The 55,287-nt window shown below is 64.5% G+C and carries 54 protein-coding genes and 1 pseudogene (2 of these 55 running past the window's edge); 21 read left to right on the forward strand and 34 right to left on the reverse strand.

Annotated elements, in window-relative coordinates; all coding sequences use genetic code 11:
* Positions 1-146, reverse strand: partial view of a heme-dependent oxidative N-demethylase family protein gene (locus AC2FNA_RS10470; RefSeq protein WP_496826263.1) — the 5' end (the start) only. It extends 592 nt beyond the left edge of the window; only the first 146 of its 738 coding nucleotides appear in the window; the start codon lies at positions 144-146; the stop codon falls past the left edge of the window.
* Positions 147-275: 129 nt separating this feature from the next.
* On the opposite strand from AC2FNA_RS10470, the gene dddP reads away from it, so the two are divergent.
* Together dddP and AC2FNA_RS10480 are read left to right on the forward strand one after the other, a co-directional pair.
* A complete protein-coding gene (dddP, locus tag AC2FNA_RS10475) occupies positions 276-1,619 on the forward strand; it encodes a dimethylsulfonioproprionate lyase DddP (RefSeq protein ID WP_496826265.1) in 1,344 nt (447 codons plus the stop codon).
* Positions 1,620-1,807: 188 nt separating this feature from the next.
* On the forward strand, positions 1,808-3,028 hold the full coding sequence (locus tag AC2FNA_RS10480) for a bifunctional alpha/beta hydrolase/OsmC family protein (protein WP_496826267.1): 1,221 nt from the start codon (positions 1,808-1,810) through the stop codon (positions 3,026-3,028).
* Between the two features lie 9 nt (positions 3,029-3,037).
* Here the strand turns inward: AC2FNA_RS10480 and AC2FNA_RS10485 are convergent, their stop codons facing one another.
* The 5 genes from AC2FNA_RS10485 to AC2FNA_RS10505 all read right to left on the reverse strand — a co-directional run bounded on the left by AC2FNA_RS10485 (position 3,038) and on the right by AC2FNA_RS10505 (position 5,428).
* Positions 3,038-3,325: a hypothetical protein gene (locus AC2FNA_RS10485; protein WP_234140686.1), complete on the reverse strand. Its 288-nt coding sequence runs from the start codon at positions 3,323-3,325 to the stop codon at positions 3,038-3,040.
* 10 nt (positions 3,326-3,335) lie between these two features.
* Complete coding sequence (locus tag AC2FNA_RS10490) at positions 3,336-3,899, reverse strand: hypothetical protein (protein ID WP_496826269.1); 564 nt, start codon at positions 3,897-3,899, stop codon at positions 3,336-3,338.
* Between the two features lie 113 nt (positions 3,900-4,012).
* Positions 4,013-4,600, reverse strand: coding sequence for a biotin transporter BioY (locus tag AC2FNA_RS10495; protein ID WP_234143866.1), 588 nt, complete (start codon positions 4,598-4,600; stop codon positions 4,013-4,015).
* A 76-nt stretch (positions 4,601-4,676) separates the two neighbouring features.
* Positions 4,677-5,099 (reverse strand): DUF6314 family protein, encoded by a 423-nt coding sequence (locus AC2FNA_RS10500; protein ID WP_496826271.1) that lies wholly within the window; start codon positions 5,097-5,099, stop codon positions 4,677-4,679.
* Complete coding sequence (locus tag AC2FNA_RS10505; RefSeq protein ID WP_496826273.1) at positions 5,096-5,428, reverse strand: hypothetical protein; 333 nt, start codon at positions 5,426-5,428, stop codon at positions 5,096-5,098. Before AC2FNA_RS10505 ends, AC2FNA_RS10500 begins: the two co-directional genes overlap by 4 nt.
* Before the next feature lie 88 nt (positions 5,429-5,516).
* Between AC2FNA_RS10505 and purB the strand changes: the two genes are divergently transcribed.
* The 6 genes from purB to AC2FNA_RS10535 all read left to right on the forward strand — a co-directional run bounded on the left by purB (position 5,517) and on the right by AC2FNA_RS10535 (position 10,891).
* Entirely contained in the window at positions 5,517-6,821 is a 1,305-nt protein-coding gene (purB, locus tag AC2FNA_RS10510; RefSeq protein ID WP_496826274.1) for an adenylosuccinate lyase, read from the forward strand.
* A gap of 102 nt (positions 6,822-6,923) precedes the next feature.
* Positions 6,924-7,088: a hypothetical protein gene (locus AC2FNA_RS10515; RefSeq protein ID WP_496826276.1), complete on the forward strand. Its 165-nt coding sequence runs from the start codon at positions 6,924-6,926 to the stop codon at positions 7,086-7,088.
* A gap of 94 nt (positions 7,089-7,182) precedes the next feature.
* Positions 7,183-7,737 (forward strand): tetratricopeptide repeat protein, encoded by a 555-nt coding sequence (locus tag AC2FNA_RS10520; protein ID WP_496826278.1) that lies wholly within the window; start codon positions 7,183-7,185, stop codon positions 7,735-7,737.
* 67 nt (positions 7,738-7,804) lie between these two features.
* The gene (locus AC2FNA_RS10525) at positions 7,805-8,929 is read left to right on the forward strand and encodes a flagellar motor switch protein FliG (protein WP_496826280.1); all 1,125 of its coding nucleotides are present in this window, start codon (positions 7,805-7,807) and stop codon (positions 8,927-8,929) included.
* A 171-nt stretch (positions 8,930-9,100) separates the two neighbouring features.
* Positions 9,101-9,955: a DMT family transporter gene (locus AC2FNA_RS10530; RefSeq protein WP_496826282.1), complete on the forward strand. Its 855-nt coding sequence runs from the start codon at positions 9,101-9,103 to the stop codon at positions 9,953-9,955.
* A 9-nt stretch (positions 9,956-9,964) separates the two neighbouring features.
* A complete protein-coding gene (locus AC2FNA_RS10535; RefSeq protein ID WP_496826284.1) occupies positions 9,965-10,891 on the forward strand; it encodes a lysophospholipid acyltransferase family protein in 927 nt (308 codons plus the stop codon).
* On the opposite strand, the gene AC2FNA_RS10540 is transcribed toward AC2FNA_RS10535, so the two are convergent.
* Positions 10,892-11,590: a DUF1223 domain-containing protein gene (locus AC2FNA_RS10540; protein ID WP_496826286.1), complete on the reverse strand. Its 699-nt coding sequence runs from the start codon at positions 11,588-11,590 to the stop codon at positions 10,892-10,894.
* A gap of 251 nt (positions 11,591-11,841) precedes the next feature.
* Between AC2FNA_RS10540 and acnA the strand changes: the two genes are divergently transcribed.
* The gene (acnA, locus tag AC2FNA_RS10545; protein ID WP_496826288.1) at positions 11,842-14,532 is read left to right on the forward strand and encodes an aconitate hydratase AcnA; all 2,691 of its coding nucleotides are present in this window, start codon (positions 11,842-11,844) and stop codon (positions 14,530-14,532) included.
* A 230-nt stretch (positions 14,533-14,762) separates the two neighbouring features.
* On the opposite strand, the gene AC2FNA_RS10550 is transcribed toward acnA, so the two are convergent.
* The 10 genes from AC2FNA_RS10550 to yajC all read right to left on the reverse strand — a co-directional run bounded on the left by AC2FNA_RS10550 (position 14,763) and on the right by yajC (position 21,803).
* Positions 14,763-15,302, reverse strand: coding sequence for a DsbE family thiol:disulfide interchange protein (locus AC2FNA_RS10550; RefSeq protein WP_496826290.1), 540 nt, complete (start codon positions 15,300-15,302; stop codon positions 14,763-14,765).
* A complete protein-coding gene (gene ccmD / locus AC2FNA_RS10555; protein WP_496826292.1) occupies positions 15,295-15,453 on the reverse strand; it encodes a heme exporter protein CcmD in 159 nt (52 codons plus the stop codon). The genes AC2FNA_RS10550 and ccmD overlap by 8 nt, the downstream gene beginning before the upstream one ends.
* A complete protein-coding gene (gene ccmC, locus AC2FNA_RS10560) occupies positions 15,450-16,223 on the reverse strand; it encodes a heme ABC transporter permease CcmC (RefSeq protein WP_496826294.1) in 774 nt (257 codons plus the stop codon). Before ccmC ends, ccmD begins: the two co-directional genes overlap by 4 nt.
* Before the next feature lie 45 nt (positions 16,224-16,268).
* Positions 16,269-16,925 carry a heme exporter protein CcmB gene (gene ccmB, locus AC2FNA_RS10565; RefSeq protein ID WP_234168846.1) on the reverse strand — a complete coding sequence of 219 codons (657 nt, stop codon included), beginning with the start codon at positions 16,923-16,925 and terminating at the stop codon, positions 16,269-16,271.
* The gene (gene ccmA / locus AC2FNA_RS10570) at positions 16,922-17,536 is read right to left on the reverse strand and encodes a heme ABC exporter ATP-binding protein CcmA (RefSeq protein ID WP_496826296.1); all 615 of its coding nucleotides are present in this window, start codon (positions 17,534-17,536) and stop codon (positions 16,922-16,924) included. The genes ccmB and ccmA overlap by 4 nt, the downstream gene beginning before the upstream one ends.
* Positions 17,537-17,676: 140 nt before the next feature.
* Positions 17,677-18,030: an Mth938-like domain-containing protein gene (locus AC2FNA_RS10575; RefSeq protein WP_496826298.1), complete on the reverse strand. Its 354-nt coding sequence runs from the start codon at positions 18,028-18,030 to the stop codon at positions 17,677-17,679.
* Between the two features lie 2 nt (positions 18,031-18,032).
* Positions 18,033-18,788, reverse strand: coding sequence for a sulfite exporter TauE/SafE family protein (locus AC2FNA_RS10580; protein ID WP_496826300.1), 756 nt, complete (start codon positions 18,786-18,788; stop codon positions 18,033-18,035).
* Between the two features lie 69 nt (positions 18,789-18,857).
* A complete protein-coding gene (secF, locus tag AC2FNA_RS10585) occupies positions 18,858-19,826 on the reverse strand; it encodes a protein translocase subunit SecF (protein WP_234136339.1) in 969 nt (322 codons plus the stop codon).
* A 1-nt stretch (position 19,827) separates the two neighbouring features.
* The gene (gene secD / locus AC2FNA_RS10590; RefSeq protein WP_496826301.1) at positions 19,828-21,489 is read right to left on the reverse strand and encodes a protein translocase subunit SecD; all 1,662 of its coding nucleotides are present in this window, start codon (positions 21,487-21,489) and stop codon (positions 19,828-19,830) included.
* Positions 21,490-21,518: 29 nt separating this feature from the next.
* On the reverse strand, positions 21,519-21,803 hold the full coding sequence (gene yajC / locus AC2FNA_RS10595) for a preprotein translocase subunit YajC (protein ID WP_234136337.1): 285 nt from the start codon (positions 21,801-21,803) through the stop codon (positions 21,519-21,521).
* A gap of 177 nt (positions 21,804-21,980) precedes the next feature.
* On the opposite strand from yajC, the pseudogene AC2FNA_RS10600 reads away from it, so the two are divergent.
* From AC2FNA_RS10600 to serS, 4 genes and pseudogenes are all read left to right on the forward strand, one after another.
* Positions 21,981-23,492, forward strand: a pseudogene (locus AC2FNA_RS10600) (mechanosensitive ion channel family protein); the annotation flags it as partial.
* A gap of 25 nt (positions 23,493-23,517) precedes the next feature.
* Complete coding sequence (locus AC2FNA_RS10605; protein WP_496826303.1) at positions 23,518-23,616, forward strand: hypothetical protein; 99 nt, start codon at positions 23,518-23,520, stop codon at positions 23,614-23,616.
* A gap of 235 nt (positions 23,617-23,851) precedes the next feature.
* A complete protein-coding gene (locus tag AC2FNA_RS10610) occupies positions 23,852-24,268 on the forward strand; it encodes an SET domain-containing protein (protein ID WP_234136335.1) in 417 nt (138 codons plus the stop codon).
* A 140-nt stretch (positions 24,269-24,408) separates the two neighbouring features.
* A complete protein-coding gene (gene serS / locus AC2FNA_RS10615; protein WP_496826305.1) occupies positions 24,409-25,701 on the forward strand; it encodes a serine--tRNA ligase in 1,293 nt (430 codons plus the stop codon).
* Between the two features lie 39 nt (positions 25,702-25,740).
* On the opposite strand, the gene AC2FNA_RS10620 is transcribed toward serS, so the two are convergent.
* The 5 genes from AC2FNA_RS10620 to AC2FNA_RS10640 all read right to left on the reverse strand — a co-directional run bounded on the left by AC2FNA_RS10620 (position 25,741) and on the right by AC2FNA_RS10640 (position 31,242).
* Positions 25,741-26,382 carry a helix-hairpin-helix domain-containing protein gene (locus AC2FNA_RS10620; RefSeq protein WP_496826307.1) on the reverse strand — a complete coding sequence of 214 codons (642 nt, stop codon included), beginning with the start codon at positions 26,380-26,382 and terminating at the stop codon, positions 25,741-25,743.
* Between the two features lie 101 nt (positions 26,383-26,483).
* Complete coding sequence (locus AC2FNA_RS10625) at positions 26,484-27,467, reverse strand: fatty acid desaturase (RefSeq protein WP_496826309.1); 984 nt, start codon at positions 27,465-27,467, stop codon at positions 26,484-26,486.
* A 200-nt stretch (positions 27,468-27,667) separates the two neighbouring features.
* Complete coding sequence (gene der, locus AC2FNA_RS10630) at positions 27,668-29,140, reverse strand: ribosome biogenesis GTPase Der (protein ID WP_496826311.1); 1,473 nt, start codon at positions 29,138-29,140, stop codon at positions 27,668-27,670.
* A gap of 49 nt (positions 29,141-29,189) precedes the next feature.
* Complete coding sequence (locus tag AC2FNA_RS10635) at positions 29,190-30,506, reverse strand: PQQ-like beta-propeller repeat protein (protein WP_496826313.1); 1,317 nt, start codon at positions 30,504-30,506, stop codon at positions 29,190-29,192.
* Positions 30,507-30,570: 64 nt separating this feature from the next.
* Positions 30,571-31,242 (reverse strand): hypothetical protein, encoded by a 672-nt coding sequence (locus AC2FNA_RS10640; protein WP_496826315.1) that lies wholly within the window; start codon positions 31,240-31,242, stop codon positions 30,571-30,573.
* Positions 31,243-31,479: 237 nt separating this feature from the next.
* Here AC2FNA_RS10640 and AC2FNA_RS10645 point away from each other — a divergent pair, with 237 nt between their 5' ends.
* The 3 genes from AC2FNA_RS10645 (at position 31,480) to AC2FNA_RS10655 (ending at position 36,977) form a co-directional block, all read left to right on the forward strand.
* Positions 31,480-32,721 carry an efflux RND transporter periplasmic adaptor subunit gene (locus AC2FNA_RS10645; RefSeq protein WP_496826317.1) on the forward strand — a complete coding sequence of 414 codons (1,242 nt, stop codon included), beginning with the start codon at positions 31,480-31,482 and terminating at the stop codon, positions 32,719-32,721.
* Complete coding sequence (locus AC2FNA_RS10650; RefSeq protein ID WP_496826319.1) at positions 32,718-36,509, forward strand: efflux RND transporter permease subunit; 3,792 nt, start codon at positions 32,718-32,720, stop codon at positions 36,507-36,509. The genes AC2FNA_RS10645 and AC2FNA_RS10650 overlap by 4 nt, the downstream gene beginning before the upstream one ends.
* Positions 36,510-36,746: 237 nt before the next feature.
* The gene (locus tag AC2FNA_RS10655; protein WP_496826321.1) at positions 36,747-36,977 is read left to right on the forward strand and encodes a VPEID-CTERM sorting domain-containing protein; all 231 of its coding nucleotides are present in this window, start codon (positions 36,747-36,749) and stop codon (positions 36,975-36,977) included.
* A 9-nt stretch (positions 36,978-36,986) separates the two neighbouring features.
* Here the strand turns inward: AC2FNA_RS10655 and xrtE are convergent, their stop codons facing one another.
* The 3 genes from xrtE to AC2FNA_RS10670 form a co-directional block, all read right to left on the reverse strand.
* Positions 36,987-38,570, reverse strand: coding sequence for an exosortase E/protease, VPEID-CTERM system (gene xrtE, locus AC2FNA_RS10660; protein ID WP_496826323.1), 1,584 nt, complete (start codon positions 38,568-38,570; stop codon positions 36,987-36,989).
* A gap of 109 nt (positions 38,571-38,679) precedes the next feature.
* Positions 38,680-40,506, reverse strand: a complete 1,827-nt coding sequence (locus AC2FNA_RS10665; protein WP_496826325.1) for an ABCB family ABC transporter ATP-binding protein/permease — start codon at positions 40,504-40,506, stop codon at positions 38,680-38,682.
* 71 nt (positions 40,507-40,577) lie between these two features.
* On the reverse strand, positions 40,578-42,329 hold the full coding sequence (locus AC2FNA_RS10670; RefSeq protein ID WP_496826327.1) for a LysM peptidoglycan-binding domain-containing protein: 1,752 nt from the start codon (positions 42,327-42,329) through the stop codon (positions 40,578-40,580).
* A gap of 126 nt (positions 42,330-42,455) precedes the next feature.
* On the opposite strand from AC2FNA_RS10670, the gene AC2FNA_RS10675 reads away from it, so the two are divergent.
* Positions 42,456-43,007, forward strand: coding sequence for an LOG family protein (locus AC2FNA_RS10675; protein ID WP_496826329.1), 552 nt, complete (start codon positions 42,456-42,458; stop codon positions 43,005-43,007).
* Here the strand turns inward: AC2FNA_RS10675 and rarD are convergent.
* The 3 genes from rarD to AC2FNA_RS10690 all read right to left on the reverse strand — a co-directional run bounded on the left by rarD (position 42,944) and on the right by AC2FNA_RS10690 (position 45,537).
* Positions 42,944-43,864 carry an EamA family transporter RarD gene (gene rarD / locus AC2FNA_RS10680; protein ID WP_496826331.1) on the reverse strand — a complete coding sequence of 307 codons (921 nt, stop codon included), beginning with the start codon at positions 43,862-43,864 and terminating at the stop codon, positions 42,944-42,946. The genes AC2FNA_RS10675 and rarD overlap by 64 nt on opposite strands.
* Before the next feature lie 121 nt (positions 43,865-43,985).
* Positions 43,986-44,756 carry an enoyl-CoA hydratase-related protein gene (locus AC2FNA_RS10685; protein WP_496826333.1) on the reverse strand — a complete coding sequence of 257 codons (771 nt, stop codon included), beginning with the start codon at positions 44,754-44,756 and terminating at the stop codon, positions 43,986-43,988.
* 181 nt (positions 44,757-44,937) lie between these two features.
* Positions 44,938-45,537: a superoxide dismutase gene (locus AC2FNA_RS10690; protein WP_496826335.1), complete on the reverse strand. Its 600-nt coding sequence runs from the start codon at positions 45,535-45,537 to the stop codon at positions 44,938-44,940.
* Between the two features lie 101 nt (positions 45,538-45,638).
* On the opposite strand from AC2FNA_RS10690, the gene AC2FNA_RS10695 reads away from it, so the two are divergent.
* Complete coding sequence (locus AC2FNA_RS10695) at positions 45,639-46,391, forward strand: FkbM family methyltransferase (protein WP_496826337.1); 753 nt, start codon at positions 45,639-45,641, stop codon at positions 46,389-46,391.
* 188 nt (positions 46,392-46,579) lie between these two features.
* Here the strand turns inward: AC2FNA_RS10695 and AC2FNA_RS10700 are convergent, their stop codons facing one another.
* The 5 genes from AC2FNA_RS10700 to AC2FNA_RS10720 all read right to left on the reverse strand — a co-directional run bounded on the left by AC2FNA_RS10700 (position 46,580) and on the right by AC2FNA_RS10720 (position 52,204).
* Complete coding sequence (locus AC2FNA_RS10700; protein WP_496826339.1) at positions 46,580-47,146, reverse strand: sarcosine oxidase subunit gamma; 567 nt, start codon at positions 47,144-47,146, stop codon at positions 46,580-46,582.
* Complete coding sequence (locus tag AC2FNA_RS10705; protein ID WP_496826341.1) at positions 47,139-50,171, reverse strand: sarcosine oxidase subunit alpha family protein; 3,033 nt, start codon at positions 50,169-50,171, stop codon at positions 47,139-47,141. Before AC2FNA_RS10705 ends, AC2FNA_RS10700 begins: the two co-directional genes overlap by 8 nt.
* 45 nt (positions 50,172-50,216) lie before the next feature.
* Entirely contained in the window at positions 50,217-50,546 is a 330-nt protein-coding gene (locus tag AC2FNA_RS10710) for a sarcosine oxidase subunit delta (RefSeq protein ID WP_496826343.1), read from the reverse strand.
* A 4-nt stretch (positions 50,547-50,550) separates the two neighbouring features.
* A complete protein-coding gene (locus AC2FNA_RS10715; RefSeq protein WP_496826345.1) occupies positions 50,551-50,880 on the reverse strand; it encodes a TfoX/Sxy family protein in 330 nt (109 codons plus the stop codon).
* 79 nt (positions 50,881-50,959) lie between these two features.
* Positions 50,960-52,204: a sarcosine oxidase subunit beta family protein gene (locus tag AC2FNA_RS10720; RefSeq protein WP_030003226.1), complete on the reverse strand. Its 1,245-nt coding sequence runs from the start codon at positions 52,202-52,204 to the stop codon at positions 50,960-50,962.
* A 177-nt stretch (positions 52,205-52,381) separates the two neighbouring features.
* Between AC2FNA_RS10720 and ccmI the strand changes: the two genes are divergently transcribed.
* The 3 genes from ccmI to AC2FNA_RS10735 are packed head-to-tail and all read left to right on the forward strand — an operon-like array spanning position 52,382 to position 54,325.
* Positions 52,382-53,617, forward strand: a complete 1,236-nt coding sequence (gene ccmI, locus AC2FNA_RS10725; RefSeq protein ID WP_496826347.1) for a c-type cytochrome biogenesis protein CcmI — start codon at positions 52,382-52,384, stop codon at positions 53,615-53,617.
* Positions 53,614-54,078, forward strand: coding sequence for a Holliday junction resolvase RuvX (gene ruvX / locus AC2FNA_RS10730; RefSeq protein ID WP_496826349.1), 465 nt, complete (start codon positions 53,614-53,616; stop codon positions 54,076-54,078). The genes ccmI and ruvX overlap by 4 nt, the downstream gene beginning before the upstream one ends.
* A 13-nt stretch (positions 54,079-54,091) precedes the next feature.
* Positions 54,092-54,325: a DUF1289 domain-containing protein gene (locus AC2FNA_RS10735; protein ID WP_496826351.1), complete on the forward strand. Its 234-nt coding sequence runs from the start codon at positions 54,092-54,094 to the stop codon at positions 54,323-54,325.
* Positions 54,326-54,394: 69 nt separating this feature from the next.
* Here the strand turns inward: AC2FNA_RS10735 and AC2FNA_RS10740 are convergent, their stop codons facing one another.
* Positions 54,395-55,287: the 3' portion of a calcium-binding protein gene (locus tag AC2FNA_RS10740; RefSeq protein ID WP_496826353.1), read on the reverse strand. Its footprint extends 496 nt past the window's final position; the window shows 893 of its 1,389 coding nt (coding positions 497-1,389); the start codon falls outside the window, past its right edge; it ends in the stop codon at positions 54,395-54,397.

Below are 55,287 nucleotides of genomic sequence, written 5' to 3' on the forward strand. Positions count from 1 at the left end.
GCCAGCAATGCCGCGCGCCGGGCCATCTGCCCGGCAAAGGCCTCGTCCCGGTGTAACCAGTCCTCCATTTGCAGCGGCGCGATGCCCGGCAATGGCCGGGGGCTGTGGATGTCATATGGCAGGTGGGTTTGCAGGATCTCGGTCATGTGCCCGGCCTAGCATCGCCGAGACGACGGAAACAGGCCAAAAACGACACGAACACCCGTCGCGAAAGGATGCGACTCGCCCCCTTGGCCCCGGTCACAGTTGGGATCAGCATGACAAGGGAGGCCGAGATGACCCAGCATTACAGAGACACCCGCAAGATCGACCCCACCCGGGGCGCGAGCCTGGGCGACGGCTCGCCCAATGACAACGACAGGATCGAAATCGGGCCGACTCAACTGGCCTTTGCCGAATGGGCGCAGGCGGGGCTGGAGCTGCCCGACCTGACCCGGATGCGCGAGCATCGCTGGAAACGGCTGACCCGGGCCATTGTCGAGCGGGGCTATGGCGGCCTGTTGATGTTCGACCCGCTCAACATCCGCTATGCGACCGACTCGACCAACATGCAGCTGTGGAACACGCACAACCCGTTCCGGGCGGTGCTGCTCTGCGCCGATGGCTACATGGTGATCTGGGACTACAAGAACTCGCCTTTCCTCAGCACGTTCAACCCGCTGGTGCGCGAGCAGCGCTCGGGCGCGGACCTGTTCTATTTCGACCGCGGCGACAAGGTGGATGTGGCGGCGGATGTGTTCAGCAACGAGGTGCGGGTGCTGATCGAGGAGCATTCCGGTGGCAACAAACGACTGGCGGTCGACAAGATCATGCTGCACGGGCTGCGCGCGCTCGAGGCCCAGGGCTTCGAGATCATGGAGGGCGAGGAGGTCACCGAAAAGACCCGCGCCATCAAGGGGCCCGACGAGATCCGCGCCATGCGCTGCGCCCATCACGCCTGTGAAAGCGCCATCGCCGAGATGGAGCGGTTCGCGCGCGCCAATGTCGGTGACGGCAAGACCACTGAGGATGATATCTGGGCGGTGCTGCATGCCGAAAACATCCGGCGTGGTGGCGAGTGGATCGAGACCCGGCTGCTGGCCTCGGGCCAGCGTACCAACCCCTGGTTCCAGGAATGCGGCCCGCGCATCACGCAGAAAAACGAGATCATCGCCTTTGATACCGATCTGATCGGATCCTACGGCATCTGCATCGACATCAGCCGCACGTGGTGGATCGGCGATCGCGCGCCGCGCCCCGACATGATCTATGCCATGCGGCACGCGCATGAGCATATCATGACCAACATGGAAATGCTGAAACCCGGGGTGATGATCCCCGAGCTGACCGCCAATTGCCACCGGCTGGACGACAGATATCAGGCGCAGAAATACGGCTGCCTGATGCATGGGGTGGGCCTGTGTGACGAGTGGCCGCTGGTCTCCTATCCCGACAAGGCTGTGGCGGGTGCCTATGACTATCCGCTGGAGCCGGGCATGGTCCTGTGTGTCGAGGCCTGTGTCGGCGAGGTGGGCAGCGATTTCTCGATCAAGCTGGAAGATCAGGTTCTGATCACCGAGGACGGGTATGAGAACCTGACCACCTATCCGTTCGATCCCGCCCTCATGGGCGCGGACTGACAAGGGATTTCGCCGCGCCTGCGGCACGGCGACCGATGCGAGGGGCGCTGCCCCTCGCGCTCCCCGAGGTATTTCAGAACAGAAGAAGCCCATGTCGGCGCGTCACCTCCGCGTGAGGCGTTTGACATGAGGGTTGTAGCCTTAGCCTGTCCTGACCACTCTGGGGGAAACCCATCAGGAGTGACCCCATGCCCACCGAACGGATCACCTTTGCCGGTCATGACGGCAGTCAACTGGCCGCCCGGCTGGACCTGCCGGAGGGGCCGGTGCTGGCCACGGCGCTGTTTGCCCATTGCTTTACCTGTTCCAAGGACATTCCCGCCGCCCGCCGGATCGCGGCGCGGCTGGCGGCGATGGGGATCGCGGTGCTGCGCTTCGACTTTACCGGTCTGGGCCATTCAGAGGGCGAGTTTGCCAACACGACATTCACCTCGAATGTCGATGATCTGGTGGCCGCCGCCACCTATCTGGCCGGGCGCGACATGGCACCCGCGCTGTTGATCGGGCATTCTCTGGGCGGGGCTGCTGTGCTGCGCGCGCGGGCGCGGATAGCCGCTGTACGCGCCGTGGTGACAATTGGCGCCCCCGCCGATCCGGGCCATGTGACGCATCATTTCGAAGCCGCCCTGCCCCGCATCCGGGCCGAGGGCGCGGCCGAGGTCTGCCTGGGCGGGCGGCCGTTCCGGATCGGACGGCAGTTTGTCGAGGATATCGCGGAGAGCGCGCTGCAACCGGCCATTGCCGAGCTGCGGGCGGCGCTTCTGGTGCTGCACGCACCGCGCGACGAAACGGTGAGCATAGACAATGCCGCCCGGATCTTCATGACTGCGAAACATCCCAAGAGCTTTGTCACGCTGGACGATGCCGATCACCTGATCAGCCGCGCGCAGGATGCCGAATATGCCGCCGATGTCATTGCAGCCTGGGTCGGTCGCTATGTGAACCTGTCGCCGCCGGCGCCACCGCCTGGCGCCCCCGAGGGCGTGGTACGCGTCACCGAAGTCTCCGCGAGCGGATTCCTGCAGGATGTACAGTCCGGTCCCGATCACCACACCCAGGCGGACGAACCGCTGTCCTATGGCGGCACCAACCGGGGCATGTCGCCCTATGGTTTCGTCTCGGCGGGCCTTGGCGCCTGTACCTCGATGACCATCCGCATGTATGCGCAGCGCAAGGAATGGCCCCTGACCGGGATCAATGTCGATGTCTGCCATGACAAGGTGCATGCCCAGGACGCCGATACCGGTGCCAGCGGCAAGATCGACGCGTTCACCCGGGTTATCACGCTTGAGGGCCCGTTGAGTGAAACGCAACGGGCCAAGCTGCTGGAGATCGCCGACAAATGCCCGGTTCACCGCACCCTCGAAGGCGCGGCACGCATCGTCACACGCCTGACCTCCGGGTCCTGACGCGCCTCACTAAAGGCGGGCGGGCATCGGGCGGGCCACGGGCGGTCGGTGGATCGGCGGTCGTGCCACCGGCGGCCGGGCGATCGGCGGAACCGGTTTTGCCGGTGGGCGCGCGATCGGGTGTTCGGGGCGCGGACGGTCCGGCCGGGGCGGACGCGGATAGCCGTAATAGTAGTCGTTCCACAGCATCGAGTCGTAATAGACCGAGTTGGTGCCGGTCGCGGTCGGATCACACCCCGCAAGGCCCAGAACCGCGACAACGAGACCGGCCGAGAGGGTGAGTTTTGCAAAGCGCATGGCCATCCTCCTAGTTTGCCGCCCGGAACGAGGCGTAGATTGAATTGATATCCTCGACCAGTTCGGGCCGGGCGCCCGTCTCGACCACGGCCAGGGAAATCGCCACGCGGCTGCCGGGCAGATCGACCAGAACCGCGGTGAACGCGACCGCTTTTCCATCGCGTCGCCCGGTGCCGACATAACGCGCCGCCGGCAACCCGCCGATGCGGATGCGGCTTTGTTCCCGCAACTCGGGGTCGCTGACCACCGATTTGCCGATGTTGCGCAGGTAGTCTTCGGCCTGGGCAAAGGTCGATACCCCGTTGGGCGACATGAAACCGACCCAGACGCCCGGTTCGGCCTCAGGCTCGAACCCGATCACGCGGTTGATCAGCCGCGCCTCGTCCGACCCCGGCGGGGTCAGCGCCCGCGGACCACCGCTGCGGACCTGCCAGAAATCCGGTGCGCTGAGGTGAAACAACGCCCTGCCGTCAGAAACATAGGTGAGCGGCATGTCAGCTATGGCTGGCAAGGGCAGCAGGCTTGCCGCCAGCGCCGACGCCAGCGCGCGCAAGGGGGCGAAACTCTTTGGCATGGCAAACATCTTTCCTGATCGCGATGGTTTCAGTGTCTTTACCATATCCCGCAAAGGCAACGAAGAAGGCCCGGACAATGTGTCCGGGCCTTTGTCAAAGGTATCGAGCGGGATCAGCCGCGGGCGTTGCCCACCAGTTTCCACAGGCCGGGGATCAGCACGGCGGCCAGCACCAGTTTCAGCGCGTCGCCCACCAGGAACGGGGTCAGACCCCACTGCAGGATCGGCTTGTCCCAGCCATAGAGCTGGCCCAGCCACAACAGGCCCGGCACGTAGATCAGCACATTGGCAAGCACCAGCGCCAGCGCCATCTTGCCAAAGGAGCGGTCCCAACCGCGGGCCGCCAGAGCGCCCAGCATCACGGTGGCCATCAGGTAGCCCACCAGATAGCCGCCGGTGCCGCCCATCATGTAGGTCAGCCCGAATTTCTCGGCCGAGGAGGTGGCGAAGACGTCAAAGCCCAGCGCGCCCACAAGCAGATAACCCAGCATGGTCACCAGACCCAGCCGCGCGCCATAAGCGGTGCCCAGCGTCAGCACGGCAAAGGTGCCCATGGTGATCGGCACCGGCCACATCGGCACCTTGATCTTGGCGGCGATGGCCAGCGCTGCGATGCCCAGCACCACCAGAACCGCTTGCTTTGCCAGACGCGCGGTGCCTTCGCGCGGGCCGATTGCGTCGGCCAGAACAGTCATGCTCATTCGGTTGTCTCCCAGTTCAGACAGGTATTGGCACACAGAAATGCCCTGTCCGCGCGCGCGCCGCAAGACGTTTACGCTATCGCCGCCGAAAATCGGTGACCATCTCGTAATCTTTGCGCGGTCCCTTGACCGACCATCTGACCCGCCACAGCGGCCAGCGGGTAAAGTCATAGCGCGCATCATAGCTGTCAGGCGGGCAATCGTGATGATCGCCCGGCTCTGCTTGACCCAAGGTTAAGTGGTGGAAAAACCTGCCGTCTTCGAAGTGGATGACGATGCCACCCGGACCGGGCCGCCACAGATAGCGGCGCGTGCCGTGAAACGGCGGTTGGCCGGGCATGAACAGTGTCACCTGCTCGTCATAGGTCAGCCCACCCTCGCTGCGGCGCAGCGTCGCGGCCCCTTCGGCGTGCAGTTTTTGCCCCGTCAAACGGTCGTCAATGACGCGATCCAGCAGCCAATCGCCCTCGAATGCTGCAATGTCCTGCGGCAGGGTCATTCGGCATAGGTCCCGTCGGTAATATCGCCGCCCTGCCCGACAAAGCGGACCCTCTCGCCGTCGCTGGCCACCGTGTAACAGGCCCAGAGTTCCGAGGGCGGCCAGATCGAACAGTAAAGATCGCCGCGAAGGCTCCAGCGTCCCTGACTGGACCGGTCGGTCACATAGACCGTCCCGCCCGAGGCGTCAAAACTCTGGCGTGCGCCACCTTCATAGACCAGTTCCCTGCCCGTCAGCGCGGCGCGGATCTCGTCTCCGGCCAGCGGCATGAACCCATCCGCCATCGCCCAGGTGGGCACAGCCGCCAAAATCAGGGCAAACCGTCTCATATTTCCGCTCCTGCCTTGTCCCGCGATGCGGCTGGGTCTATGACCCGCGCCAACAGGTCCTGCCAATCACAAAAAGGTGTCGCTGCCAATGATCCCCCGCTACTCCCGCCCCGAGATGGTTGCAATCTGGTCGCCCGAGACCAAGTTCAAGATCTGGTACGAGATCGAGGCGCATGCCTGTGACGCGATGGCTGATCTGGGCGTGATCCCGCGGGAAAATGCCGAGGCGGTGTGGAAAGCCAAGGATGTGGAATTCGACGTGGCCCGCATCGACGAGATCGAAGCGGTCACCAAACATGACGTCATCGCCTTCCTCACCCATCTGGCCGAACATGTGGGCAGCGAAGAGGCGCGGTTCGTGCATCAGGGCATGACCAGTTCGGACGTGCTGGACACCTGCCTGAACGTACAGCTGGTGCGGGCCGCCGACATCCTGCTGGAGGGCGTCGACAAGGTGCTCGCCGCGCTGAAGAAGCGCGCCTATGAGCACAAGGACACCGTGCGCGTGGGCCGCAGCCATGGCATCCATGCCGAACCCACGACCATGGGCCTGACCTTCGCCCGCTTCTATGCCGAGATGGACCGCAACAAGGCCCGCCTGCAAGGCGCGCGCGACGAGGTCGCCACCGGCGCCATCTCGGGCGCGGTCGGCACGTTTGCCAATATCGACCCGGCGGTCGAAGAGCATGTCTGCGCCAAGCTGGGCCTGCGCCCCGAGCCGATCAGCACCCAGGTCATCCCGCGCGACCGTCACGCGATGTACTTTGCCACGCTGGGCGTGATTGCGTCCTCGATCGAGAATATCGCCATCGAGATCCGCCACATGCAGCGCACCGAGGTGCTGGAAGGCGCCGAATTCTTCTCGATGGGGCAAAAAGGCTCCTCGGCGATGCCGCACAAGAAGAACCCGGTGCTGACCGAGAACCTGACCGGTCTGGCCCGCCTTGTCCGCATGGCGGTGATCCCGGCGATGGAGAACGTGGCGCTCTGGCATGAACGCGACATCTCGCATTCCTCGGTCGAGCGCGGCATCGGCCCGGACGCCACCGTGACGCTGGATTTCGCCCTGCATCGTCTCGCCGGCGTGGTCGACAAGATGCTGATCTTTCCCGAGAACATGCTGGACAACATGAACAAGTTCCCCGGGCTGGTGATGTCCCAGCGGGTGCTCTTGGCGCTGACCCAGGCCGGTGTCAGCCGCGAGGACGCCTATGTCATGGTGCAGCGCAATGCCCTCAAGGTCTGGGAAGACCGGGTCGATTTCCGCGAGCAGCTCTTGGCCGATGCCGATGTTGTCGCCGCCCTGGGCACCGACGGCATCAACGAGAAGTTCGACATGGCTTATCACACCAAGCATGTCGACACGATCTTTGCCCGTGTCTTTGGCGACTGACCGCCGAAACGGACATAACGAGAGACAAATCGGCGTGAGTCCCCTTTGCGCAAGTGGGGCTCTGCGCTACACTCCTTTCCAGTATCAACGGGAGGAGAGATCATGACCCTCAGGACGATATGCTGCGCCACTGCGTTGGCCCTGCTGCCAGTGGCTTCGCTGGCGATGGGCTGTTCCAGCCGTGGCCATGAACAGACCCAATCCTGCGCCCCGGGCATGCAGTGGGACGCCGCCTCGCAAACCTGTGTCGAGGTGATCAACAGCTGAGCCCGCGCCGATCCGGCCGGTTTTCCGGGGGTCTATTACGGCGCCCGAGAAAATTTTGCGTCCCTTACATTAAGCTGATACCGGAGTTCCCCTCATGCGATTGCCTTCCCTTCTTGCCTTGGGTCTGACCCTGCCGCTTGGCGCCTTTGCCGCCGGCGGCGACAGTACAGGTGGCAGCACCTGGACCAACCCGCCCAAGGAAACCCAGACCACCAAGGAATGCAAAGGGGTCAAGGTCTGGGACGAGAAGAAAAAGCGCTGCGTGGCGCCGAAGAATTCCGGCCTGGATGCCGATACGCTGTATAAGGCCGTGCGCGAACTGGCCTATGCCGGGCGTCCCGCCGATGCGCAGGGCGTGCTGGCGGCCATGCCCGACCAGAGCGACGACCGCGTGCTGACCTATTGGGGGTTCACCCATCGCAAGCTGGGCGATCTGGACCGCGCGACCTTCTACTATCAGGCGGCGATCGCGACCAATCCCGACAATATTCTGGCACGCAGCTATATGGGGCAAGGGTTTGTCGAGGCCGGCAAGACCGATCTGGCCATCGCCCAGTGGCGTGAGATCACCGCGCGCGGCGGTGAAGGCAGTTGGGCCGAGGTGTCGCTGCGCGAGGCCATCCGGACGGGCTTGACCTACAACTACTGAGTTCAGCCTTTCTTTACCGCCCGACCGCTAATCTGCCTGCGACTCTGATGACGGATGACGAAGGCAGATGCAGGACGACAATGCGTTGATGCCCCTTGAAGCCGAGATGTTCGATTTCGTCGACGCTCCGGCGGTGACAAGGATGGGCGGCCAGCCGGTGGCCGACGCGCCCCGGCGCGTGCCCCGGCAATTGAGCAATCTGGAAAAGGCTGCTGTGGTCGTGCGGCTTCTGCTGAATGCAGGCGCGCAAATCCCGTTGGAGGAACTGCCAGAGGAGTTGCAGGCCCGGCTGACTAAGCAGATGGGGCGGATGGGGCTGGTCGACCGGATCACGCTGGACGCGGTGGCCGAGGAATTTGCCGAGGCGCTCGACGGGATCGGGCTCAGCTTTCCGCATGGGCTGGCCGGGGCGCTGAGCGCAATGGATGGCAAGATCGCCGCAACCACCGCCGCGCGTCTGCGGCGCGAGGCCGGTGTTCGGCAGATGGGTGATCCCTGGCAGCGGCTGCGCGCCCTGCCGCCCGAGGAGCTGGCCGAGATCGCCCAGGCCGAAAGCACCGAGGTCGCCGCCGTGCTGCTGTCGAAACTTGATACCGCCAAGGCGGCGGCGCTGCTTGGGCAATTGCCCGGCCCGGTGGCGCGGCGCATCACCTATGCCATCTCGCAGACCGGCCGGGTGACGCCCGAGGCAGTGGATCGGATCGGCTGGTCGCTGGCCGCGCAGCTGGATGCGCGGCCGATCCTGGCCTTTGCCGACCGGCCCGAGAAACGGGTGGGCAATATCCTGAACCATTCGGCGCCCGCAACGCGCGACCAGATGATGTCGGCGCTGGACGAAGAGGATGCAACCTTTGCCTCTTCGGTGCGCAAGGTCCTGTTCACCTTCTCCGACATCCCTGCCCGCCTGTCGCCGCGCGACGTGCCCGCCGTGGTGCGCGTGGCCGATCAGGATCAACTGATCCAGGCCCTCGCCGCCGCTACCGAGGGGGACGAGGCCGTGGTGGCGGAGTTCCTGCTCGGCAACATGTCCTCGCGGATGGCCGACAACCTGCGCGACGAGATCCGCGACAAGGGTAAGGTCAAGCGCAGCGAGGGCGAGGCGGCGATGACAACCCTTGTGGGTGTTATCCGTAGCCTGGAGGACGAAGGCGCCCTACGGCTCATCGACCCCGAGGAGGATAGTGACGCTTGATCCCGGCAGGCCGTTTTCCGGCACGGAAAACGGGTCGGAAAGCGGTCGCTTTCCGGGCCGAAATTTTTTCAAAATTCCGGCACCAGGCCGCTGGCTGATGGACAGAACCGAAGCTGGGCGCTATCAGCTTCACATGTTCAACACCCTACTCCAGTCGCGGGCCCAAGCGTAATGGCATCAACGGCGCGTCGGGCCATCGGCTTCATGGTTCTCGCCATCCTGTGCTTTTCGCTCATGGATGCTACGGTCAAGGCGCTGGCGCCGCAGATCGGCGTGATTCCAGCGCTCTGGGCACGCTATGCCGGACAGATGCTATTGGTGCTACTTCTCGTCCTGCCACGCCTGCGAAAGGTCATCCGCACTGCTTATCCGCGCCTGCAACTCCTGCGTTCGCTGATGCTGATGGGGGCGACCGCCTTCTTCTTTCTCGGCATCAGCCGGATCCCGCTGACTGACGCCACCGCCCTTATGTCGGTCAACCCGATTTTCATCACGCTGGGTGCCGCATTGTTTCTGGGTGAGCGTCTGGGCCCGCGCAGGTTGCTGGGCATCGCCGTGGCCCTGACCGGCGCGCTGATCGTATTGCGCCCGGGGTCGGACGTGTTCCAGCCTGCCGCGCTTTTCCCGCTCGGTGCCGCCGCCTGCTATTCCACTTATGCTCTGCTCACACGCCGCGTCGGCCCGGACGAGGACGTCTGGACCTCGCTCTTCTATACCGGCCTCGTCGGCACCACGTTGCTGAGCCTCATCGTTCCCGGCTATTGGCAGTCGCCCAGCCCCACGGCATGGGGTCTTATTGCGCTGGTCGTTCTTTTCGGCACGCTGGGCCAGCTCTTCCTGATCCGCGCCTTTTCACAAGGAGAGGCGGCCATGCTCGCGCCCTATGCCTATTGCGGACTTGGATTCTCCGCAATCTGGAGCACGGCCTTCTTTGGTGAATATCCCGACATCTGGACTGTCCTCGGTGCGCTTGTGATCGCCGGGGCGGGTCTGTATGTCTGGCATCGCGAGATGCACAGCCGCTAAGAGACCCTGATGCCCGTTGAAAAATCCGAACTCGGCCGAGGTGCGCGCGCCTCTTACTATGCGCAATATCTGCTGCTGCGCGGGCTGATCGGAGGGATGCGGCTTCTGCCCTACGATCGCCGGATCGCGGCGATGGGTCGGCTGATGAGCGCGATTGGCCCGCTGGTGGGGTTTAGCAAGCGCATTCGCGCCAATCTGGCGCTGACCTGTCCAGACCTGCCCGAGGCCGAGATCGCGCGCCTGTGCCGCGCAGTGCCCGATAATGCAGGCCGCGCCATCATGGAACATTTCTCGCCCGACGAATTCACCCGTCGGCAACAGGGGGCACGGGTCAGCGGGCCGGGCGCGGCCGCCTTTGACGCGGCTATTGCCGAGGGCAAGCCGGTGATGCTGATCACCGCCCATTTCGGCCATTACCTGGCCACCCGCGCCGCATTGCAGGCCCGAGGCGGCAAGCCGATCGGCTGTCTCTACCGCCGCATGGCCAACCCCTATTTCAACGAAATCTATGTAGATGCCTTCCTGCGCACCGGCAAACCGATGTTCGAACAAGGCCGGCGCGGCATGATGGAGATGGTGCGCAGCCTGAAACAGGGCGGCATCATCGCCATCGTCTCGGACCTGCATGCCCATGGCGGTGCCGAGCTGAGCTTTTTCGGCAAGCCTGCGGTGACCTCGGTGCTGAACGCGGAACTGGCGCTGAAATATGATGCGGTGATGATCCCCTGCTATTCGGTACGGCAGGACAACGGGCTGGATTTCGAGATCGTGATGCACGATCCGGTCGCCCATAGCGATCCGGTCACCATGACCCAGTTCCTGAACGATGATCTGGAAAAGATGGTGCGCCAGCATATGGGGCAATGGTTCTGGATCCACCGGCGCTGGAAACCCTGGCTCGACCTCGGCGAGCGGCCCGAGGACACGCCGAACTGATCACTCGACCCGGGCCGCCGCCAGGATCGACCCAGGTCCCGCCTGCTGTACCAGCACGACCGCCGGCAAATCGCCCTCGGTGGTGACGCTCAGGCGTTTCTCGCTCTGTCCATCCCACTGCCCCACCACCTGCCAGCTGTCGACCACGTTGGCATAATCCAGGTCATGACCGGCAAGCTCGCCACGCTTGATCGAGGCATGGCGCAGTGGCGTATATCGCACCAGTTGCACCGCATAGGAACCACCGGGCGTCCCCGTGCCCGGGGTCAAAGTGACGGTGATGTCATCGCCCACGCGGCGCGCGGTAATGCCGACCGGCGCCGGGCGTGCCTTGTGCGCCTCGATCAGCGCCAGCACCTCTTCCTCGCGCGCGCCGACCACATCCTCGACCCCCTGGATGATCATCTGCGGGGTATAGATCATCGAGCGCCCACCGGCGCGGGCATAGGCCTGTTGGCGCAGGGTATGGGCTGGGTCGGCAAATTCGTCGACCCAGCCGATATAGTCCCAGTAATCGACATGCAGCGCCAGTCCGATCACATCGTCCCGGCGCGCCAGCCGATGCATGATCGCATCCGCAGGCGGACACGAGGAACACCCTTGCGAGGTAAAGAGCTCCACAACCACCGGCCCCTCGGCTCGGGCGGCGATGGGCAGTGCCGATGCGGCAAGGGCAAGGCAGAGCGTCAGGGCTTTCATCCGGGTCCGGTCCGTCGCTGGGCAAGGGGATGATCCAGCTTTACCGCCCCGCCGATCACAGCGCCAATCAAGGTTTCTTGAACCTGCGGAAACAAATGTATACCATTGCATACCGCATCTTGCGCCCCCATGTGTGCAATGGTATACAAAAATTGACGCACCCCCCGTCTTGGTGCTTGAACCCAAGGCGGGCGTGATGCAGATAACCCGCAGCGAATCCCATTTCCACGCTCCAAGAGAGGGAGGCCACGATGCCCATCAAGGTTGGACAGGACACCGCCAAGACGCGCCGCACGCTCAGCGTCAATGGCAAATCCATTTCCTATTACTCGATCCCCGCCGCCACCGAGGCCGGTCTGGGGGATTTCTCGAAACTGCCCGCCGCGCTGAAGGTGGTTCTGGAAAACATGCTGCGGTTCGAGGATGGCGGCTTTTCCGTGTCGGTCGACGACATCAAGGCCTTTGCCGAATGGGGCGCCAAGGGCGGCCAGAACCCGCGCGAGATCGCCTATCGCCCGGCCCGCGTGCTGATGCAGGATTTCACCGGCGTTCCCGCCGTTGTCGACCTGGCCGCGATGCGCGACGGCATCAAGGCGTTGGGTGGTGACGCGCAGAAGATCAACCCGCTCAACCCGGTTGACCTGGTCATCGACCACTCGGTCATGATCGACGAATTCGGCAATCCGCGCGCCTTCCAGATGAACGTGGACCGTGAATACGAGCGCAACATGGAGCGTTACCAGTTCCTGAAATGGGGCCAGGGCGCGTTCAACAACTTCCGCGTGGTGCCGCCGGGCACCGGCATCTGCCACCAGGTGAACCTGGAATATCTGGCCCAGACCGTCTGGACCGATACCGATCAGGACGGGGTCGAGGTTGCCTATCCCGATACGCTGGTGGGCACCGACAGCCACACCACCATGGTCAACGGCATGGCCGTTCTGGGCTGGGGCGTTGGCGGGATCGAGGCCGAGGCCGCGATGCTGGGCCAGCCGATCTCGATGCTGATCCCCGAGGTGATCGGTTTCGAACTGACCGGCCAGATGGTCGAGGGCACCACCGGCACCGACCTGGTTCTGAAGGTCGTCGAGATGCTGCGTGCCAAGGGCGTGGTGGGCAAATTCGTCGAATTCTACGGCGAAGGCCTGGACCGTCTGCCGTTGGCCGACCGCGCAACCATCGCCAACATGGCGCCGGAATACGGCGCCACCTGCGGCTTCTTCCCGATCGACGGCGAGACCCTGCGCTATCTGCGCAATACCGGCCGCGACGAGGACCGGATCGCGCTGGTCGAAGCCTATGCCAAGGAAAACGGCTTCTGGCGTGATGCGGATTATGCCCCGGTCTATACCGACACGCTGAGCCTGGACATGGGCACCATCGTGCCCGCCATTTCCGGCCCCAAGCGCCCGCAGGACTATGTGGCGCTGACCGATGCCAAGACCGCATTCACCCGCGAGATGGCCGAGACCTTCAAGCGCCCGATGGGCAAGGAAGTCGCGGTCAAGGGCGAAGACTATACCATGGAATCGGGCAAGGTCGTGATCGCCTCGATCACGTCCTGCACCAACACCTCGAACCCCTATGTGATGATCGGCGCCGGTCTGGTGGCGCGCAAGGCCGCCGCACTGGGCCTGAACCGCAAGCCCTGGGTCAAGACCTCGCTGGCACCGGGTTCGCAGGTGGTCAGCGCCTATCTGGAGGCCGCCGGCCTGCAAGAGGATCTGGACAAGATCGGCTTCAACCTCGTCGGCTATGGCTGCACCACCTGTATCGGCAACTCGGGCCCGATCCAGAAGGAAATCAGCGAGGCGATTGCCGAGGGCGATCTGGTCGCCACCTCGGTGCTGTCAGGCAACCGCAACTTCGAAGGGCGCATCTCGCCCGACGTGCGCGCCAACTACCTGGCCTCGCCGCCGCTGGTGGTGGTCTATGCGCTGGCCGGCACGCTGGATATCGACCTGACCTCCGAGCCGATCGGCACCGACAAGGACGGCAACGATGTCTATATGAAAGACATCTGGCCCACCACCCAGGAAGTGGCCGAGCTGGTCGAGCAGACCGTGACGCGCGAGGCGTTCCAGTCGAAATATGCCGACGTGTTCAAGGGTGACGAGAAATGGCAGGCGGTGGAAACCACCGATGCGGAAACCTATGATTGGCCCGCGACCTCGACCTATATCCAGAACCCGCCCTACTTCCAAGGCATGGGCACCGAGCCGGGCACCATCTCGAACATCTCGGGCGCCAAGGTGCTGGCGATCCTGGGTGACATGGTCACCACCGACCATATCTCACCCGCAGGCTCCTTTGCCACCACCACCCCCGCCGGCAAGTATCTGACCGAGCGTCAGGTGGCCCCGCGCGAGTTCAACTCCTATGGCTCGCGCCGTGGCAACCACGAGATCATGATGCGCGGCACTTTCGCCAATATCCGCATCAAGAACGAGATGCTGGATGGCGTCGAAGGCGGCTATACCAAAGGACCCGATGGGCAGCAGACCTCGATCTACGAGGCCTCGATGGCCTATCAGGAACAGGGCACCCCGCTGGTGGTGTTCGGCGGCGAGCAGTATGGCGCCGGGTCCAGCCGTGACTGGGCGGCCAAGGGCACCGCGCTGCTGGGCGTCAAGGCGGTCATCGCTGAAAGCTTCGAGCGTATCCACCGCTCGAACCTGGTCGGCATGGGCGTCATCCCGTTCGAGTTCACCGGCGGCGACAATCGCAAGTCGCTGGGCCTGAAGGGCGATGAAACCGTCGCGATCAGCGGACTGGACACCATCCAGCCGCTGCAAGAGGTGCCCTGCACCATCACCTATGGCGACGGGTCCGAAAAGACCATCACCCTGAAATGCCGGATCGATACCGCACCCGAGATCGAATATATCGAGAACGGCGGCGTGCTGCATTACGTGCTGCGCAACCTGGCCAAGGCCAGCTGAGCGTCTGCGAACCGACCAATGAGAGGGCGCCTTGCGGCGCCCTTTTCTTTTGCGAGGCGCTGCCTCGCGCTCCGGAGTATTTTGGGCGGAATGAAATCAGGGCCTCTCACCCAGAGGTCCCATTCCGGCCGCTCCAGCGACCGCCCCCTGACAGGAACGACCCGCGCCCCTTCACTTTGCTTGAAATACTCCGGGGGGCCGCCCGGAACGGGCGGTGGGGGCAGCGCCCCCTATTTCGCCGCGGCCTTTTCCAGCGCCGGGCGGATGGTGCTGTCGATCACCCGTTCGGTAATCGGCCCGGCAAAGCGCAGCATGATGGTGCCGTCACCCGCGATCACATAGGTCTCGGGCACGCCATAGACACCCCAGTCAAGGGCGGTGCGCCCCTGCTCGTCACGACCCAGCGCAACAAAGGGATTGCCCAGTTCGTCCAGAAAGCCCTGCGCGTTTTCCACCTTGTCCTTGTAGTTGATGCCGTAGATCGGGATGCCCTCGCCTGCGAGCTTTTCAAGGCTGGGATGTTCGGCCCGACAAGGCGCGCACCAGCTGGCCCAGTAGTTGACCAGTTTCACCTGACCGTCGCGCAGGGTGGCATCGTGAAAGCCCGGCGCCGCAGGAAAGGCGGTCAGCGCCAGCGGCGGCGCGGGTTGCCCCTCGCGCGCCGATGGCAGTGCCTCGGGATCGTCGCGGAACATGCCGACGGCGGCCAGCAGAACGAAGGCGCCGAAAATCAGCGGCGGCGCCACCATCAGCGGCGAAATCCTAGCCATTGCGCGAAATCCTTTGTTCGATCTTGTCCATCTCGGCGCGCAGCTTGCGGCCGCGCCGCAGGCTGAGCACCACCAGACCGATCAACAGCACCAGAGTGGCGCCATAGGCGCTCAGCACCGTGGCGGCATATTTGCCCAGATCGGGAATCATCCGTTTGCCCTTTCCCGTGCGATCAGCGCCTTGATCCGGCGGGCCCGGATCTCGGTTCCGGTGCGGTAAAAGACCAGCGTCACGAACAACAGCCCAAAGCCCAGCAGGCACAGAAGCAGCGGATAGGCGTAGACATTGCTCACCTTCTCCTCGGTATCGGTGCCACTGACAGCGCCTGCGCGCAGCACCGAGGCCCCCTGATGCAGCCCCTGGTTCCAGAAATAAACCGCATAGCGGCTGAGCACCGCAAAGACCGATCCCACCAGGCACAGCACCGAGGTCAGGTCGGCGGCGGTGTCGGCATCCTCGATCGCCTCCCACAGGGCCATGTAACCGAGGTAGAACAGGAACAGCACCAGGAACGAGGTCAGGCGCGGATCCCATTCCCACCAGGTGCCCCACATCGGCTGGCCCCAGATTGCCCCGGTGATCAGCGCGATCAGCGTCATGACCGTGCCCACGGGCGCCGCCGCACGCGCGGCCAGCGCGCTGACATGGTGGCGCCGGATCAGCCAGACCAGCGAGGTCACCAACATCATGAACCAGACGCTGGTGGCCAGAAAGGCCGAGGGCACGTGGATATAGATGATCTTGACAGTAGAACCCTGCTTGTAATCGTCAGGCGTGAAGAAGAAGCCCCAGACCAGTCCACCCACAAGGGTGATCGCGGTCAGCACCCACAGCGCGGGCAGCACCCGCTCGGTCAGGGCCAGGAACTTGCGCGGGTTGGCATATTCCCAGAGCGCGTTGAGTCTCGTCGATATCGTCATGGGTCCTATCTAGTGCGAAGCGGGACTGTTCTCAATTGACTTGCGTCAACGCAGATTGACGCGGAGCACCGCGGCGCTGGCAAAGGGTAACAAAGCGATCACGGCGGCGGTTATCCCTGCCAGCATCAGAAGCGGTGTGGCCACCTCCATCCCTGCGGCCCCCCGCCGCGCCACCTCGGCGCCAAAGATCAGCGTGGGCACGTAAAGCGGCAGCACCAGGAGCGACAGCAGCAGCCCGCCGCGCTTCAACCCCACGGTCAGCGCGGCGCCGAATGTGCCCACCACGCTCAGCGCCGGCGTGCCCAGCAAGAGCGAGACCACCAGCCAGACAAAGCCGGGGGTGGGCAGGTTCAGAAGCACCCCCAGCACCGGCGCGGCCAGCACCAGCGGCAGACCGGTGGTCAGCCAATGGGCCAGCGCCTTCATCGTCACCACCGATTCCAGCGGCAGCGGCGCGGTGGCCAGCAGGTCGAGCGTGCCGTCCTCCCAATCAAGCGCCAACAGGCGGTCAAGCGACAGCAGGCAGGCCAGAAGCGCGCCCAGCCACAGCACCCCTGGCGCGATCGACGACAAGAGCGCCGATTGCGGCCCCACCGAAAACGGCACCAGAACCGTGACGATCAGGAAAAAGGCCAGCCCCAGGCCAAAGCCGCCCCCGGCCCGAAAGGCCAGTACCAGGTCGCGTTTCAGAAGGGCGATCACAGGAAATCTCCATCCGGGTCGTCAAGCGGCGCCGGGCGGGCGCGATAGGGACCGACATCCAGCACCTCGCCATCCAGCCCCAGGTCGATATGGGTGGCGATCAGGGCCGACCCGCCCTGCCCCAGATGCGCGCGCACCGCATCGGCGAACATCGCCACCGCGTCGCGATCGAGCGAGACGGTGGGCTCGTCCAGCATCCAGACGGGGCGCCCCGTCACCAGAAGCCGCGCCAGACCCAGCCGCCGCTTTTGCCCCGCCGACAGGTTGCCCGCGTGACGCTCGGCCAGGTCGCCCAGCGCAAAGGCATCGAGCGCCGGGGCAATATCGCGCCCGCCAAAGACGGAAGCCCAGAACCTCAGGTTCTCGGTGACGCTGAGTGTGGGTTTCAACCCGTCGGAATGGCCGGCATAGGCGATCCGATCCTCGGCGCCCTCGATCAGTCCCGCCAGCGGCGGTTGCAGTCCGGCCAGAGTACGCAGCAGCGTGGTCTTGCCCGCGCCGTTGGGACCGCGCAGGATCAGCGCGCGGCCGGGGGCGAGCGCGAAGTTCAGCCCCTCGAGCACGGGAATGCCGCCGCGGGCAATGGCAAGATCGGTGACGGTGAGTGTCATGCTCCTCGCTTATCCCATTGGCGCGGGGGGCAAAAGGCGGGATTTGCCGCATCGCCAGCAATGCGAGGCCTTGCAGGCGGGAGCGAGGGGCGCTGCCCCTCGCGCTCCCCGGAGTATTTGTGGCGAAATGAAGAGCAGGATCAGACCGGGAGCGCGGCCAGCGCGATGCGGCGGCCCTCGCCCAGGAGCACGTTATAGGTGCGACAGGCGGCAGGCGAGGTCATCGCCTCGACCCCCAATCCGGCCTGTTCGAGGCTTTGGCGCAGGGCCTGCGGGATATGGGCCACCTCGGCGCCGGTGCCGATGAACAGCACATCGACCTGACCCGCCAGCGTCATCAGTGGGACGCTGTCATGATAGCCTGCCCAGGGGGCGGGGCCGTCGGGGCCGGTCAGCAGCGCGCCCTGATGAACCTCGCCGCCGATGCGGAAGAAACCCGGCCCGTAGCCATCGACCGGACGGGCACCGGAATAGGTCACTTCGGTCAGGCGCATGATCACTCTCCCAAGGTCCAGAATGGCAGCCCCGCCAGCGCCGCGCCCAGGATCAGCCCATAGGCGGCAAGGCGATAGGCGCGCTCGTATCCCGGCACAAATAGCGCCGCGCCCAGCATCGTGCCAAGCATATTCGGCACGATCAGCGCCAGACCGGTGACGATCCACGCCGGATCGAGCCGCCCGGCCAGCCCCATCATCGCCAGCACCATCCAATCATAGCCGAATAGGTAGAAGGTGATATTAGCCCGGATCGCCGCCGCCGGTTTGGGGCTGGCCATATAGACAAATATCACCGGCGGACCGGGCAGGCCCGCCACCCCGCCCAGAAAGCCCGAGGCGGCGCCGGTGGCGGTCACGGCACCGGGTCGCAGCGCGCCGTGATAGCGCCAGCCCAGCACCAGCCCGGCCAGCATGGTCAGCGACACGCCCGAGACCAGCAGGCGGAACAGGCCCGGTTCGAGCAGGAACAGCATGTAGAGCCCCAAAGGCAGGGCCACCGCCGCCCCGAGCAATAGCCGCGCCAGATCGCCCCTGTCCACATGCCGGGCGGCACGCGGCAGCATCGGCAGCGGACCGACGATATCGGTCAGCACCAGCGTGGTGATCGCGGCCACCGGCCCCAGCACGATCCCGGCCAGCGGCAGATAGATCAATGCGGTGCCAAAGCCCGCAAAGCCGCGGGTGCAGCCGGCCAGAAAAGCCGCGCCGATCAGCAGCGCGATTTCAGGAGAAGAAAGGGCGAGGAGCGGTTCCATTGCGGGCAGCCTGCCCCGACCCCGGCCACGCCCTTAGCGCCAAGACGGGACCGGGAATGGCGCCAGATCTCAGGCGTCGATATCGGCGAACTGGTTGCCCGAGGTATTGGTGGGCTTGGACCAGTCGCGTTTGACGCCCAGCCACAGCAGGATGGTCGAGGCCACGAAGATCGAGGAATAGGTCCCGACCACGATGCCCCAGATCATCGCAAAGACAAAGCCGCGGATCACGTCGCCGCCCAGCACGTAGAGCGAGATCAGCGCCAGCAGCGTGGTGATCGAGGTCATCAGGGTCCGGCTCATCGTCTCGTTGATCGAGAGGTTCAAGACCTCTTTCAGATCCTTCTGCTTGTATTTGCGCAGGTTCTCGCGGACCCGGTCGAACACCACCACGGTATCGTTCAGCGAATAGCCGACGATGGTCAGCAGCGCGGCGATGATGGCCAGGTCAAAGCGGATCTGAAGTTCGGAGAAGATGCCGATGGTCAGCACCACGTCATGCACCAGCGCGGCCACGGCGCCCAGGGCGAACTGCCATTCGAAGCGCAGCCAGATATAGACCAGCACCGCCAGGATCGCGAGACCCACCGCCAGAATCGCGGTCTGGATCAGCTCTCCCGACACCTTGGGGCCGACCGATTCGACCGAGACGAACTTGATGTCCGGGGCGACGCCGCGCAGCGCGTCCTGCACCTTGGCAATGGTTTCGGCCTTGACCGCCTCGGCCTCGTCCTGAGCCTGGATGCGGATCATGGCCACGTTCTCGTCAGGGCCAAAGGTGGGGTCGAACACCTCGGTGATCGAGACATCACCCAGCCCGAGCGGGTCGAGCGCGCCGCGATAGGCGCCCACATCGACGGCCTGGGTGCTTTCGGTGCGCACCGTGGTGCCACCGCGAAAGTCGATGCCGAAATTCAGGCCCTGGATCAGGAACGAGGCAAAGCCGATCACGACCATCAGGGCCGAGATGCCCAGCCAGACCCGCCAGCGCTTGAAGAAATCGAACGTCGTATCGTCAGCAATGAGTTTCAGGCGCATGTCAGACCTCGATCGTCTTGGGACGGCGGCGTTCGAACCAGGTCACCACCAGCAGGCGGGTGACAAAGATCGCGGTGAAAACCGAGGTGAGAATGCCCAGCCCCAGCGTGATGGCAAAGCCCCGGACCGGCCCCGAGCCCATGGCGAACAGGATCACCGCCGTGATGAAGGTGGTGATGTTGGCATCCAGAATAGCGCTCAGCGCCTTTTCATAGCCCAGTTCGATGGCCCGTGCCGGGCCCTTGGCGGTCTTCAGCTCTTCGCGGATGCGCTCGAAGATCAACACATTGGCGTCCACCGCCATGCCGACCGTCAGCACGATGCCCGCAATACCCGGCAGGGTCAGCGTGGCGCCGATCACCGACAACAGGCCAAACAGAAGACCCACGTTTATGATCAGCGCAATATTGGCGAAGATGCCGAACAGGCCATAGCTGGCGAACATGAAGCCCAGAACCGCCACAAATGCGACCACGGTCGCGACCTTGCCCGCGTCGATGCTGTCCTGCCCCAGTTCCGGGCCGATGGTCCGTTCCTCAAGGAATTCCAGCCCCGCAGGCAGGGCGCCGGCGCGCAGGAGTACGGCCAGATTGGTGCTTTCCTCGACGGTGAAATTGCCGGTGATGATACCCGAGCCGCCGGGAATGTGGCTCTGGATCACCGGGGCACTGATCACCTCGCCGTCCAGCGTGATGGCAAAGGGCGCGCCGACATTGTCGCGGGTGTAATCGCCGAACTTGCGCGCGCCAGAGGTGTTGAAGCGGAAGTTGACCGCCGGGCGGCCGTTCTGGTCAAAGGCGGGCTGGGCGTCGACCAGTTCCTCGCCGGTGACCACGGGGGCGGATTCGATGGTGTAGAACACGCCCTCTTGATCCAGCGACGGCGCCAGTTTCTCGCCCACGCCGACACGGGCATTGGCATCGGTGCCGCGCGAGACCACCGGGTTGAAGGTCAGCTGTGCGGTGGTGCCGATGATCTCTTTGAGTTCCGAGGCGCTGCCGATGCCCGGCACCTGAATCAGGATGCGGTCGGCGCCCTGACGCTGGATCGTGGGTTCGCGGGTACCGACCTCGTCGATGCGGCGGCGCACGATTTCCAGCGCCTGGCGCACGGTGCGGTCATCGGTGGCAAGGCGTTCGGCCTCGCTGAGGGTCACGACGATCTCGTCACCCTCGCCGCGCACCTCGATATCGTTCGATCCGGCCCCGGTCAGCGTCTGGATTGGGCGGGCCAGCCCGCGCACCAGTTCCAGCGCGCGGCTCATGCCCTCGGGCTGGCTGATCTTGACCCGGATCTCGTCCGGTTTCGACGGCTGCTTGCGGATGGTCCCAACAGTTGCCCGCGCGTCGCGCAGAGCGTTGCGGATTTCCGGCCACATGGCGTCCATCCGGGCGGCATAGACGTCAGAAACCCGCACCTCGGCCAACAGATGCGCACCGCCGCGCAGGTCCAGACCCAGATTGACCAGAGAGGACGGCATGAAGCCGGGCCACTGGCCCGCCGCCGCCGTCAGCTCGGGCGTTTCGCCACGCAGCTCGATCGCGGCGCGGGCATCGTTGCTCTGCTCAACGCGGGTATAGAATGCGTTCGGCAGGGCCAGAACCAGCCCGCCAATACAGACAAGCCAGATCAGGACCCGTTTCCAGGTATCTATTTGCAGCATGACCCTGCCTTTGTTCCGACGGGTTCGGCTTACTTCGCCGGTTCGGTCTTGTTCAGCACCTGCGCGATGGTCGACTTGACCACGCGCACCTTGACGCCTTCGGCGATCTCGACCTCGAGCTCACCGTCTTCCTTGACCTTGGCGACTTTGCCGATCAACCCGCCCTGGGTGATCACCTGATCGCCGCGACGCAGGGCGCTGACCATGGCCTGATGTTCCTTGACCTTCTTCTGCTGCGGCCGGATCAACAGGAAATACATGATCGCGAAGATCAGGATAAGCGGGAGAAACTGGGCGATTGCGCCACCATCCATGGGACATTCCTTTGTGCTGAGTGACGGGGTGCGGCCCCGCGAAATTTCCGGGAACCTATGCGCAGAACCGCCGCTTTGCAAGTCGAGCGCGAAAGCGGATCTTTTGCCGATACTGCCCACTGGTCAGGTTGTCTCATGCGAGTATAGTCGAACCAGAAGCAACGAGGAAAACCAACCATGTCTCGTCTGTTGGTGATAGCTGTACTTGTTATCCAGTACCTCTGCACATCCTTGGTTTCAGCGCAGGAAACACCGGCACCGTCTCAATCCTCGCAGGGGATTTTTCAGGCCCCAGTGATCCTTGACGGGTCCCAACTGTTCCTGCTGCGCGGCGTGACTGGTTTGCCTGCTGAACGGCGCGCGCTCAGGGTTCATGAGCGACTTGTACAGGTCGCCACGGCATCCGATTCCGCAACCGTCGACATTGAAAAGAGAAAAGAGCGCTTTGGTTATGTCATCTATGCCGATGGCGTCGAAATCCTGACTGTTACGCAAGCCGACGCCTCTCTTGAAAAGATCGACATAGAACTGTTGACCGATGTTCAAGCCAAGGTCATCAACGACGCGATCTTGACCTACAGGGCCGAGCGATCAGACGAAGCGAGGCTCGAAGGGGCGATCTATGCCATGGGCTGGACGCTGGCCTTTGCGCTTTTCACCTTTCTGGGTGTCCTTTTACGTCGCTTCCTCAACACTCGGGTCACCAAGCTGGTTCACCGAAACCTGGCCGAAGTCGAATCCGCCACCAAGGCACATGTCCGCGCTGATGCCATCGCCGCACTGATCCGGTTCGGGATCAGCTTCATCCTGTTGGTGATCTTTTTCCTGGGTGTTTACTACTATCTTTCGTTCGTTCTGCTGTCGTTTGCCGAAACGCGCTATGTCGCCCAGTTGCTGCTGACCTATGTAACGAGGCCGGTTCTGAACATCGTCCTCGGGTTCATTAACTATCTTCCAAATCTCGTCACGCTTCTGATCATCGCGGCAGTCACCCAGTATATCATTCGCGGCCTGCGTATCTTCTTCGAAGCGGTCGAGGCGGGAAGTTTCGTAATCGGAAACTTCGAACGCCACTGGGTCATTCCCACTTTCAACCTCATAAGAGCGGCCTTGATCCTGATCGCGTTGGTGTTTTCGTTTCCCTACATTCCTGGGTCCGAATCCGCCGCGTTTCAGGGGCTGACCATTCTCGTAGGCGCGATGCTGTCGCTTGGATCGAATTCGGTGATGAACAATCTGATCTCTGGACTTTTCGTGATCTACCGACGGTCCACGTCGATCGGAGATCGCATTCAGATCGGAGATCACCTTGGGGATGTCGTCGAAATAAAGCTGATGGAAACGCATCTGCGCTCGACAAAGAACGAGCTGATCTCGATTCCCAACGCCCAGCTGCTGAATTCCGAGGTCGTCAACTACACCAAGCACTCGGAGAGCAGCGGAGTGATTCTGCATACGACTGTTGGAATCGGCTACGAGGAACCTGCGGAAAAGGTCGAGGCGATGTTGATCGAAGCGGCGCGACGCACCGACGGCCTAAGGATGCGCCCGGAACCATTTGTGCTCTGGACGGCGTTGGCGGATTACGCAGTCAACTATGAGATCAACGCCCATACGACTCGGGGTTCGAACATTCCACGCATCAGGTCGGAACTGCATCGTAATATCTTTGAGGTATTTACCGAAAACGGCGTCCAGATCATGACTCCATCTTATGAAGCGGATCCCGAGGTGCCAAAGATTCCGACTGAAAAATGGAGCGGAAAACTGGCCCACGAGGCGTCGAAAGCTGAACAAGCCTGACCGTCGGTGATGGTTTGGAAGCCGGCTGGTGGGCCCGTTTCAAACCGATGACGGACATGATTTTGACCAGGGCCTGAACGGCTACCAGCCTTTCTCGAGGGCAGATATGAAATTCGTTGCAACAGTCATCGAATCGGTGCCTTGTTGCGTTGCGCGCGCCGCGGCGCGCGGGGAGGCAGGGAGTACGCCCCCCTTATCCCAGACCGGAACGCGGCCCGGCCATCCTTTACAGAAGGAACAGGCGCATGATGATGGTGCGCTGCTATCTCGCCCCCTCCGAAATCGAAGGACTGGGGGTATTCTGCCATGACGACATCGCCCGGGGCGACAAGGTATGGCGCCATGACAAGATGCTCGACATCACCTTTCCCGAAAGCAAGCTCGACAATGTCGAACCCCATGTGAAGGAATTTCTGGAGCGTTACAGCTATCCCGATATCAACCGGCCCGGATACCTGATCCTGGAAAGCGATGAGGGACGGTTCATGAACCATTCGATGTATCCCAATCTCGATTTCTCGGACGGAATCTGGGGGGTGGCATTGACCGATATTCCGGCCGGCACCGAGCTGACCTGCGATTATGCCGATTTCCTGACTGGCGTAATCCACATGCAGCCGCCACGCCACAAGATCGCGGCACCCCGCGTCGCCTTCAGCTGAGCCGGGCCGCAAGGTCAACCGGGGGCCGGGTGCAACACCCGGCCCCTTTCTCTTTCCACAAGCTGGCGGCGGCGCTACACCCCGGCGCGCGGATGGTGCATAACCGGGCCAGTGAATCACCCAGTCCAAGGACCAGACCCATGCACGACATCCGCGCCATCCGCGAGAACCCAGCCGCCTTCGACGCCGCGCTTTCGCGCCGTGGGAGCGCGCCGGTGTCGTCGGACATCCTGGCCCTGGACGAAGCACGCCGGGGCAAGATCCTGGCCGCCGAGACTGCCCAGGCCGAGCAGAACAAGGCCAGCAAGGAAGTCGGCGCCGCCAAGGCACGCGGCGACGAGGCCGAATTCGAGCGCCTGCGCGCGCTGGTAGCCGAGAAAAAGGCCGAGATCGCCGCGATGCAGGCCGAGGCCAAGGAGCTGGACACCCAGTTGACCGAACTGCTCGCGGGCCTGCCCAACCTGCCCGCCGAGGACGTCCCGCAAGGGGCGGACGAGGCCGACAATGTGGAACTGCACCGCTGGGGCACCCCGCGCGAGATGGATTTCGCGCCCAAGGAACATTTCGACCTGGCCTCGGTACAGGACGGCATGGATTTCGAAACCGCCGCCAAGCTGTCGGGCGCACGGTTCGTGCTGCTTTCGGGCGCGGTGGCCCGTATCCACCGGGCGCTGGCGCAGTTCATGCTCGACACCCACAGCGAACAGAACGGGTTGACCGAGGTGAACGGCCCGGTGCTGGTCCTGTCCGAGATGATGTATGGCACCGGCCAGTTGCCAAAATTCGGCGAAGACAGCTATCAGACCCGCGAGGGCTGGTGGCTGATCCCCACCTCCGAAGTATCGCTGACCAATATCGTCAATGGCTCGACCATTGCCGAGGATTATCTGCCGCGCCGCTATACCGCCCATTCGCTGTGCTTCCGCTCCGAGGCGGGCTCGTCCGGCAAGGACACCCGCGGCATGCTGCGCCAGCACCAGTTCGAAAAGGTCGAAATGGTCTCGGTCACCCATCCCGATCATTCGGATGAAGAGCAGAAACGCATGTTGCGCTGCGCCGAGGGCATTCTCGAGGCATTGGGCATCCCCTATCGCACCATCGTCCTGTGCACCGGCGACATGGGGTTCGGCGCCCGGCGCACCTATGACATCGAAGCCTGGCTGCCCGGCCAGAACACCTATCGCGAGATCAGCTCGGTCTCGACCTGTGGTGATTTCCAGGCCCGCCGCATGAATGCGCGGTTCAAGCCCGCCGATGGTGGCAAGCCGCAATTCGTGCATACGCTGAACGGCTCGGGCCTGGCGGTGGGGCGGTGCCTGATCGCGGTGCTGGAGAACGGCCAGAACGCGGACGGTTCGGTCACCCTGCCCCAGGCGCTGGCCCCCTATCTGGGCGGCAAGCTGAAGCTGAACACGGACGGCACCCTGAGCTGATCTCAGGGAACCACACCAGACCGGAACGAGGCGAAGAAGTTACTTCTTCGCCTTTTTCTTTGCCTTCTTCTTGTCCTTGTCGTCTTTCTTCTTGCCGGACTTTTTCTTGCCGGACTTCTTCTTGTCCGACTTCTTCTTGACCTTGGCCTCGGCCTTGCGGATTTTTTCTTCGAAATCCTTTTTCTTCTGCTTGGCCTTCTCTGCCTTGGCCGCTGCCTTGGCCTTCTTGCGGGCCTTGGCGTCGGCCTCGGCCTGTTCGGCCAGGGCCGCTGCCTCGCCCGCACGGACCTCGGCCTCGCTCGCCTCGTCACGCGGCGAAGCAGGCTTGGCGGGAGTCGACTGCGGGGGGGCCGCGGTGGCGGGTTTGGCCTGGACAGGGTCGGACTTTTTTGCGGTTGCGCCGCGTCCGGCAACCGGGCGGCGCGTGCGAGAGGACCGCCCTGCCGGTTTGCGGGCCGGTGCGGGGCTGGCAGCCGGTGCGGCGGTTTTCGACGGCTGCGCCGATACCAGCGCCTGCGCCGCGGCATGAATGGCCTTGGCCCTGAGCGCACCGATGCGCGGCAGGTTCATCAACCGTTCGATGCTGGCGGCGGCAACCGTCTCGGCACTGTCAAACCCGTTCTCGGCCAGCATTCTTGCCAATGCCGGGCCAACGCCCTCGATTTTCTTGACAGGGGTCATGTCAAACTTCCTTTGCCTCCCTTTTGTCAAAGATTACTCGTTTGTATACACAATCTTTCTTTCCTCCGTGCCCCCTTTTTGCGGAACACGGAATACATGGTCTAGCCAGTCACCGGCTCGACCGCATCCGCGCGTTTCGGAAAGGGCACCAGGCAACGGGCGTCCTCATCCCAGAGCTTGAGGTTCAGCGCGGCCACCGCCTCGGCAAAGCCTATGCGGCGCGGAGCGTATTCGGGCGGCAGGTTGTAATGGCAGGCCCGCAACCGGTAGGACGGGATGCGCGCGTTGAAATGATGGATGTCGTGTAGGGTGATACAGGCCACGGCCATGTCGAACCACCAGCCGAAATCCAGCGCCGAGGACCCCTGCAACGCCGCCAGCTGCGGGTCCAGATCGGGGCGGCGGTCCCAGTAGGTGTCCTCGAAATTATGTTGAAGATAGACGAGGAACACCCCGATCATCCCGCCCAAGAAGGAAAAGCCCAGCCAGACCAGCAAGCCGGTCATGCCCGCCAGTGCCCAGAGCAGCGTCAGGAAAGCCACGATCGAAAGGTTGTGCAGCAGCACCCCGCGCGCGCCGAACCGGGTCGCGTTCTTGGGCCAGCGGTAGCGGATGAAATAGGTGAACGCCGCCCCCAGCGGGATCAGGATGAACGGGTTGCGATAAAGCCGATAGGCCAGCCGCGTGCGCCAGTCAGCCACCCGCCATTCCCGAAGGGTCATGGTGTGGATCTCGCCGGTCTCGCGGTGTTCCAGATTTCCCACCCCCGCATGATGCAGGTTGTGGTTCTGCTTCATCACTTCGAAGGGTGCGAATGTGAACGGCGACAGGACATGACCCGCCAGCTCGTTCTGATTGCGTGTCTCGAACAGGGAGTGGTGGCCGCAATCATGTTGCAGCACGTAAAGCCGCACAGCCGCAAAGGCAAAGACCACCCCGGCGGGGATCAGCACAAACCACTGTTCGACATAGGTGATCGCCAGATAGAGCGCGGTGAAATAGACCGCGAAAGTTCCGAAGTAGCTCAGTGCGGCCAGGCGGTTGTCCTGCACCGCGTATTGACGTGTGTATGCTCTCAGATCCATCTCCGCACCGCTCCCTCGGATGGCCGGGTTCTCTTGCAACAGACGACTTGGGTGCGCGACGCAGGAATGACAAGCGCGCCGCGACAAAGAAACCTTTGCGTACATAGTGATAGCGCCGCAAGCGGGTAATTGTCACCCGCTGCGACAATAAGCATCGCAATCCGGCACGATTGCGCGCCGGCTGACCTGACGCGCGCCGCCTAGCCGCGCGATTTGAGGTGCTTGGTCAGGGCGCCGGCATTCTTCTTGCGCCGGCCCTTGTAGGGGTTCTTGTCCCCCTGCCCGCGCAGGGTCAGGCGGATCGGCGTGCCCGGCATGTCGAAATCGGCGCGCAGACCGTTGACCAGATAGCGCGAATAGCTTTCGGGCATCTTGTCAGGATGGCTGCACATCACCACGAATCCCGGCGGCCGGGTCTTGGCCTGGGTCATGTAGCGCAGCTTGATCCGCTTGCCCTGCGGCGCGGGCGGCGGATGCTGTTCCAGCATGCCGATCAGCCAGCGGTTCAGCGCGGCGGTGGGAATGCGGCGGTTCCAGACCGCATGGGCGCACAGGATGGCGTCATGCAGACGATCGAGCCCGCGCCCGGTCTTGGCCGACACGGTGACCAGCGGCGCACCGCGCAGCTGCGGCAAGAGCCGGTCAAAGCTTTCCTTCAAATCGCGCAGCTTGTCCTGCTTGTTCTCTTCGACATCCCATTTGTTGACTGCGATCACCACGGCGCGGCCTTCGCGTTCGGCCAGGTCGGCGATGCGCAGATCCTGCTGTTCAAAGGGGATGGCCGCGTCGAGCAGCACCACCACGACCTCGGCGAACTTGACCGCGCGCAGCCCGTCCGAGACCGAGAGCTTTTCCAGCTTTTCCTGCACCTTGGCCTTTTTGCGCATACCTGCGGTGTCGAAAATCCGCATCGGCGTGCCGTCCCAGTCGATCTGGAGCGAGATGGCATCACGGGTAATCCCCGCCTCGGGACCCGTCAGCAGGCGCTCTTCGCCCAGGATGCGGTTGATCAGGGTCGACTTACCCGCATTGGGGCGGCCCACCACCGCGACCTGAAGCGGCTTGTCTGCGGTGATGACCGGAGCCTCCTGCACGGCACCCTCGGCGTCATCCTCTTCGTCCTCGGGGTCGAGATCGACATCGGTTTCCGGCGCCTGCTCCTCGGCGGCCTTCTCCATCTTGTCGGCCAGCGGCATCAGTATGGCGTAAAGATCGTTCAGCCCCTCGCCGTGTTCGGCGCTAAGCCGGATCGGCTCACCCAGCCCCAGCCCATAGGCTTCGATCACCCCGGCATCGGCGGCGGCGCCCTCGGCCTTGTTGGCGGCCAGGATCACATGCGCCGAGCGGCGGCGCAGGATATCGGCGAAAATCTCGTCATTGGGGGTTACACCCGCGCGGGCGTCGATCATGAACAGGCAGATATCGGCCATGTCCACCGCCCGCTCGGTCAGCCGCCGCATCCGGCCCTGCAGACTGTCGTCGGTGGCGTTTTCCAGCCCCGCGGTGTCGATCACCGTAAAGCGCAGGTCGCCCAGCCGCGCCTGCCCTTCGCGCAGGTCGCGGGTCACGCCCGGCTGGTCATCGACCAGCGCCAGCCGTTTGCCGACCAGACGGTTGAACAGGGTGGATTTGCCCACATTGGGCCGCCCCACGATGGCGAGGGTCAGAGACATGGCACTCTACTTTTCTAGACTCAGACGCGCCCTATAGCGCGTCCGAGCGTCAACGGAAAGCGTGCAGTTGGCCCGTGGCCCCCACGACATAAAGGGTATTGCCCGCCACCACCGGCCCGGTGGTGGCCCCGCCCGGCACCTCGACCCGGCTGATCATGGCCCCATCCTCGGGGTTGTAGAGCCGCAGATAACCGTCATTCGAGGCGACGATTACCCGCCCACCGGCCAGAACCGGGCCATAATGGGCATAGCTGGCGCCGCGCTTCTTGGGCTTGTCCTTGACGAAACCGGGCAGGTCCTGCGCCCAGATCACGCTTCCGTCGCTGGCGTCGAGCCGGACGATCTGGCTGCGGTCGCTGACCAGGAACACGCTGTCACCCGCCGGCCAGACTGGCCCCAGCGCGCCTTCGGTCGCGGTCCACAGCCGCTCGCCATTGTCGGCGCGAAACGCCACGGTGCGGCCCGAATGGTTGCCCGCGTAAACGGTCGACCCCTGAATCACCGGACTGCCGGTCACATCGCCGATCCGGGCCGCCGCGCGGCCCTTGCGTTGACCCGAGACCGATGCCGCCCAGCGGCGCACCCCGCCATTGCGGAAACTGCCGATCAGGTCTCCCGAGCCAAAGGCAAAGATCACCAGATCAGAGGTCATCGCAGGTGCGGGTGCGCCCAGAACGTTGCCGACGCTGGGCGTGGCCTGAACCTGCCAGGCGATGCGCCCGTCGTTGATATTGATGGCCCAGCCGGTATCGTCTCCGGCCACCAGATAGAGCAGCCCGTCGCGGATGGTGGGCGTGCCCGAACCGGTCGCGTTCAGCTTTTGCTGCCAGCGCACCGCGCCAGATTTGGCGTCGAGTGCGGTCAACAGACCATAGCCGGACGAGACATAGAGAATACCATCGGCATAGGCCATGCCACCGCCTGTGGCCTGTCCTTCGTCCTCGCCCGGCGGCACCAGATTGGTTTGCCAGGCCAGTCCGCCACCCGGAGTCACCCCCGAGACGCGGGCGGCGCTGTCGAGCGTATAGATCAGCCCACCCGCCACCACCGGATCGGCGGTGATGCGCTGACGCTTTTCATCGCCCGATCCGATCGGGGTCGACCAGATCCGTTGCGGCGTGCTGCGCAGGGCGGGATGAGCGGTGCGGAACGCCTCGGTACCCGGCGCCTGCGCCCAGGTGCTGTTGGCCTGTTGCGACGGCAGCCGGATGGCGCGGCCTTGATTGACCACCGCGTCGGTGGCACCGGGGCGGATATCCTCGCGCTCACCGGGCAGGATCACCTCGGGTTCGGCACAGGCCGAGAGTAGCAGCAGCGCGCTGCCCATCAGGGATGCCCCGATCCGGGAGAAAGAGCTGGTCACCATGGTCGAACTCGCCTGTCTTTCGTTTTCTCTTTGCGGCCGCGCGGCGCTGTCCGTGTCCCGGGGCTCAGCCCTGACGGGTGGGCAGCGGTGCGGGGTCGGCCCCCAGCGCCACCATCAACTGAGTTGCGCGCTGTTGCAAGTCCGTGCTGACCTCGGCGTCCTCGCGGATGGATTGCAGCCGGGCCAGCGCGGCCTCGGTCTCGCCCTCGGCGATGTCGATCAACGCCAGCTGCTCCAGCGCCAGCAGACGCAGCGGCGCGCCGGGTTGGGCCAAAGCCTCGTACCGCTGCCGGCGGTCGGCGACAGGCAGCGTTTCCGCCTGCAACAGCAGCGCCTTGAAGGCGGCGATCTCGCGATAGATCTGCGGCAGTTCCCCCTGCGACGCCAGCGCGTCAAGCCGGGTGACTGCCGCCACATTGTCCCCGTTGCCGGATTCGGCCGCCGCCGTCAGCAGCGCCAAGACCGCGTCGCCGCCGGTGCTGGCGGGTTCGATCCCGGCCAGCGCCTCGGCCCGCGAAGCGGCATCGTTGGAGGAAAGCGCCGCGATCACCGCATCGCCCAGCGCCTCGGCGCGGGCGGTGGCCTGCGCCTTGGAATATTCGTTCCAGGCCGCGCCGCCGACGATGGCCAGCACCGCAAGCCCGCCGATCCAGCCCCAGCGCTTGAGCAGCAGGAACATTCGGTCGCGGCGAACCTCTTCGGTGACCTCGTCGATGAAACTGTCGGTGTCGCTCATTCCTGGCCCCTGCCCTGTTATCCTGACCTTTTCGGTTCCGGCCTCTCATACCGCGCGCCACCGGGCAAGCCAAGAGGTGCCGAACCTGCATTTTTCTTGCGCATTTGCCAAAATGGGGCGAAAAATGAACTGAACTGGACAGTTCAGTATGGACAAGACGCGACGGAAACCCCATGTCTCTGCGCAAATAGCCCGGACCCCGTATTTTGACCGGGTTGGATTGAAGAAAGGTACTTCATGCGACTGGTTCCCTTCCTCACCGCGATCCTCGTGACCGTCACGCTTTACATGATGGTTTTCGAACGCCAGGCGCTGATGGCCTTTGCCAAGGCGGAAACCGCCAGCCGGGCCGAGGCGGACGCCGCGCCCGTCTCCGATCCCGTCGGTGCCGCAATTGCCGAGACCGCCGCCGTGGGCGTGGTGGTGTTGCGCTCGCAGGCAACCGAGATCGACAGCGCGGTGGTGCTGCGTGGCCAGACTCGCGCCATCCGGCAGGTCGAAGTGCGGGCCGAGACCACCGGAGCCGTAATTTCCGAACCCAAGCGCAAGGGCGCCTTCGTCGAGGCCGGCGATCTGCTGTGCGAACTCGATCCGGGCACTCGTCCCGCCAGCCTGGCCGAGGCGCGCGCGCGCAAGGCACAGGCCGAAAGCTCGATGCCCGAGGCCGAGGCGCGTCTGGACGAGGCCGAGGCGCGGCTGAAGGAGGCCCGCATCAACGACAACGCCGCGCAGAAACTAGCCGAGACCGGGTATGCTTCAGAAACCCGCCGCGTATCGACCGAAGCTGCGGTCCGGTCAGCCGAGGCCGGGATCAAGGCCGCAGAGGCGGGACTGGAAACCAGCCGCGCCAGCATCGAGGCCGCCACCGCCGCCGTGGCCGCTGCCCAGCGCGAGATTGACCGGCTCACCATCGAGGCGCCGTTCCAGGGCCTGCTGGAAAGCGATACCGCCGAGTTGGGCAGCCTGCTGCAACCCGGCGCACTCTGCGCCACCATCATCCAGCTCGACCCGATGAAGGTGGTTGGCTTCATCCCCGAGACCGAGGTGAACCGGGTGCAGGTGGGCGCGCTGGCCGGGGCCGAACTGGCCACCGGGCTTCAGGTGCAGGGCCGGGTCACGTTCCTCAGCCGTTCGGCGGACCAGACCACCCGCACCTTCGAGGTCGAGATCACCGTCGCCAATCCCGAACTGCTGATCCGCGACGGCCAGACAGCAACCATCGCGATCTCGTCCGACGGGGCCAAGGCGCACCGGCTGCCGCAATCGGCGCTGACACTGAACAACGAGGGCGAGTTGGGCGTGCGTACCGTCGAAGAGGGAAACAAGGTGGGTTTCATCCCGGTTGAACTGGTGCGCGACACCCCGACCGGCATCTGGGTGACCGGCCTGCCCGAACAGGCAAATGTGATCGTGGTCGGTCAGGATTTCGTGACCGAGGGCGTGACCGTGGAACCGACCTGGCGGGAGGCTTCTGAATGACCGGTATCGTCGACTGGGCCGCATCCCGGGCGCGGATGGTTCTGGCCTTCATCGCGATCTCGCTGATGATCGGCGGGGTGGCCTATGTGAACCTGCCCAAGGAGGGTGAGCCGGATATCGAGATTCCGGCTCTGTTCGTGTCGGTCAGCTTCCCCGGCATTTCCGCCGAGGACAGCGAAAGCCTGCTGGTCAAGCCGATGGAGACCGAGCTGGCCGATCTGGACGGGCTGAAGAAGATGTCCTCCACCGCCGCCGAAAACTATGCAGGCGTGGCACTCGAGTTCGAATTCGGATGGGACAAGACCGCGATCACTGCCGATGTGCGCGACGCGATGAACACCGCCCAGGCCAGTTTCCCAGACGGGGCCGAGCAATATACGCTGACCGAGATCAACTTTTCCGAGTTCCCGATCGTCATCGTCAACCTGACCGGCGCCGTCCCCGAACGCACCATGGCGCGCATCGCCAAGGATTTGCAGGACGACCTGGAATCGCTCGACGCGGTGCTCGAGGCAGGGATCGCGGGCAACCGCGACGAGATGCTCGAAGTGATCATCGACCCGCTGCGGCTCGAAGCCTATAACGTTACCGCGCTGGAACTGATCAATGTGGTGCAGAACAACAACCAGCTGATCGCGGCGGGCGAGATCGAGAGTGAACAGGGCTCGTTCGCGGTCAAGATCCCCTCGTCCTTCAAGACCGCGCGCGATGTCTATGACCTGCCGATCAAGGTCAATGGCGACCGGGTGGTGCGGCTGGGTGAGCTGGCGCAGATCAACTATACTTTCGAGGACCGCAAGGGCACCGCGCGTTTTGACGGCGAGAACACCGTCGCGCTGCAAGTGGTCAAGCGCAAGGGTTTCAACCTGATCGACACGGTCGAACAGGTAAAGGAGACCGTGGCCAAGTCGCGCGCCGCCTGGCCGCCCGAATTGCAGGCCGCCGTTCAGATGGGTACCTCGAACGACCAGAGCCGGGTCGTGGGCTCGATGGTCAGCCAGCTCGAAGGCTCGGTGCTGACCGCGATCGCGCTGGTGATGATCGTGGTGCTGGCAAGCCTGGGCAGCCGCGCGGCGCTGCTGGTGGGCTTTGCCATCCCGACCTCGTTCCTGCTGTGTTTTGCCTTTCTGGCGGCGATGGGCGTGTCGATCTCGAACATCGTGATGTTCGGTCTGATCCTGGCGGTGGGGATGCTGGTCGACGGCGCCATCGTGGTGGTGGAATATGCCGACAAGCGGATCAAGGACGGCATCGGCCCGATGCATGCCTATGTCGAGGCGGCGCAGCGGATGTTCTGGCCTGTGGTCTCGTCCACGGCGACGACGCTCTGCGCCTTTCTGCCGATGCTGTTCTGGCCGGGAGTTCCGGGCGAGTTCATGGGGATGCTGCCGGTCACGCTGATCTTCGTGCTTTCGGCCTCACTGGTGGTGGCACTGATCTATCTGCCGGTCATGGGCGGTGTGTCGGGCCGCATCAGCCGCGTGTTCAACCGCATGTCCGAATGGCTGCGCGCGCGCACGCCCTGGGTGGTGCGCGCGGCCCTGGTGCCGCCCGCGCTCTACGGCATGTTCCTGGGTGCGATGCAGCTGTTGAACCCCGCCTATCTGCTGCCGCCCGGTGCGCCGGGCGGGACGCTTGTCGGTGCGGTGCTGTTCCTCCTGTCGGCCTTTGCCGCCTCGGTCACGCTGGGCGCCGCCCGGATCGAGATGCCTCAGCGCCGTGTCGCCGCCCCTGGCGGGCACACGCCCTTTGGCCATCTGATCAAGTTCATCGCCGGCAACCCTGTGATGCCCATCGTCTCGATCTTTGCGGTGTTCTTCGCCGTTTATCAGGTGGTGTTCGTGATCTTCCCCGAGCGCTCGCTGGGGGTGGAATTCTTTGTCGAGAGCGAACCGGAACAGGCCACCACCTATGTTCGCGCGCGGGGCAACCTGTCGCTGGCGGAAAAGGATGTTCTGGTGCGCCAAGCCGAAGAGGTGATCGCGGCGCATCCGGCGGTGGTCAACGTGTTCTCCTTTGCCGGCGAGGGTGGGCTGGACCAGAATAACGGCGGTGCGCAGGCGCCCGCCGATACCGTGGGCCAGATCCAGTTCGAGATCATCCCTTGGGAGGACCGCCCCACCGAAACCCACCCGCTGACGGGCTGGCTGGGTAGCCGCATGAGTGCCTGGCTGGGCTTCGAGGAAGAGGTGGTCGCCGCCGAATATGACGGCGATTTCGTACTGGAGCAGCTGAGCAATGAACTGGCCAAGCTGCCTGGCATGGTGGCCGAGATCGAGGCATTGGGCCGTGGCCCGGCCTCGGCCAAGCCCGTGCATCTGCGTATCAAGGGTGACGATTGGAACACGCTGCTGGCCACAACCGCTCAGGCGCGCGCCACATTCGATGAGACGGCGGGCCTGATCAAGATCGAGGACAACCTGCCCCTGCCCGGCATCGACTGGCAGATCGACGTGGACGTGGCCAAGGCGGGCCGCTTCGGGGCCGATGTGGCCACCGTCGGCGCCATGGTGCAGCTGGTCACGCGCGGCGTGTTGCTGGGCGAATACCGCCCCGCCGATGCCGATGACGAGATCGAGATCCGCGTCCGCCTGCCGGAAAAGGACCGGGTGCTGAGCACGCTCGACACGCTCAAGGTACGCACGCCCGAGGGGCTGGTGCCGCTGTCGAACTTCATCAGCCGCAAACCGGTCGAGAAACTGGCCAAGATCAACCGCGTCGATCAGAAACGCTATTTCGACGTCAAGGCGGATGTGGAGCCGGGCCTGTTCAAACTGGTCTCTGCCGACGATCCGCAGGTGGAACTTGCCGTGCTGCGCGCCCTACCCGAAGGGGTGGCGCCGACCGGCGAGGTGGTGACCCGCCCCGCTGATGGCGCGCAATTCCAGATCGAGAGGCTTGACGGGTTCGACAGTGCAGCCGCCGCGCGCGACGCCGTCGCGGCCGGTAGCGTGCGCTTTGCCCCGATCAATGCCAACGAGCGCATCGCCACGCTGACCCAATGGTTGGAATCCGACCCTTTCGGCCCGGCGGTGGAATGGGAATGGACCGGCGATCAGGAGGACGAAAAGGAAAGCCAGGAATTCCTGTCCAAGGCCTTTGCCGCGGCGCTGGGGCTGATGTTCATCATCCTGCTGGCGCAGTTCAACAGCTTCTACAACTCGGTACTGGTGCTGCTCGCCGTGATCCTCAGCACCACCGGCGTGCTGATCGGCATGATGGTGATGGGGCAACCCTTCTCGGTGATCATGACCGGCACCGGTATCGTGGCGCTGGCCGGGATCGTTGTGAACAACAATATCGTGCTGATCGACACCTATCAGGAATACAGCCGCTACATGCCCCGGATCGAGGCCATCGTGCGCACCGCCGAGGCGCGGATCCGGCCTGTGTTGCTGACCACGATCACCACCATGGCCGGCCTGACACCGATGATGTTCGGGCTCAGCCTCGATTTCATCAATGGTGGCTATTCGATCGACAGCCCCACGGCTCTGTGGTGGAAACAGCTGGCCACGGCGGTGGTGTTCGGCCTGGGCATCGCAACCATTCTGACGCTTGTGGTGACGCCGTCTCTGCTGGCGCTCAGGGTTTGGACCTCGACTTATCTTCTGATGATCGGACGTGGATTGGCACGGATCACCGCAGGACGATCCAGCCGCATCGCCCGCGATATGATCCTGCGCCGCTCGGCCAAGCGACTGAAGGCAACCGAGATCATCTGGGATCCGATGCAGGCCGAACCACCTCGGATCATGCCCGATCAGCCGCTGAAGGCCGCCGAATAAAGCCCTTGGCCAGCGCGGCGCCATTCCCGCCCGAGTCGCGCGGATAAGCAGCAACGGCAGGCCCACATCGGGCCTGTCGGGCCTGTGATTGACAATGGAAAGGACGCAATCGCCCTTGGGCTGCGGCCATCGTTTCCAGAGTTGATCCGAAATGTGGCAAAACCTTGAAAAGATCAAGGCAACAGGTCATGCTGTCCGGCAAGGAAAAAAGGGAGCTGCACCATGCTCAACAAGGCTATGACCACGACAAGTGCCGCAATCTCGGCCCTGGTTCTGACGGCCACATCCGCAACAGCGCAGATCTCTGACTACTACTTCTGGTGGTGGGGTGGCTGGAGCTATGGCGGCGGTGGCGGAACCCGTTCCTCGGTGCCCGAGATCGACGCTTCGACCGGGGCTCTGGCGCTGGCTGCGGTGGCAGCGGGGCTGTTGCTGGCACGCGAGATGCACCGCCGTAAAAGCCGCTGAGCCTGCGCGTCAGATCAGGGTCCAGTCACCGGTGAGCAGCGCGGTCAGCGCGACCAGCCCGTTGGCCACCGCATGCGCCAGGACAGCGTCACCCAGACGCCCCCGGCGCAGCGCGACCAAGGCAAAGACGAGGCCGGCCAGACCGGCCTCGATCACGCGCCCATGAAGAAGCGCAAAGGCAAGGCTGGTCACAGCGACTGACAGGGCCGTCTGCCAGGCCGCAGAGCCAGACAACAGTCGCAGCAGGTAGCCCCGGAAAAACCCCTCCTCGATCATCGGCACCAATAGCGTCGTGCCCAGTATTCGGCAGAGGATCCATCCTGCCAGCGCCGCTCCGGTCAGTTCTGACAGCCCCGCGGGCGCGGCGCCGCCACGAGAGAACAGGATCCAGCCCGCCCCCACCACGAGACCGGCCATCAGGGCCACCGGGTCCAGGCGCCAGTCAAGCGCCAGCAGCGGCTTGCGAAACATCCACAACGCCGCCGCCATCAACCCCGCCTGAAGGGGATACCCCAGAGCGGGGGATTGCCACAGGCTTTGCACCAGCAGGCCCGACAGCATGAACACGATGAAGGGCACGATCAATGCCGCATTCAGGTCCTCGCGAAGGGGCTCGGGCGCCCCGGTTCCGCGCGACGTGACCACGGCCCGGTGCAGCGAGGGTCGCGCCTGCACCACCCAGATCACACCCAGCGCCAAGAGGGTAAAGAACAGCCAGCCCGCAAAGCTGTGAAATCCGTTCACCGCCAGTTCCGGCGACAGCCGCGCCCCGATCGCGATCAGGGCCGCTATGCGGAATATATTGAACACCCAGCTGACCAGCAGCGCCAGCGGGAACACGATCAGCCAGAACCGGCCCAGCCGCAGCGTGTCACGCATCAGCACCGAATAGATGACAAAGAACCCGGCAGTCAGGGCAAAACCCTCGATCCCCGAGCAGGTACCAGCCATCTCGACAAAGAAGCCCTCGGTGCCGATGGTGGCCGTCTCGGGGCTGAGCACCACGTGAAAACCCAGCGCCGCCAGCACCACCGCCACCCCGTAGAAGGTGGTCAGGATCAGGCCATGAAACGCCCACCAGAGCGGCGCAAGCGCATCGGCCAGATCGGGGATCAGCAGTGCCACCAGCACCACCAGCGCCAGCCCGGCGCCACCCTCGCGCAGCAGGCCCGGCAGGTCGCGGCGCGGTAGCAGCAGGAACAGGGCACCGATCGCGGCCAGGACCGCCCCCGCCAGCAATGTGGCCAGGTGTGCCTGGAAATCGGCGTTCAGACTGGCCGGATCCGCCCTGAGCCAGGGCACGAAGATCAGGCCCAACCCGATCAGATGCACTGCCCACCAGCGCCGCGCCTCGGCATCGGGATTGTCTGCGGCGGCAACCAACCGGCGCCGCAGATGCGGCCGGAACCAGATGAACAGACCCAGACCAATCCCGACACACAGGATGCGGATGGTCGCACCGCGCAAGGCCCGGCAAGCGGTTTCGCTATCGGTAAGGCTGCATTCAACCGACGAAAACACCTGAAAGACCAAGATGATGGCCAGCATCTCCAGGGCAAATAAGACGGTCAGTTTCTGAAACTGGTGCCGCAACACCGCGTTGATCCTCGTAACGCGCCCGCAACCCACGGGCGCTTTTCAGCTATCGCGCGAAAAGGGCATGACTGTGAAGGGTAAATGACGGTTCCAAGGCGCGCGCGTATCAGGCCGCCTCGTCCTCGCCCGCCTGCTGGCGCGTCCAGAGCTGGGCATAGCGCCCACCGCGCGACAAGAGCGTATCATGGGTACCCTGCTCGACGATCTCGCCCTTTTCCAGCACCACAATCTTGTCGGCCTCGGCAATGGTGCTGAGGCGATGGGCGATGGTGATCACCGTGCGCCCCTCGCCCGCAAGGGCCAATGCCTCTTTGATCTCCTGCTCGGTCTCGGTGTCCAGCGCGCTGGTCGCCTCATCCAGCAGTAGGATCGGGGGGTTCTTGAGCAAGGTACGCGCGATGCCCACCCGCTGCTTCTCGCCACCCGACAGTTTCAGTCCGCGCTCGCCCACCTTGGTGTCATAGCCTTCGGGCAGCGAGGCGATGAAATCGTGGATCTGGGCCGCGCGCGCCACCGCCTCGACATCGGCCTGCGTTGCGTTCTCGCGACCATAGGCGATGTTGTAACGGATCGTGTCGTTGAACAGCACGGTATCCTGCGGCACCACGCCGATGGCGTCATGCAGGCTGGTCTGCGTAACATCCCGTATGTCCTGCCCGTCGATACAGAGCGCACCGCCGGTCACGTCATAGAACCGGAACAAGAGCCGCCCGATGGTCGACTTGCCCGAGCCGGTGGCGCCCACGATGGCCACGGTCTGCCCCGCAGGCACGCTGAGCGTCACACCCTTGAGGATCTCGCGATCCGCCTCATAGCCAAAGCGCACATCCGTCAAGGTGATCTCGCCGCCGCTGACCTTGAGCGGCGCGGCATCTGCCTTGTCACTCACCTCGGCGGGCTGTTCCAGCAGATCGAACATCTCGCCCATATCGACCAGCGCCTGCCGGATCTCGCGATAGACAGTGCCCAGAAAGTTGAGCGGAACGGTGATCTGGATCATATAGGCGTTGACCATGACGAAATCGCCCACGGTCAGTTGCCCCGCCTGTACACCCAGCGCCGCCAGCACCATGACCCCGATCAGGCCGCAGGTGATCAGCAAAGATTGGCCAAAGTTGAGAAACGCCAATGAATACGAGGTCTTGAGCGCCGCGCGCGCATAGGCCTGCATCGACTGGTCATAGCGGTTCGCCTCGCGTTCCTCGGCGCCGAAATACTTGACCGTCTCGAAATTCAGCAGGCTGTCGATGGCGCGCTGATTGGCCTCGGTATCCTGGTCGTTCATCTCGCGGCGCAGTTTCACCCGCCATTCGGTCACCGCGAAGGTGAACCAGATATAAAGCGCGATGGTCCCCACCACCACGACCAGATACCAGACATCGAACAGGTACATCAGGATCGCCGCCACCAGAACCAGTTCCAGGATCAGCGGCCCGATGGAAAACAGCATGAAGCGCAAGAGGAATTCGACCCCCTTGACCCCGCGCTCGATGATACGGCTCAGCCCGCCGGTCTTGCGGGTGATGTGATAGCGCATCGACAGGCGGTGGATATGGCGAAAGGTCTCCAGCGCCAGCGCCCGCAGCGCCCTTTGCCCAACCGGCGCGAACAGCACGTCCCGCAGCTGCTGGAACCCCACTGTCATCATCCGTGCCACGCCATAGGCCACGGTCAACCCGACCGCGCCCAGCGCCAAGGGCGGCACGCCCTCTCCCGCCAGCGCGTCGACCGCGCCCTTGTAGAGGATGGGGGTATATACCGCGATCAGCTTGGCCAGCACCAGCATCGCCATGGCCGCCAGTACCCGGCGTTTCACCCATCCCTCGCCCTCGGGCCAGAGATAGGGCGCCACCCGGCGCAGGGTGCGCAGGCCCGAGCGGCGCTCGGCGGATGCTGTCTGATCCGCCGGGGCGGTGTGTGCCAGTCGTCTCATCACGTACCCTCGTTGCGGTCAGAGCGTCGGTTCGGGGTAACCCCTGGAGCGTGGCGGCACAAGGCTGCCGCTTACTCGGGCACGGTAAAGACCTGGCCGGGATAGATCAGGTCGGGGTCGCGGATCGCATCGCGATTGGCCTCGAACACCTTGACGTAGAGCACCCCGTCGCCATAGCGCTCGCGCGAGATGGCCCAGAGCGTATCGCCTTTCTGTACGGTGACCGCGCGCACCGGCGGCTGCTGGGGCGTGGTGCCCGGTTCCACTGCGGCCTGGGCCGGGCGCAACACCTCGGGCGCCTCGCGCTTGAACGGAGTTTCCAGCCGGCTCAGCACCGCGCCCTGCGCGTCCAGCTCGTCCAGCCGCAGCGTATAGACACCGGGCGCGATATCCACGATCTCGCCGCGCCATTTGCCCAGCGCATCGGCGGTCATGTCGGCCACCGCGCGATTGTCGAAATAGGCCCGGATCAGCGAGCCGACATTGGCGCGGCCCGCAAGGCGCACATTGCCCACATCGTTATAGCCGATCGTATCCAGCGCGACGCGCTGCGGTTCCACGGTCTCGGGCTGTTCGACAGGCTGGACCAGTTCCACCCCGCTCTCATCCGAGCGCAACACCGCCACGCGGGCGGGCGCTTCGGGCGTGACCGCGGGTTGCGGAGCTTCGGTGATCTCCTGCTGTTCCGACTGTTCGGGTGCGGCCACTTGCGCTGTCGCCTCGATGACCGGGCCGGTGCTTTCTTCCGGCTTGGACGCCGGCTGTTCGGGCGCGGGCTGCGATACTTCGGCCGTTTCCACCGGTTCAGGTTGCGGCGCCGGCGCGGAACTTTCGGGCGTCGCCTTCGCAACCACTTCGGCGCCCTCGTCAACGGGATCCGCAGCCGTTTCAGCCTCGGGGATCGCAGCGGCCAGCTGCTCGCTGACGGGCGCGGGTTCGGCGTCACCGGCCACCGGCGCGGTTTCGGCGGTTTCGACAGGTTCCGGAGCGGCGTCGGTTTCAGGCTCCGGTTGCGCCGCCGAGGCGACTGGGGCGGGTTCCGGCTGCGGCACGGGTGCCGCCTTGGTCGTCTCGATCGGCTCCGCGGCCGCTTCCGCGATCTCGGTCGGCTCCCCCGCCTCGACCGGTTCTGGCTGCGGTTCGGGCTTTGCCTCGGCAACCGCGACCGGCTGCGGTTCGGGCAGCGCGGCAAGGATGTAGTCGCCAGACAGCGCCTCTTGCCCATCGCGGGCGGCGCGAAGGGTCAGAACGCGAGCGGCGGCGCTGAACGGCACCGTCAGGAACTCGGCGAATTTGCCGTCGCCGGGCACCTCGAAATCATGCAGAGCCGCACCGTCCAGCAACACCGCGATTCGCGCCCCGGCGGGGGCACTGCCCGAGAGCAGCGCGGTGCCGTCGGGCTCGACAAAGATCTGGTCCAGCACCGGCGCGCCAAGCGCGGGGGGCAGTTCGGCGGTTTCGGCCGGTGCGGCAGCGGGCGCTTCGGGCACGGCTTCGCTGGCTGCTTCGGCGGCAGCCTCCGGTTCCGGCGTGGCGGCCTCGGCTGTGGCCTCGGGCTCGGAAGCGGGAGCGGCTGCGGCCTCGGGCGCGGGATCGCGTTTGGCTTCACCCGTAGGCTCGACCACTGCAACCGCAGGGTTTTCCTCTTTTTCCTCAGAAACTTGCGGAACATTGGCCACAACGGGAACCGGCGCTGCCGGATCCTGCCTGCCGCCGATCACGCCTCCGAAATAGAGCCCGGCCACCCCGGCCACCAGAACGCCTCCCGCAACGACCGCCCAGCCAAAAGCGCCAAGCCCCCCGGTTCCGGTTTCTCCTGCCATGTCCGTCCTTCCCCATTCACGGACAAGGCACTTGGCCTGATCCGTCCCATCACGGTTGAGCCGCCCCGCCGTTCCCGATATCAGAGCCCCATCTCTCTGCTCTCGATGACCCCGGAAAGGCCGCCCATGACCGTCAAATCCGTTTGTATCTATTGCGGATCGCGCGCCGGAGCAATGCCCGCCTATGCCGAGGCGGCCCGCCGGATGGGTGCCTTGCTGGCCGAGGCTGGCTGGCGGCTGGTCTATGGCGCCGGCGATGTGGGCCTGATGGGAGAGGTCGCGCGCGCCGCCCAGGCCGCCGGCGGCGAGACCTTTGGCGTGATCCCCGTGCACCTGCTGCGGCGCGAGGTCGGCAAGACCGACCTGAGCACCTTTGTCGTGACCGAGACCATGCATGAACGCAAGAAGGTGATGATCATGAACGCTGACGCGGTTGTGGTCCTTCCCGGCGGCCCCGGATCCCTCGATGAACTCTTCGAGGCGCTCACCTGGCGGCAGCTCGGCCTGCATGACAAACCGATCCTGGTGATGAATGTGGACGGCTACTGGGACCCGCTGCGCAGCCTGATCGACCGCACGGTGGATCAGGGTTTTGCCGATGCCTCGCTGGCGGATTACCTGACTTGGGTCGACAGGCCCGAAACCGCCATGGCGGCCCTGCGCGCCGCCCTGTCCTGACGGACCAGCGACAGCGAGAACACCGCCACCGCCCCCAAGATCAACGCAAAGGCGATGCCGTGCCAGCGGGTGAAGGGCTCGCCAAAGATCACCACCGCGCACATGAATTGCAGGGTCGGGTTGATATATTGCAGCACGCCCACGGTCGACAGCGGCACCCGCCGTGCAGCATAGCTGAACAGGATCAGCGGGATCGCCGTCAGCGGCCCCGACCCGATCAACAGGAGAGAAGTGGTCAGATCGCCGCCAAACGCCCCCTGCCCGCGCAGATGAAACCAGGCCAGCACCGACAGGAACAATGGCATCATGATCACGATCTCGGCCGTGACCGAGATCACCGGCCCCAGCGGCAGGAACTTCTTGACCGCGCCATAGAGCGCAAAGCTGCATGACAGGATCAGCGCCACCCAGGGTGCTACGCCCAGCCCCCAGGTCAGCAGGGCAACCGCCAGCGCCGCCAGCACCACCGCCAGCCATTGTCCGCCGCTCAGCCGCTCGGCAAACCAGAACCGTCCGATCAGCACCGCGATCAGCGGAAAGATGTAATAGCCCATCGAGGCCTCGGTAGCATGGCCAAGCTGGATCGACAGGATAAAGACGAACCAGTTGAGCGAGATCATCACCGCCGCCAGCGCGATCAGCGCGGTCTGGCGCGGGCCGGCATAGGCGCGGCGCAGCTCTCCCAGTCGCCCCTGCATCGCCAGATAGACACCGAACAGCAGGACGGACCAGAACGTGCGGTGGGACAGCACCTCGGGCGGGGGCACATGCGCGAGCAACTTGTAGTAGAGCGGCGAGAGACCCCAGACCAGACAGGTCCCGATCATCGCCAGAATACCGCGCCCGCGCTCGTCCATACCCTGCCCTCGCCCGTTGCCGGGCGGGAATGCCCCTACCCGTTGCCGGGCGGCAATACCCCTGCCCGTTACCGCGCGGTGATGCCCCGCGCGGCACCGCTTGGCAAGCGCGAGTTGTCGCTCACTCGGTCCAGTCCTGATGGCGACGACCCGGATCCATGAAATGCTCGATCATCACCGGGGTCGCCAGTGCATAGGCATCCTCGAGCGGCAGGTCCAGATGCCGGTCGAGCGTCACGATCCCGCGTCGAAGCGGACCCTGATTGCACGCGGCCAGGTCACGGGCCAGCGCACCCACATGCGCCGCCAGCGTCTCGTCGGGCAGGATGCGGTTGATCAGCCCCGCCGCCAGTGCCCAGTCGGCGCCATAAGTGGCGCTGGTCATCGCCATTTCCCTGACTGCGCGCGGCCCGATCAGACGCGACACAGCCACAGCGGGCGTGGTGCAAAACCCGCCATTCTTCACCCCCGGCAGACAGAATCGCGCGGCAGGAGAGGCATAGGCCAGATCACAGGAGGCCATCAGTTGCAGGCCGGCGGCGGTGGCAATCCCCTCGACCATGGCGATGGTCGGCTTGGGGCAGCGCGCGAGGTCCAGCATCATCGCAGCGCAGGCCGCGAAAAGCTCGCTGACAAACGCCTTCCCCTCGTCGGCGTCGGCCCGGTGGCGCGCAATCTCCTTGAGGTCATGCCCGGCGCAGAAGATGCGCCCCGGCCCTTGGATCACCAGCACATGCACCCGGTCATCGGCCATCGCTCGCGACAGCGCGTCGTGCAGCGCCGCGATCATCGCCCGCGACAGCGGATGCGCGGGCGCCCGGCCCAGGGTCAGGGTCAGCACAGCCTCGCTCAGTTCCTCGCCCACCAGCGGTTCCTGGGACATGTCTGTCATGCGCTCGTCCTCCCGGCGGCAGAATGCCCTCTGCCACCCCGCCTGGCCAGCCCCTTCATTTCGCCAAAAATACTCCGGGGGAGTCGCCTTCAGGCGGCGGGGGCAGCGCCCCCTCCTCTGCCAAACAAAAACCCGGCCCCCGAAACGGGGACCGGGCCGAATTCCTGCCAGCCTGCGGCGCTTACATGCGCGAGGCGACGTTTTCCCAGTTCACCAGATTGTCGAGGAAGTTCGACAGATAGGCCGGACGCTTGTTGCGGAAATCGATGTAATAGCTGTGCTCCCACACGTCGCAGCCCAGCAGCGCGGTCTGACCAAAGCAGAGCGGGTTCACACCGTTCTCGGTCTTGGTCACCGCCAGCGAGCCGTCGGCATTCTTGACCAGCCAGCACCAGCCAGAACCGAACTGACCGGCGCCCGCGGCGGAAAACTGCGACTTGAACTCGTCGACCGAGCCAAAGCTCTCGGCAATCGCCTTTTCCAGCTCGCCCGGCATCTTGCTTTCGCCCGGGCCCATCATCTCCCAGAACTGGTTGTGGTTCCACAGCTGGCTGATGTTGTTGAAGATGCCGTTCTGCGCCACGGCGGTCTTGTTGTAGGTGCCGATGATGATCTCTTCCATCGACTTCGATTCCCACTCGGTCCCGGCAATCAGCTTGTTGCCGTTGTCGACATAGGCCTTGTGGTGCAGGTCGTGGTGATATTCCAGCGTCTCGGCGCTCATGCCCTTGGAAGCCAGCGCATCATGTGCATAAGGAAGGTCGGGAAGTTCAAAAGCCATCTTGGCCCCCTGTTGAAATTTCTGTTGCGGTCCCATGGTTACATGCTTCCCGGGCGGGCAGAGGTCAAGGGCCGAGACGGCAAAAGCGGGGTATGGGGCACATGTTCACCGGATTGCGCAAGATGGCCTATCGGGCGCGCGGCTATTACGAGGGCGCGTTGAATGGCGAGCCCTTCCGGCTCGACCCCTATCATTCCAAGTTCTGGCGCAAGGCCACGGCCGGCGGATGGGAGCCCGAGACATTCGCCGTGCTCGACCAACACCTGTCGCCCGATCGCGACTATGTCGATATTGGTGCCTGGATCGGGCCGACCGTACTTTATGCCGCGCGCCGGGCGCGCCATGTCTGGTGTTTCGAACCCGATCCGGTGGCGCTGCGCCATCTGTTGTGGAACCTGGAGCTGAACGACATCCGCAATGTATCGGTCTTTGGCGTGGCGCTGTCGGACGGGTTCGGGCTGGCGCGCATGGCCTCGTTCGGGGGCGAGGCTGGGGATTCGATGACCTCGCTGCTGGCATCTGGGGCGCATGGCACCGAGGCGCTGACCATCGGCTGGGACCAGTTCGCGCAAACGGTCGACCTGTCGGGCGTCTCCTTGGTCAAGATGGATGTAGAGGGGGCCGAATTCGGCGTCGTGCCTACACTGACAGACTGGCTGCGCGCCCATCGTCCGGCCTTTTACCTGTCGACCCACGCACCGTTTCTGGAAGAAACGAAGCGCGCACCCGCAATGGCAGAGCTGGCGCGAGATCTGGCATTCTATTCCGATGCCACCGACGAGACCGGCGCCCGCGCCGACCTGACCACAGCCGAGGCACAAACCCGCTTTCGTAGTTTTCTGTTCAGCGGCTGAACGGGTGGATCAGACGCCGCTTGGGAGCTTCGATCACTCAACGGATCGTACAGAACACGCCGTCGCGCCAGATATCGCTGACGCAAATCCTCTCCTTTCCCGGCTAATGATCGCTCCGCAACAATAAAAGCCCGGCCCCCATCAGGGGCCGGGCAATTCAATCGCTGGCGATAAAGCCGCCGAAGTGCTCAGAACACGCCGACAGCGCTTCCCGGTTGTGCGGCCACTTTCAGCAGCTTGAATACGTAATCGGCGACCGAACGGAAGCAGATGATACAGAAGCTGCCATCCTCCTCCATCCAGAAGGCACCGGCCACCTGGGCCAGCCGCGAGCGGCGAAAATCGCCGGGGCCGAACGCGCCCGGGGCGAAATCGACCGGGGCGAGCTTGGCCATCACCTCGCGCGCATGTGCGCCCGAGACACGGAACATGGCGCGGGCGTCCGACACGTCCACCGCCAGGCTGTGGGCATCGCCCAGCGCCTTGGTCATGGCGGCCAGCTTTTCGCCCACCTCAGCATGGGGCACCAGCACCAACAGCTCGTCCGGCGACATCCAGCAGAGCCCGGTTTGACCCGCCACGTTGGCGCGGCGCTGGCCGGGCATGTCCTGCCCGGTGGCGCCGGTAGCCGCTGCGATGACCGGTTTCGAAGTCAGATCGCCCCGCAGGGTGATCATGCCTTGCAAGCCACATTCCTCGACCCGCACGATGCCGTCATAGGCGGCACCCATCAATGCGCTGACAGGTTTAGACATTCTGTTTCGCCCCTTCCTTGTCATAGAAAACCGGGTCGACGATCTTGGCCTTGTAGGTCTTGCCGTCGGTGCCGGGGAATTCGACGATCTCGCCCATCCGGTCCGGCCCGTGCTGGATCAGGCCCATGGCGATGCCACGGCCCAGGTTGGCCGAGTAATAGGTCGAAGTGACCCGCCCGATCATGTTACGCTGACCATTGGCATTGACGCCCTCACCCACCGCATAGGCGCCATCGGGCAGAACCGAGCCATCGACCGTTTCCAGACCCACCAGTTTCCAGCGGTCGCGGTCGGCCATGTGGCTGCGTTCCTGCGCGCGCTTGCCCAGGTAGTCGTCCTTTTTCTTGGACAGAGCCCAGTGCAGCCCCAGATCCTGCGGGATCACGGTGCCGTCGGTCTCGTCCCCGATCATGATGAAGCCCTTTTCGGCACGCAGGATGTGCAGGGTCTCGGTGCCATAAGGCATGACGCCGAATTCCTTGCCCGCATCCACCAGCGCCTCCCAGAAGGCCAGGCCCTGGCTTGCCGGGACCGCGATCTCATAGCTCAACTCGCCCGAGAACGAGATGCGATAGGCCCGCGCGTCGAAATCACCGATCCGCCCGTCGCGCCATTCCATGAAGGGCAGCGCCTCGGCCGACAGGTCCATGCCGCCGCCCGCCTTGGCGTTCAGCTTTTCCAGCACCTTGCGGGCATTGGGGCCGACCACGGCGATCTGCGCATATTGCTCGGTCACGTTGGCGACATAGACTTTCCAGTCCCACCATTCGGTCTGCAGCCATTCCTCCATGTGCCCATGGATACGCTCGGCGCCGCCGGTGGTGGTGTGGCACAGGAACGTATCTTCGTCGATCCGCGCGACCACGCCATCGTCGATGAGGAAACCGTTTTCCGAACACATCAGGCCATAGCGGCATTTGCCCGGTTTCAGCGTGCTCATCATGTTGGTGTAGAGCATGTCGAGGAACTTGCCCGCGTCCGGCCCCTTGACGATCAGCTTGCCCAGCGTCGAGGCATCGAGCAGGCCGAGGTTCTCGCGGGTGTTCTTGACCTCGCGATTGACCGCGTCATGCACGCTTTCGCCCGGACGGACATAGGCAAAGGGACGGCGCCACTGGCCGACCGGTTCCCAGTCGGCGCCATTGGCATTGCTCCAGTCATAGATCGGCGTCTTGCGCACCGGCTGGAACACCTCGCCCCGCGCCTCGCCGCCGATGGCGCCCATCGAGATCGGCGTATAGGGCGGGCGGAAGGTGGTGGTGCCGACCTGCGGGATATCTGAATTCAACGCATCAGCAAGGATAGCCAAGCCGTTGATATTGCTCAACTTACCCTGATCCGTTGCCATGCCCAGCGTGGTATAGCGCTTGGTATGCTCGACGCTTTCATAGCCCTCGCGCGCCGCCAGCTGCACGTCCGAAACCTTGACGTCGTTCTGGAAGTCGAGCCAGGATTTCATCCGCAGCTGGATTTCTGCATTGGCGGGCATCAGCCAGACCGCCTCCATTGCGTTCTCACCCGTGGCCGCGCCCTCGGGCGCCTTGGTGCGCTTGGGGGTAAAGCCGGCGGCTTTGGCCGCGGCCTTGCCTGCGGCATCGGCATCTGCCATCACCTGATCCAGCGCCAGCGGTCCGTTGGCGGAACCGGCGGCAACCACATAGCCCTTGCCATCCGCACCCAGCGGCGGGCGATCGGGATCGGGGCGGAAATGCGCATTGGCGCGGTCCCAGATCAACTTGCCGCCGCAATGGGACCACATATGCACCACCGGCGACCACCCGCCCGACATCGCGACCGCATCGGCCTCGACCTCTTCACGCGCGCCGCCGACACCGTCCTGGTTACAGATCGAGACCTTCTTGACCCGCTTTCCGCCCTTGACCTTGGCAATCGCCTTGCCGGGATCGACCCGGATGCCCAGCGCGCGCGCTTCGTCGGCCAACGCACCGCCGCCCTCCTTGCGGGCGTCGAGAATGCGCAGCACATCGACTCCGGCCTGTTTCAGAATGATCGCGGTGCGATAAGCATCGTCATTGTTGGTGGCAACCAACACGCGCTGGCCCGGGGTCACGCCCCAGTTCACCACATAGTCGCGCATCGCGCCCGCCAGCATCACGCCGGGCACATCGTTGCCGGCAAAGGACAGCGGGCGTTCGATGGCGCCGGTGGCGCTGACGATCTGCTTGGCGCGGATCCGCCACAACCGGTGGCGCGGCCCGGGCACGCCGGGGGTATGGTCGGCCACCCGCTCGTATCCCAGCGCATAGCCATGGTCATAGACACCGGCGCCCATGGTACGGGCGCGCAGGGTGACATTCTCCATCGCTTCCAGCTCGGCCACGGTGCGGCTCACCCATTCGTCGGGCGACAAGCCGTCGATGGTGCCGCCATCGACCGGCGCGCGGCCACCCCAATGGGCGGTCTGTTCGATCAGCAGCACCCGCGCGCCCGAGCTTGCTGCCACCTTGGCCGCCTGCAACCCGGCCACGCCGCCGCCGATCACCAGGATATCGGTATGGACATGGAAATGCTCATAGGTATCGGCATCCACCAGCTCCTTGTCGGGCGCCTTGCCCAGACCGGCCGAGCGGCGGATGATCGGCTCGTAGACATGTTTCCAGAACGGCGCCGGGTGGATGAACATCTTGTAATAGAACCCCGCCGGCAGAAAGCGCGACAGATAGGTGTTCACCGCTCCGATATCGAAATCGAGGTTCGGCCAATGGTTCTGGCTGGCGGCCTTGAGGCCATCGAACAGCTCGGTCGTGGTGGCGCGCTGGTTCGGCTCGAACCGCGTCCCCTCACCCAGACCCACCAGTGCGTTGGGCTCTTCTGCGCCGCTGGCCACCACCCCACGCGGGCGGTGATACTTGAACGAGCGGCCCATCATCATCTGGTCGTTGGCCAGAAGCGCCGAGGCGAGCGTATCGCCCTCGAACCCACGCATGGTGGTGCCATTGAAGGTAAAGGTCACCTGCTTCGAACGGTCGATCAGGCGGCCCTGTTTTGCGAGACGGGTGCTCATCTTACGTGAACCTTTCGCAAGAGAAGAACGGGAAGAAGGTGGACATCAGGAGAATTCCCTCCAGCTCCAGCCGGGGCGGCGGGCCGAGATCGCGTCGCGGATTTCCTGCGGCGGGCCGCTGACCTGCGCCTTGTAGGTGCCGAATACTTCCAGCGTGGCGGTACAGCGGGCGGCATGGAACCACTTACCGCAGCCCGAGGCATGCCGCCAGCGTTCCAGATGCACACCCTTGGGGTTTTCGCGGGTGAACAGATAGCCGTGAAGCTCGTCATCGCTCGAGCCCGGGCCGAAACGCTTCAGATGCGCTTCGCCGCCTGCGGCGAGTTCGGTTTCATCGGCCTCGACCCCGCAATAGGGACAGGTAAGGATCAGCATGTCTTCATCCTTTCGGCGGCAGGCCAGCCGCATGGGCCAGCGAGAATTCGGTCAGTTTCGCGCGGAGCGCGTCGTCTTCAAAGGCGCCGGCGTCCAACTCCACCATTCCGCCCATCGGGCGGCCGGTGAACGAGAGAGGTTGCGCGCCCAGTTCCAGCGCCGCGCCCTCTTGCGCCTTGCCGGGGCGGTACATGGCGCCGTCGCGGGTGACGCCACAGACCATGTTGCCATGCAACAGAAAGCAGAGCCCGCCGAACATCTTCTTTTCGGACAAGCCCGGCTCGACGCCCAGATCGGCGCGCATCGTCTCGGCCAGGGCTTCGGAATAGGCCATCACGCCCCCCTCGCGTCTGCGCGGCGAGCAGAGTTTTCGACGAAAACTCTGCACAAGATTTTTCGGAGAAAAATCTTGGTCAATGCGCCACCCCTGCAGCCACGCTTTCGTCGATGAAGCGGCCTTCCTTGAAGCGGTCCAGCGAGAAGGCCTCGGCCAGCGGCGAATGGCCCGTTGCCATCAGCTGTGCCATGGCCCAGCCCGATCCGGGGATCGCCTTGAACCCGCCGGTGCCCCAGCCGCAGTTGATGAAACAGCCGCCCAGCGGCGTTTTCGAGATGATGGGCGAGCGGTCGCCGGTCATATCCACGATGCCGCCCCATTGGCGCAGCATCTTGAGCCGGCTGATCATCGGGAAGGTCTCTACCAGGGCGCGCACGGTCTCCTCGATATGGTGGAAGCTGCCGCGCTGGGTAAAGTTGTTGAACCCGTCGGTACCGCCGCCGATCACCATCTCGCCCTTGTCTGATTGCGACATGTAGCCATGCACCGTGTTGGCCATCACCACCACGTCCATGCAGGGCTTGATCGGTTCGGACACCAGCGCCTGTAGCGCCAGCGCCTCGACCGGCAGGCGGAAGCCCGCCATCTCGGCCAGCTGGCCGGAATGACCCGCCACCACGACGCCCAGCTTGCCGCAGTCGATCGACCCCTTGGTGGTATCGACACCAACGACCTGCCCGCCCTCGCGGCGCACGCCGGTGACCTCGCATTGCTGGATGATGTCCATGCCCATGGCCGAACAGGCCCGGGCATAGCCCCAGGCCACCGCATCGTGACGCGCGGTGCCGCCCCGCTCTTGCCAGAGCGCGCCCAGCACCGGGTAACGGGGCCCGTGCAGGTTGATGATCGGCACCAGCTGCTTGACGCGCTCGGGGGTGATCCACTCGGTCTTGACCCCTTGCAGCGCATTGGCATGGGCGGTGCGCTTGTAGCCGCGGATCTCGTGCTGGGTCTGGGCCAGCATCATCACGCCGCGCGGGCTGAACATCACGTTATAGTTCAGGTCCTGGCTCATCGTCTCGTAGAGCGAGCGGGCCTTTTCATAGATCGCCGCCGAAGGGTCCTGGAGGTAGTTCGAGCGGATGATGGTCGTGTTGCGACCGGTATTGCCGCCGCCCAGCCAGCCCTTCTCGATCACGGCCACATTCTGGATGCCGTAATTCTTGCCAAGGTAATAGGCGGTGGCAAGCCCGTGCCCACCGGCGCCGACGATGACGACGTCATAGCGCTTCTTCGGTTCGGGCGAGCGCCAGGCGCGCTCCCATCCGGTGTGATAACGCAGCGCTTCGCGCGCAACGGCAAAGGCGGAATAGTGCTTCATGTGCGAATCCGATCCGGTTCGTGACTTGGTGGCAGATATGCCGTGCCCCCCCAGCATAGCCCCGTCCCGGACCGCCGCAATATTGCGAGATTGCGACATGGCACCGCCTCGCGTCCTTTTGCCCCTTTTTTCAGCGCACAGGCAGGTCTAGATGAAGGGCATCAACGCGGAGCGCTCATGACATTCTGGATCCTCGTCACCCTGATGGCCCTGACCGTGGCGGCGCTGCTGGCGCTGTCGATGATGCGCGCGCGCGCTGCTGCGGAACCGGCGGCGGCCTATGACCTGCGTGTCTATCGCGATCAGCTTGCGGGCGTTGACCGCGATCTGGCGCGCGGCGTGATCGACGCCGCTGATGCCGAGCGCATCCGCACCGAAATCTCGCGCCGCATCCTGGCCGCCGATACCCAGATGCGCGCCGAGGCCGAAGGCGGTGAACAGTCCCGCCGCAAGGTCGGGCTGGCGGCGCTGGTGGGCGCGGTGGTGATCGTGGGCGGCACGATGACGCTCTACTCCCGGCTGGGCGCGCCGGGCTATGGCGACCTGCCGCTGCAACTGCGCCTCGACATTGCGCAGGCCAACCGCACCGACCGTCCCGGCCAGACCGAGGCAGAAGCCCGCGTGCCGCCGCAGCCCGCGCTTCAGCTGGAACCTGGCTATGCCGATCTGCTGGAGAAACTGCGCGACACCGTGGCCCAGCGCCCCGACGATATCCAGGGCCATATGTTGTTGGCCCAGCATGAGGCCAATACCGGCAACTTCCAGGCGGCCTATACCGCCAAGGGACGCGTAATCGCCCTGCTTCAGGGCGATGCCAGCCCGCAGGATTACACCGAACAGGCCGAATTGATGATCCGCGCCGCCGGCGGCTATGTCTCGCCCGAGGCCGAGGCCGCGCTGTTCGAGGCGCTGCGGCGTGACCCCGAATACGGGCCCGCGCGTTATTACTGGGGCACCATGCTGGCCCAGATCGGGCGGCCCGACCTGGCCTTCAACACTTGGGCGCGTACATTGCAGACCGCTCCGGCGGGCACTGCCTGGGGCGAGGCGATCCGAGACCAGATCGGCGAACTGGCGATGCGCGCCGGGGTCACCGACTATACCCCGCCCGCCCCGCCAGCCACCACCGCGCTGCCCGGACCCCGGCGAGAGGATATCGAAGCGGCTTCTGAAATGGACGCAGAGACCCGGGCCGAAATGATCCGTGGCATGGTGACCCGCCTGTCGACCCGGCTGGCCACCGAAGGCGGAACGCCGCAGGAATGGGGTCGCCTGATCGGCGCCCTTGCCGTGCTGGGCGAAACCGACCGCGCCCGCGCCATCCTGGACGAAGCGCGTCAGGTCTATGCCGAAAGCGCGGATGCGCTGGTGCTGATCGAGAGCGCCGCGCAAAAGGCGGGGCTGGCCGAATGATCTGCGACACGGTCGAGGAATTCGCCGCCGCCCTGCCCCCGTTCAGCGCGCTGGCCGGGCTTGATCTGGGTGACAAGACCATCGGTGTCGCCGTGTCCGACCGGATGCGCGGCGTGGCCACCCCGCTGGAAACCATCCGCCGCAAGAAGTTCGGGCTGGATGCCAGCGCCCTGCTTGCAATTCTCGAGCAGCGCGAGATCGCAGGGATCGTGCTGGGCCTGCCCCGCAACATGGATGGCAGCGAGGGGCCGCGCTGTCAGTCGACCCGCGCCTTTGCCCGCAACCTGAGCCGCCTGACCGAGGTTCCGATCACCTTCTGGGACGAGCGCCTGAGCACGGTTGCCGCAGAAAAGGCGCTGCTTGAGGCGGATACGACACGAAAGCGTCGCTCAGAGGTGATCGACCATGTGGCGGCGGCCTATATCTTGCAGGGGGCGTTGGATCGCCTGCGCAATCTCTAGGGGGCTTTGGCCGATGTCCGACATGGTCTGGAAACGCAACGAGGTCGACAGCCCCTGCATCCGCATCTGCGTGGTGCACCCGACCGAGCGCATCTGTACCGGCTGCTATCGCTCGATTGACGAGATCTCACGCTGGTCGAAGATGCAGCCCGAGGAACGCCGCGCCATCATGGAAGACTTGCCGGGCCGCGCGCCGCAACTGCGCAAGCGCCGGGGAGGCCGGGCCGCGCGGCAGGCGCAGGACTGAACTGCTCTTTGCCTGAACAGACGCCGCCCGCATCCGGAATGCGCGGACGGCACTCTGTGATCCAAGACGTCAGGCCGTCAGCAGGTCATCGTTTTCCACAACCTGGATATCGGCGGCTGTCAGGCCTGGATAGGCCCCGTCGATCCACGCCACGATGACGCCGTCGTAAAGGACAAGCGCAACGCCCTCATTGTCGGGCTCTTCCTCGACGGTCACATCGCCGCTGATGCCGCTGGGCACCTCGATCCGAAGCCGATCGTCGGCGGCATTGAAATCGTCGATCCGCGCAACCGCGGTCTCCTGCATCCAGGGCCCGACAACGAATGTGTCGGCCCCATCGCCGCCGGTGGCCTGATCGCCGCTGCCCAGCCACAACTCGTCATCTCCCGCACCACCCAGGATGGTGTCAGGATCCAGTCGGTCGATCACGCCCGGGGCCGCAGTGCCGGGCCGGCCGACAAGCCCCATGATCGTGTCATTGCCGTCGCCACCGTCCAGCATGTCGTATCCGGCACCGCCGTCGAGACTGTCAGCGCCCGCCTCGCCAAGGATCCAGTCTGCAGCATAGCCACCCAGCAAGGTGTCGTTTTCATTGCCGCCCAGCAGAATGTCCTTGCCCAGACCGCCGCGCAGCACATCGGCGCCGTCACCGCCCGCCAGGCTGTCTTCGCCCTCCTGACCACGCAGGACGTCGTCTCCAGCGCCACCCAATGCGATGTCGTTACCGTCCCCGGCGTCGATCACATCCGGCCCGACCCCGCCATCGAGGCTGTCATTGCCAGCGCCCCCCGACAACCGGTCGCTGCCATAGCCGCCCAGTAGAGTGTCGTTGCCCGCGCCTCCGTCCAGATGATCTAGCCCGGTACTGCCATGCAGCAGGTCGGCACCGTCGCCGCCGGACAGGGAGTCGTCGCCCTCCTGTCCGCGCAGCACATCATCCCCGCTACCGCCATCGGCGGCGT

The organism is Ruegeria sp. YKSD163, from assembly GCF_059612905.1.

What these genes read in the sequence shown, in the direction of transcription:
- dddP (WP_496826265.1), top strand. Translation starts at nt 276, where the DNA reads ATGACCCAGCATTACAGAGACACCCGCAAGATCGACCCCACCCGGGGC.
- AC2FNA_RS10480 (WP_496826267.1), top strand. Translation starts at nt 1,808, where the DNA reads ATGCCCACCGAACGGATCACCTTTGCCGGTCATGACGGCAGTCAACTG.
- AC2FNA_RS10485 (WP_234140686.1), bottom strand. Translation starts at nt 3,325, where the DNA reads ATGCGCTTTGCAAAACTCACCCTCTCGGCCGGTCTCGTTGTCGCGGTT.
- AC2FNA_RS10490 (WP_496826269.1), bottom strand. Translation starts at nt 3,899, where the DNA reads ATGCCAAAGAGTTTCGCCCCCTTGCGCGCGCTGGCGTCGGCGCTGGCG.
- AC2FNA_RS10495 (WP_234143866.1), bottom strand. Translation starts at nt 4,600, where the DNA reads ATGAGCATGACTGTTCTGGCCGACGCAATCGGCCCGCGCGAAGGCACC.
- AC2FNA_RS10500 (WP_496826271.1), bottom strand. Translation starts at nt 5,099, where the DNA reads ATGACCCTGCCGCAGGACATTGCAGCATTCGAGGGCGATTGGCTGCTG.
- AC2FNA_RS10505 (WP_496826273.1), bottom strand. Translation starts at nt 5,428, where the DNA reads ATGAGACGGTTTGCCCTGATTTTGGCGGCTGTGCCCACCTGGGCGATG.
- purB (WP_496826274.1), top strand. Translation starts at nt 5,517, where the DNA reads ATGATCCCCCGCTACTCCCGCCCCGAGATGGTTGCAATCTGGTCGCCC.
- AC2FNA_RS10515 (WP_496826276.1), top strand. Translation starts at nt 6,924, where the DNA reads ATGACCCTCAGGACGATATGCTGCGCCACTGCGTTGGCCCTGCTGCCA.
- AC2FNA_RS10520 (WP_496826278.1), top strand. Translation starts at nt 7,183, where the DNA reads ATGCGATTGCCTTCCCTTCTTGCCTTGGGTCTGACCCTGCCGCTTGGC.
- AC2FNA_RS10525 (WP_496826280.1), top strand. Translation starts at nt 7,805, where the DNA reads ATGCAGGACGACAATGCGTTGATGCCCCTTGAAGCCGAGATGTTCGAT.
- AC2FNA_RS10530 (WP_496826282.1), top strand. Translation starts at nt 9,101, where the DNA reads ATGGCATCAACGGCGCGTCGGGCCATCGGCTTCATGGTTCTCGCCATC.
- AC2FNA_RS10535 (WP_496826284.1), top strand. Translation starts at nt 9,965, where the DNA reads ATGCCCGTTGAAAAATCCGAACTCGGCCGAGGTGCGCGCGCCTCTTAC.
- AC2FNA_RS10540 (WP_496826286.1), bottom strand. Translation starts at nt 11,590, where the DNA reads ATGAAAGCCCTGACGCTCTGCCTTGCCCTTGCCGCATCGGCACTGCCC.
- acnA (WP_496826288.1), top strand. Translation starts at nt 11,842, where the DNA reads ATGCCCATCAAGGTTGGACAGGACACCGCCAAGACGCGCCGCACGCTC.
- AC2FNA_RS10550 (WP_496826290.1), bottom strand. Translation starts at nt 15,302, where the DNA reads ATGGCTAGGATTTCGCCGCTGATGGTGGCGCCGCCGCTGATTTTCGGC.
- ccmD (WP_496826292.1), bottom strand. Translation starts at nt 15,453, where the DNA reads ATGATTCCCGATCTGGGCAAATATGCCGCCACGGTGCTGAGCGCCTAT.
- ccmC (WP_496826294.1), bottom strand. Translation starts at nt 16,223, where the DNA reads ATGACGATATCGACGAGACTCAACGCGCTCTGGGAATATGCCAACCCG.
- ccmA (WP_496826296.1), bottom strand. Translation starts at nt 17,536, where the DNA reads ATGACACTCACCGTCACCGATCTTGCCATTGCCCGCGGCGGCATTCCC.
- AC2FNA_RS10575 (WP_496826298.1), bottom strand. Translation starts at nt 18,030, where the DNA reads ATGCGCCTGACCGAAGTGACCTATTCCGGTGCCCGTCCGGTCGATGGC.
- AC2FNA_RS10580 (WP_496826300.1), bottom strand. Translation starts at nt 18,788, where the DNA reads ATGGAACCGCTCCTCGCCCTTTCTTCTCCTGAAATCGCGCTGCTGATC.
- secF (WP_234136339.1), bottom strand. Translation starts at nt 19,826, where the DNA reads ATGCGCCTGAAACTCATTGCTGACGATACGACGTTCGATTTCTTCAAG.
- secD (WP_496826301.1), bottom strand. Translation starts at nt 21,489, where the DNA reads ATGCTGCAAATAGATACCTGGAAACGGGTCCTGATCTGGCTTGTCTGT.
- yajC (WP_234136337.1), bottom strand. Translation starts at nt 21,803, where the DNA reads ATGGATGGTGGCGCAATCGCCCAGTTTCTCCCGCTTATCCTGATCTTC.
- AC2FNA_RS10605 (WP_496826303.1), top strand. Translation starts at nt 23,518, where the DNA reads ATGAAGCGGATCCCGAGGTGCCAAAGATTCCGACTGAAAAATGGAGCG.
- AC2FNA_RS10610 (WP_234136335.1), top strand. Translation starts at nt 23,852, where the DNA reads ATGATGATGGTGCGCTGCTATCTCGCCCCCTCCGAAATCGAAGGACTG.
- serS (WP_496826305.1), top strand. Translation starts at nt 24,409, where the DNA reads ATGCACGACATCCGCGCCATCCGCGAGAACCCAGCCGCCTTCGACGCC.
- AC2FNA_RS10620 (WP_496826307.1), bottom strand. Translation starts at nt 26,382, where the DNA reads ATGACCCCTGTCAAGAAAATCGAGGGCGTTGGCCCGGCATTGGCAAGA.
- AC2FNA_RS10625 (WP_496826309.1), bottom strand. Translation starts at nt 27,467, where the DNA reads ATGGATCTGAGAGCATACACACGTCAATACGCGGTGCAGGACAACCGC.
- der (WP_496826311.1), bottom strand. Translation starts at nt 29,140, where the DNA reads ATGTCTCTGACCCTCGCCATCGTGGGGCGGCCCAATGTGGGCAAATCC.
- AC2FNA_RS10635 (WP_496826313.1), bottom strand. Translation starts at nt 30,506, where the DNA reads ATGGTGACCAGCTCTTTCTCCCGGATCGGGGCATCCCTGATGGGCAGC.
- AC2FNA_RS10640 (WP_496826315.1), bottom strand. Translation starts at nt 31,242, where the DNA reads ATGAGCGACACCGACAGTTTCATCGACGAGGTCACCGAAGAGGTTCGC.
- AC2FNA_RS10645 (WP_496826317.1), top strand. Translation starts at nt 31,480, where the DNA reads ATGCGACTGGTTCCCTTCCTCACCGCGATCCTCGTGACCGTCACGCTT.
- AC2FNA_RS10650 (WP_496826319.1), top strand. Translation starts at nt 32,718, where the DNA reads ATGACCGGTATCGTCGACTGGGCCGCATCCCGGGCGCGGATGGTTCTG.
- AC2FNA_RS10655 (WP_496826321.1), top strand. Translation starts at nt 36,747, where the DNA reads ATGACCACGACAAGTGCCGCAATCTCGGCCCTGGTTCTGACGGCCACA.
- AC2FNA_RS10665 (WP_496826325.1), bottom strand. Translation starts at nt 40,506, where the DNA reads ATGAGACGACTGGCACACACCGCCCCGGCGGATCAGACAGCATCCGCC.
- AC2FNA_RS10670 (WP_496826327.1), bottom strand. Translation starts at nt 42,329, where the DNA reads ATGGCAGGAGAAACCGGAACCGGGGGGCTTGGCGCTTTTGGCTGGGCG.
- AC2FNA_RS10675 (WP_496826329.1), top strand. Translation starts at nt 42,456, where the DNA reads ATGACCGTCAAATCCGTTTGTATCTATTGCGGATCGCGCGCCGGAGCA.
- rarD (WP_496826331.1), bottom strand. Translation starts at nt 43,864, where the DNA reads ATGGACGAGCGCGGGCGCGGTATTCTGGCGATGATCGGGACCTGTCTG.
- AC2FNA_RS10685 (WP_496826333.1), bottom strand. Translation starts at nt 44,756, where the DNA reads ATGACAGACATGTCCCAGGAACCGCTGGTGGGCGAGGAACTGAGCGAG.
- AC2FNA_RS10690 (WP_496826335.1), bottom strand. Translation starts at nt 45,537, where the DNA reads ATGGCTTTTGAACTTCCCGACCTTCCTTATGCACATGATGCGCTGGCT.
- AC2FNA_RS10695 (WP_496826337.1), top strand. Translation starts at nt 45,639, where the DNA reads ATGTTCACCGGATTGCGCAAGATGGCCTATCGGGCGCGCGGCTATTAC.
- AC2FNA_RS10700 (WP_496826339.1), bottom strand. Translation starts at nt 47,146, where the DNA reads ATGTCTAAACCTGTCAGCGCATTGATGGGTGCCGCCTATGACGGCATC.
- AC2FNA_RS10705 (WP_496826341.1), bottom strand. Translation starts at nt 50,171, where the DNA reads ATGAGCACCCGTCTCGCAAAACAGGGCCGCCTGATCGACCGTTCGAAG.
- AC2FNA_RS10710 (WP_496826343.1), bottom strand. Translation starts at nt 50,546, where the DNA reads ATGCTGATCCTTACCTGTCCCTATTGCGGGGTCGAGGCCGATGAAACC.
- AC2FNA_RS10715 (WP_496826345.1), bottom strand. Translation starts at nt 50,880, where the DNA reads ATGGCCTATTCCGAAGCCCTGGCCGAGACGATGCGCGCCGATCTGGGC.
- AC2FNA_RS10720 (WP_030003226.1), bottom strand. Translation starts at nt 52,204, where the DNA reads ATGAAGCACTATTCCGCCTTTGCCGTTGCGCGCGAAGCGCTGCGTTAT.
- ccmI (WP_496826347.1), top strand. Translation starts at nt 52,382, where the DNA reads ATGACATTCTGGATCCTCGTCACCCTGATGGCCCTGACCGTGGCGGCG.
- ruvX (WP_496826349.1), top strand. Translation starts at nt 53,614, where the DNA reads ATGATCTGCGACACGGTCGAGGAATTCGCCGCCGCCCTGCCCCCGTTC.
- AC2FNA_RS10735 (WP_496826351.1), top strand. Translation starts at nt 54,092, where the DNA reads ATGTCCGACATGGTCTGGAAACGCAACGAGGTCGACAGCCCCTGCATC.